Genomic DNA, 56,434 nt, shown 5'->3' on the forward strand with positions numbered 1-56,434 from the left:
AGCTTGTCGCGGCCGCGGCGGCGGCGGGCGGCGATGATGGCGCGACCGGCGCGGGTCCGCATGCGCAGGCGGAAGCCGTGCGTCTTGGCCCGGCGACGGTTGTTCGGCTGGAAGGTGCGCTTGCTCACGGCTCTATCTCCCGGTACTCATCAGGTCTGGCAGGTCTGCCCGCCCCCGGATCGGCGGCGAGCGGCACACGCCCACGCGGGTCGTGGCGGGCACGCGGAACTCACCCGCCGCAAGCGGGAGACCTTATGAGGGTACGCACCCGGGTCGGCCCGCATCAAACCGGGGCCGCCCGAGCGGTCCCACCGCCCGCCGCACCGGCCGTGAACAGGTCGTGAACGCGTGTTGGCCACCTCGTCTTGTTACCGGGGACGGCCGGTTGTTACCGTGCGCACCCCGGCTTGCCGCCGTCTTGGGGGAAGGGGAGCCCTGCCACGCCGACGGCACCGAGCGACTGAGTACCGTGAACCCCCCGACGGGTTCCCCCGCGGTGCGCCGTACCGTTCGTGCACAGTTGTGGACAACCCTGTGGATGCTCGTTTGACGGGACCCACGCACCGGGACGAGCCTTACCGCGCACCGCCGACGAGGTGCACCGCCGACGAGGGGAGGGGAGCGGACGCCAGTGTCTGACTACAAGCCGGACTACCAGTCGGACCACCAGTTGAACCTGGGTGTGGTCTGGGAACAGGTCGTGCGCGAGCTGTCCGCCGGGACCCTGTCGCCGTCCCAGCGCGCGTGGATGCGGATGACCCGCCCCATCGGCCTGCTGGACGGCACCGCTCTGCTGTCCGCGCCGAGCGACTTCGCCAAGGAGGCGATCGAGCGGGCGCTGCGCGAGCCGATCACCGCCGCGCTCTCCCGCAGGCTGGGCCGCGTGGTGTCACTGGCGGTCAAGGTCGACGCCGCGCCGACGGCCCCGCCGCCCCCGGCCCCGCAGGTCCCCTCGACGCCGCTGCCGACCATCCCGAACCTGCCGCCGCTGCCGCAGGCCCCGCCGGGGCCCGTCGCCGAGCAGCCGCCGGTCGCCGGTCTCGACGGCGACACGATCACCATCCCGGCCGCCGACATCGCCGCGGTCGACCAGGCCCACCTGGGCGTGGAGCCCGGGGTGGAGGACGACGAGACCGAGGTCGACGAAGAGGGCGACGCGCTGGCCACGGTGCACGAGATCTGGCCGACCTTCAACGGCCAGCAGCCCGCGAGCGGTCAGCCGTTCACCGCGCCCGCCCAGCCGCAGACCTCGAAGACCCGGCTCAACGAGAAGTACACCTTCGACACGTTCGTCATCGGCGCGTCGAACCGGTTCGCCCACGCCGCGTCGGTCGCGGTGGCCGAGGCGCCTGCCCGGGCGTACAACCCGCTGTTCATCTGGGGCGAGTCCGGTCTGGGCAAGACCCACCTGCTGCACGCGGTCGGCCACTACGCGCAACGCCTCTTCCCGGGCATGCGCGTGCGGTACGTGTCGACCGAGGAGTTCACCAACGACTTCATCAACTCGCTGCGCGACGACCGCAAGGTGGCGTTCCAGCGCCGCTACCGCGACATCGACGTGCTGCTGGTGGACGACATCCAGTTCCTGGAGGGCAAGGAAGGCACCCAGGAGGAGTTCTTCCACACCTTCAACACCCTGCACAACGCGAACAAGCAGATCGTGGTCTCCTCCGACCGGCCGCCCAAGCGGCTGGAGACGCTGGAGGACCGGCTGCGCACCCGGTTCGAGTGGGGTCTGATCACCGACATCCAGCCGCCCGAGCTGGAGACGCGCATCGCCATCCTGCGCAAGAAGGCCGCGCAGGACCGGTTGGCGGCGCCCGCGGAGGTGTTGGAGTTCATCGCCACCCGGGTGGAGGCCAACATCCGGGAGCTGGAGGGGGCGCTGATCCGGGTCACCGCGTTCGCCTCGCTCAACCGCCAGCCGGTGGACGTGGCGCTGGCCGAGATCGTGCTGCGGGACCTGATCGGCGACTCGCACGCCCCGGAGATCACCGTCCCGACGATCATGGCGGTGACCGCGGAGTTCTTCGCCGTCAGCATCGACGACCTGTGCGGCCCCGGCAAGACGAAAGCGCTTGCCCAGGCCCGGCAGATCTCCATGTACCTGTGCCGCGAGCTGACCGACCTGTCGCTGCCCAAGATCGGGCAGACCTTCGGCGGCCGCGACCACACCACGGTCATGCACGCGGACAAGAAGATCCGCAAGGAGATGGCCGAGCGGCGGCGCATCTACGACCAGGTGCAGGAGCTCACCTCCCGCATCAAGCAGCGCGCCCGAGCCTGACCCCGCAAGCGAACCGACGGCGGCCCCCAGGGGCCGCCGTTTTCGCGCGCGCCCACCCCGGGGTGAACCCCCGCCGGATCCACACCCGCCCACCTTCTTATTGGCGCGGTGGACAGCCGTCCCCAACGCCAGAAAAGTCCGCGACCGGCCGTCCGGCAGGGTAGGTCCCACCCGGCCGTCCCGGATCCGCACGAAGCCCCAGCGGGCACCTGACGAAGTCGCGGACCCCGATCCTGGCACCGACAGCCGCCGACCGGTGCCGGTGCGCGCCCGTTCCCGCAGGCTGTCAGACTTCCTGACGCGCCGCACCCGCCCGGTGACCCGAGGGTGCCCCGCCCCCGCACCCCTCGCGCCGACCCCCGGTCGCACTGTTTATTGGCGCGGTGGACAGCTCCCCACACCCCCAGAAAAGTTCGCGCGCGCCGCGCGGCGCCGGTGTCCCCGGCCGCCCCCGCGCCACCGGGGGCTGTCCCCAGCCGGTACCCACCCACCGCCGACCGCCCCGCGCGAGGTTTTTCGGGGGTGTGGACGGCCGCTCCACACCCGGAAAAATCCCTGGCCGCGCCGCAAATCGCGTGGTCTCCGTCACCGCAACGGGCGAATCGAGCTGTGCACAACCCTGTGGGTGGCCGTACACACCCCTGGGGGCTGGTCGGCCCACATCTGGGGATCGCGCTGTGGACAACTCAGGCCAACTGTGGACGGATCCAGCCTGTGCACAAACCATCCACGGATCGCCCGATCTGTCCACCGGACCCACCCCCCGGTTACCCACAGCAGGGCAGACGGTCCCACCAGCGAAAACAGGCGTTGTCCACACAACCCACAGCCCCTATTACTACTGCTGTCTTTGTTCTTCCAGAAGAAGAAAAAAGAACAGAAACAGGGGACGGCCAAAGTTGGGGACAGCCGGCCCCAGCCACCCCAGGGGACGCCCCGACCCCGACCCGCCCCGGATGACGGGGAGCCGGATCACGCTCTACGGTTGGGCCCTACAGCGTGGACAGCTCGACGGCCCGGCCTGGCACGACTCGGTGTCAGCACGGGGGTCGGGCCTGGAAAGGACTCCCATGAAGATCCGCGTCGAGCGCGACGGCCTCGCCGACGCCGTCGCCTGGGTCGCGCGCAGCCTCCCGTCCCGCCCACCGGTTCCCGTCCTCGGCGGGGTGCTGCTGGACGCGGGGTCGACAGAGGGCACCGATCGCCTGACCGTCTCCGGGTTCGACTACGAGGTCTCGGCAACCGTCGACGTCCCCGCGACAGTCGCCGACAGCGGCCGGACCCTGGTGTCCGGCAGGCTCCTCGCCGACATCACCAAGTCGCTGCCCGCCCAACCGGTGGAGATCTCCGTCGACGGCGCCCGCGTCGCGATCACCTGCGGCAGCGCGAAGTTCAGCCTGCCGACCATGCCCGTCGAGGACTACCCGGCCCTGCCCGCGATGCCGCAGCACGCGGGCGAGCTCGCCGGTGAGGTCTTCGGCCAGGCGGTCAGCCAGGTCGCCGTCGCCGCGGGCAAGGACGACACCCTCCCGATGCTCACCGGCGTCCGGGTCGAGATCAACGGCGACAAGCTCACGCTCGTCGCGACCGACCGCTTCCGCCTCGCCATGCGCGAGTTCGACTGGAAGCCGTCCGGCGACGTCGAGGACGCCGCCGTCCTGGTCCCGGCCCGCACCCTCGCCGACGCGGCGAAGGCGCTCGGCAGCTCCGGCCGCACGGTCGAGCTCGCGCTCTCGCCCACCGACGGCCTGCTCGGCTTGTCCGGTTCCGGCAGGCGCACGACCAGCCGGCTGCTCGACGCCGAGTTCCCCCGCTACCGCCAGCTGCTGCCGTCGGAGCAGACCTCCAACGCCGTCATCGGCGTGTCCGGTCTGGTCGAGGCGATCAAGCGCGTGTCCCTGGTCGCCGAGCGCGGCACCCAGGTCCGGCTCGAGTTCGCCGACGGCACGCTGCGCCTCTCGGCGGGTGGCGACGACGAGGGCAGCGCCGAGGAAGAGCTGCCGGTCGAGTTCACCGGCGACCCGGTGACCATCGCGTTCAACCCCGGCTACCTCCAGGACGGCCTCGCCGCGCTGCACTGCGACCGCGCCGAGCTGTCGTTCACCACGCCCAACCGCCCCGCGCTGATCAAGCCGGTCGGCGAGGACGGCGTCATCCCCGGCTACCTCTACCTGCTCATGCCGGTCCGCCTCCCCGGCTGACCGGACCACCGCGACGGAGGGGACAACAACCGTGCAGCTCGGACTCGTCGGCCTGGGCAAGATGGGCTTCAACATGCGCGAGCGGTTGCGCTCGGCGGGCCACGACGTGGTCGGCTACGACCGCAACCCCGACGTCAGCGACAGCTCGTCGCTGGCCGACCTGGTCGCCAAGCTCGAAGCGCCGCGCACGGTGTGGGTCATGGTGCCCGCGGGCGAGGCCACCCGGGCGACCGTCGCCGAGCTCGGCGACCTGCTGTCCGAGGGTGACCTGGTCATCGACGGCGGCAACTCCCGCTACACCGACGACAAGGTCAACGCCGAGCTGCTGTCCGGCAAGGGCGTCGGCTACCTCGACTGCGGCGTCTCCGGCGGCGTGTGGGGCAAGGACAACGGCTACGGCCTGATGGTCGGCGGCGACGCCGAACTGGTCGAGCGCGCCCTGCCGATCTTCGACGCGCTGCGCCCGGAGGGTCCGCGCGAGGAGGGCTTCGCGCACGCGGGCAAGGTCGGCGCGGGCCACTACGCGAAGATGGTCCACAACGGCATCGAGTACGGCCTGATGCAGGCCTACGCCGAGGGCTACGAGCTGCTCGCCGCGGCCGACGAGGTCACCGACGTGACGGCCGTGCTCAAGGCGTGGACCCGTGGCACCGTCGTCCGGTCGTGGCTGCTCGACCTGCTGGTCCGCGCGCTGGAGGACGACCCGAAGCTGGACGAGATCACCGGCTACGTGGAGGACTCGGGCGAGGGTCGGTGGACCGTCGAGGAGGCGATCAACCACTCGGTGCCCGCCCCGGTCATCTCGGCCGCGCTGTTCGCCCGCTTCGCCTCCCGCCAGGACGACTCGCCGGCGATGAAGGCCGTCGCGGCGCTGCGCAACCAGTTCGGTGGACACGCGGTGCACAAGGCGGGCCCCACTTCGGGAACCGGCGACGTGAGCTAGTGCACGTAAGACACCTGCAGGTCACCGACTTCCGCTCCTGGGCGCACGCGGACCTGGAGCTGGAGCCGGGGCCCGCGGTGCTGGTCGGCGCGAACGGCCAGGGCAAGACCAACCTGGTCGAGGCGATCGGGTACGTGGCGACCCTCGGTTCGCACCGGGTCGCCGCGGACCAGCCCCTGGTCCGACTCGGGTGCGCGCGGGCGATCATCCGCACGGCCGTGGTCAACGACGGCCGCGAGCTGACCGTCGAACTGGAGATCACGCCGGGCAAGGCCAACCGCGCCCGGGTCAACCGCGGCCCGGTCCCGCGGCCCCGCGACGTGCTGGGCATCCTGCGCACGGTGTTGTTCGCGCCGGAGGACCTGGCGCTCGTGCGCGGCGACCCGGGTGAGCGCCGCCGGTTCCTGGACGACCTGCTGGTGTTGCGCGCACCCCGCTACGCCGGGGTCCGCGCCGACTACGACCGGGTGCTGCGCCAGCGCAACGCCCTGCTCAAGAGCGCCGCGACCAACCGCCGCGCGCGCCGCGCCGACCCGGACGCCGTCGCCACCCTCGACGTGTGGGACAACCACCTGGCCACGCACGGCGCCCAGCTGCTCGCGGCCCGCCTCGACCTGGTCGCCGACCTGGCGCCCAGGGTCGCCGCCGCTTATGCCGGGGTGGCACCCGAGTCACGCCCGGCGCGGGTGGCGTACCGCTCGCAGATCGAGGACACACTGCCCCTTGGATACGGGAAGCCGGACGGGGAACGTGCCGATGTCGAGGTCGTCGCGGACGCCCTGCTCGCCCGCATGGCGCTGCGCCGCGACGCCGAGCTCGAACGCGGGGTGAGCCTGGTCGGCCCGCAGCGCGACGAGCTCGACCTGGTCCTCGGCGAAGCGCCCGCCAAGGGGTACGCCAGCCACGGCGAGTCGTGGTCGTTCGCGCTGGCCCTGCGGCTGGCGTCGTACGAGCTGCTCAAGGACGAGGGGAGTGAGCCGGTCCTGGTGCTGGACGACGTGTTCGCCGAACTCGACCGCAGGCGGCGGCAGCGGCTCGCCGATGTGGCGGTCGGTGCCGAGCAGGTGCTGGTGACCGCCGCGGTCGCCGAGGACGTGCCCGACGAGCTGGCCGGTGTCCGCTACGCCGTGGGTGACGGAGAGGTCAGCCGTGTCTGACGACCTGTTCGGCGGCGAACTGCTGCCACCACCCCGCGTGACCGCCCCGCGCCGGAAGAACCGCACATCTGGGGATAACCCTGTGGATAGTGTGGATAACACCGTCACTGTGCGGCCATCCGGGGGAACCGGGGCGCGCGAAAGCCAAGATCAGTCCACACCCGGGGGTGGAAAACCCGCCGATCTATCCACAGGGGTGACGGAGGGTGACGCGGGCACGGGCGACTCGGCCTCGCCGCGGGGCTCAGATATTGCCAGAGCCGCCCTGGCCGCCGCCCGGCAGGCCGCCCAGTCCGGCCCCGGCGCCCGCAAGAAGCGCGTTGTTCCACGTGGAACCGCGGGCGGCACCTCCCGGGCCCGCAGGCGCTGGTCCGGCCCGGGCGCCGACGAACGCGACCCGCAGCCGTTCGGCAGGCTCGCCTCGCGAATCGCGGTCGACCGCGGTTGGCAGCGCAACCTCTCCGGCGGGCAGGTCTTCAGCCGCTGGGCGACACTGGTCGGCGCGGACGTCGCCGAGCACGCCAAGCCGGTGGCGATCAAGGACGGCGAACTCACCGTCCAGGCGGATTCCACCGCTTGGGCGACCCAGTTGCGGTTGCTCCAGCGCCAACTGCTGGTCAAGATCGCCGCTGGGGTGGGGCGCGACGTCGTCCGCAGGCTCAAGGTGCTCGGCCCGGCCGCACCCAGCTGGCGCTACGGCCCGCGGCACGTCCCAGGCCGCGGACCACGGGACACCTACGGCTGAACCTCGCGGGTCGAGATCGAGGGACCGGCGGTGGGACTCGCGCCGGTTCACAAAATTGGCTCTGGGAGCAAGCCAGGGGTGTCCTTGGCACGATTCTGCGCGACCGCACCAGTAGTATGTAGGGGAGTGGTGTGCGCGGGTCTGCCCCGACGCGCGGGACCGCACACCGCCGCAGTCGTTCCGACGCGTGAGGAGACACCGGGCACGTGGCAGAAGACAATCAGGAGAAGGCGTACGGCGCCGGTTCCATCGGCGTGCTGAAGGGCCTGGAGGCCGTCCGGCTCCGCCCGGGTATGTACATCGGCTCCACCGGCGAGCGCGGTCTGCACCACCTGATCTGGGAAATCGTGGACAACTCCGTCGACGAGGCGATGGCGGGGCACGCCACCAAGGTCGACGTCACCCTGCTCGCCGACGGCGGCGTCCGCGTGGACGACGACGGCCGCGGCATCCCGGTCGAGGAACACCCGGAGGAGAAGCGGTCCGCGCTCGAGGTCGTGATGACCGTGCTGCACGCGGGCGGCAAGTTCGACAGCGACAGCTACGCCGTCTCCGGTGGTCTGCACGGTGTCGGCATCTCCGTGGTCAACGCGCTGTCCACCCGGCTGGAGGCCGTGGTCAAGCGCGACAACCACGTGTGGCGGCAGACCTACCGCGACTCCGAGCCGGTCGCCCCGGTCGAGCGCGGCGAGGAGACCCGCGAGCTGGGCACCTCCATCAGCTTCTGGCCGGACCCGGCGATCTTCGAGACCACCACGTTCAACGCCGAGACCGTGGCCCGGCGCCTGCAGGAGATGGCCTTCCTGAACAAGGGCCTGACCATCGTGCTGCGCGACGAGCGGGTCTCCGAGGACGAGGCCGCCGCCGACGTCGACGGCCAGGCCGCCCGCGTCAAGGAGCGCACCTACCACTACCCGGGTGGGCTCGAGGACTTCGTCAAGCACATCAACCACAGCCGCGAGGCCATCCACAAGAAGGTCATCGCCTTCGAGGCCAAGGGCACCGGTGTCGAGGTCGAGGTCGCGATGCAGTGGAACACCGGCTACAGCGAGTCGGTGTACACCTTCGCCAACACGATCAACACCCCCGAGGGCGGCACCCACGAGGAGGGCTTCCGCGCCGCGCTGACCCGGGTGGTCAACGTCTACGCGCGCGAGAAGAAGCTGCTCAAGGAGAAGGACGCCAACCTCAGCGGCGACGACGTGCGCGAGGGCTTGGCCGCGATCGTGTCGATCAAGCTGGCCGAGCCGCAGTTCGAGGGCCAGACCAAGCAGAAGCTCGGCAACACCGAGGCCAAGACGTTCGTGCAGCAGACCTGCAACGAGTGGCTGGCGGACTGGTTCGAGCGCAACCCGGCCGACGCGAAGACGATCGTCACCAAGGCGGTGTCCTCGGCGCAGGCCCGGATGGCCGCCCGCAAGGCCCGCGAGCTGGTCCGGCGCAAGGGCGCGCTCGACATCGGCGGCCTGCCCGGCAAGCTCAAGGACTGCCGGTCGACCAACCCCGAGGAGTGCGAGCTCTACATCGTCGAGGGCGACTCCGCGGGCGGCTCGGCGAAGGAAGGGCGGGACTCGCTGTACCAGGCGATCCTGCCGATCCGCGGCAAGATCATCAACGTGGAGAAGGCCCGGCTGGACCGGGTGCTGAAGAACACCGAGGTGCAGAGCCTGATCACCGCGCTGGGCACGGGGATCCAGGAGGACTTCGACGTCGCCAAGCTGCGGTACCACAAGATCGTGCTGATGGCCGACGCCGACGTCGACGGCCAGCACATCCGCACGCTGCTGCTGACGCTGCTGTTCCGGTTCATGCGCGGGCTCATCGAGCACGGCCACGTGTACCTGGCGCAGCCGCCGCTGTACAAGATCAAGTGGCAGCGCGTCGACCCCGAGTACGCCTACTCCGACCGCGAGCGCGACGGCCTGATGGAAGCGGGCATCGCCGCGGGCAAGAAGGTCAACAAGGACGACGGCATCCAGCGGTACAAGGGTCTCGGCGAGATGAACGCCGAGGAGCTGTGGGAGACCACCATGGACCCGGCCAACCGCACCCTGCGCCGCGTCACCCTCGACGACGCCGCCCAGGCCGACGAGCTGTTCAGCGTGCTGATGGGTGAGGACGTCGAGGCCCGCCGCTCGTTCATCACCCGCAACGCCAAGGACGTCCGCTTCCTCGACGTCTGAGCCCCGCGGCGCTCGGCCGCCCCCGACACCGCCCCGCCGCAAAGCTTGGAAAGGACCCTCGGTCGTGACCGAAACCCTGCCGCCGCCTGGTGATCGCATCGAGCCAGTCGACATCCAGCAGGAGATGCAGAACTCCTACATCGACTACGCGATGAGCGTCATCGTCAGCCGCGCCCTCCCGGACGTGCGCGACGGCCTCAAGCCCGTCCACCGGCGCGTGCTGTACTCGATGTTCGACACGGGCCTGCGTCCCGACCGCAGCTACGTCAAGTGCTCCCGAGTCGTCGGCGACGTCATGGGCAACTACCACCCCCACGGCGACTCGTCGATCTACGACACCCTGGTCCGCCTCGCCCAGCCGTGGTCCATGCGCTACCCGCTGGTCGACGGCCAGGGCAACTTCGGCAGCCCGGGCAACGACCCGGCCGCCGCCATGCGTTACTGTATTGATGCAGAAACCCGTGTGCGCCTGCAGGACGGGTCGAGTGTGCGCATCGGCGACATCGTCCCGGACGCGGCGCCGAACTCGGACAACCCGATCGACCTGAAGGTCCTCGACCGCAACGGCGACCCGGTCCGCGCGGACCGGCTGTTCCACTCCGGTGAGCACCCGACGCTGCGCCTCACCACGCGCGAGGGCTTCGAACTGACCGGCACGCACAACCACCCGGTCCTGTGCCTGGTGTCGGTGCTCGGCGTGCCGACCCTGTTGTGGAAGCTGCTGGAGGAGATCCAGCCCGACGACCGCGTCGTCATGCAGCGCATGCCTGCTGACGAGGGCAGCGTCCCGCCTGCCGAGGACTACGCCGCAGCCATCCTGGCAGGCGCGTTCGTCAGCGAGGGGTTTGTCTCGGCGCGACGCGCCGGGTTCAACAACCTGGACAAGTCGTACTTCGACCAGGTCGTCGACGCGTACGACGTGGTAGTCGGTGGACGGCGGTACCTCAGCTCGCGGATCATCGCGTCCGGCTCGCTCCTGCACGAACTCGACGTGCAGGACCTGAGTGCCTTGATGTCGAGTCCGCTCGCCGAGTTGGCCGGACACCGCAGTGCGGCCAAGCGGGTGCCGGAGTTCGTCTGGAACTCCGGCATGTTCGTGAAGCGAGCATTCCTCAGCTCACTGTTCACCGGTGACGGCTCCTGCTCCGCGCTGCCGCGAAACACCGTCCAGATCTCGTACTCCACCCGGAGCGCGCGGCTGGCGCGTGAGGTCCAGCAGTTGCTGCTGGAGTTCGGCGTGGTCAGCAAGCTCGTCAACTACGACAGCGGCGAGATCAAGGTCGTCATCACGAACCGCCGCGATGCGCGGTTGTTCGCGAACAACCTCGGCTTCCTCCAGGTCAAGCAGGAGAAGCTGGTCGCCATCCTCGACGCGCTCCCGACCGAGAGCCGGTCGATGTCGAGCGACCACGTGCCTTTCGTCGGCGACTACATCCGCGCGAACGGTGCCGGTCGGTGGACCGAACGCGACTGGCTGCGTCAGCACAACGTCGACCGCGTCGAGCGGTGGGAGACCAACCGGGACGAGATCGTCCGGCACATCACCGAGCCCGGCGTGCTCGACGTGGTCGAGCCGCTGGTCGACGGTCGGTTCTACTACGCCAGGGTCGCCTCGATCGTCGACGCGGGTGTTCGGCCGGTGTACAGCCTCCGGGTCGACACCGACGACCACGCGTTCATCACCGACGGGTTCGTCAGCCACAACACCGAGTCGCGGTTGACGCCGCTGGCGATGGAGATGTTGCGCGACATCGGCGAGGACACCGTCGACTTCGCGCCCAACTACGACGGGAAGACCGAAGAGCCGAAGGTTCTGCCGGCGCGGATTCCGAACCTGCTGGTCAACGGTGGTAGCGGTATCGCGGTCGGGATGGCGACGAACATCCCGCCGCACAACCTGCGCGAGGTGGCCGACGGGGTCATCTGGGCGTTGGAGAACCCCGAGGCCGATGACGACGAGCTGCTGGCGGCGCTGCTGCTGCGGATCAAGGGGCCGGACTTCCCGACCAAGGCGCTGATCCTGGGGACCAGCGGCATCGAGGACGCCTACCGCACCGGTCGCGGTTCGGTGCGGATGCGGGCGGTCGTCGAGGTGGAGGAGGACGCCAAGGGGCGGACCATCCTCGTGGTCACCGAGCTGCCGTACCAGGTCAACCCGGACAACCTGATCGAGAACATGGCGCAGCTGGTGCGCGACGGGAAGCTCACCGGCATCTCCGAGATCGCCGACGAGTCCAACTCGCGCAGCGGCATGCGGATCGTGATCGGGCTCAAGCGCGACGCGGTGGCCAAGGTCGTGCTGAACAACCTGTACAAGCACACCCAGCTGCAGCACAACTTCGGCGTCAACATGCTCGCCCTGGTCGACCAGGTGCCGCGCACGCTGCGGCTCGACCAGATCGTGCGGCACTACGTCAACCACCAGATCGAGGTCATCGTCCGGCGCACCCGCTACCGGCTGCGCAAGGCCCAGGAGCGCGCGCACATCCTGCGCGGGTACGCCAAGGCCCTGGACATGCTCGACGAGGTCATCGCGCTGATCCGCCGGTCGCCGTCGGCCGACGAGGCGCGGACCGGGTTGATGTCGCTGCTCGAGGTCGACGAGATCCAGGCGACCGCGATCCTCGAACTCCAGCTGCGCCGCCTGGCCGCGCTGGAGCGGCAGCGCATCATCGACGAGCTGGCCGAGATCGAGCGCTACATCGCCGAGCTGCAGGCGATCCTGGACAGCCCGGCGCAGCAGCGCGAGATCGTGCGCGACGAGCTGAAGGAGATCGTCGACAAGCACGGCGACGACCGGCGCACCCGGATCATCCCGTTCGACGGGGAGGTGTCGGTCGAGGACCTGATCGCGGTCGAGGACGTCGTCGTCACGATCACCCGCACCGGGTACGCCAAGCGCACCAAGACCGACCTGTACCGGGCGCAGAAGCGCGGCGGCAAGGGCGTGCAGGGCGCGGTGCTGAAGCAGGACGACATCGTCGTGCACTTCTTCGTGTGCTCGACGCACGACTGGATGCTGTTCTTCACCAACAAGGGCCGCGTCTACCGGGCGAAGGCCTACGAGCTGCCGGAGGCCAACCGCGCGGCGCGCGGTCAGCACGTGGCGAACCTGCTGGCGTTCCAGCCGGACGAGGAGATCGCCCAGGTCATCCAGATCAAGGACTACCAGGCGGCGCCGTACCTGGTGCTGGCGACCCGTGACGGTTTGGTGAAGAAGTCGAAGCTGGCCGACTTCGACAGCAACCGCGCGGGCGGCCTCATCGGTATCAACCTGCGTGAGGACGACGAACTCGTCGGCGCCGTGCTGTGCTCGGCCGACGACGACCTGCTGCTGGTGTCCGCGGGCGGCCAGTCCATCCGCTTCCACGCCAGCGACGACGCGCTGCGGCCGATGGGCCGGGCGACGTCGGGTGTGCAGGGCATGCGCTTCAACGACGGCGACGAGCTGCTGACCATCGGCGTGGTGAAGGACGGCACGTTCGTTTTGGTCGCCACCGACGGTGGGTACGCCAAGCGCACCCCGATCGAGGACTACTCGGTCCAGGGTCGGGGCGGCAAGGGCGTGCTCACCATCCAGCACGACAGCAGGCGTGGCAGGCTGGTAGGCGCGGTCATCGTCGAGTTGGAGGACCAGCTGTACGCCATCACCTCGGCGGGCGGCGTCATCCGCACCACCGTCGAGGAGGTGCGCAAGGCCGGGCGGCAGACCAAGGGGGTCAGGTTGATGAACCTCGGTGAGGGGACCACCCTGGTGGCCATCGCCCGCAGCGCCGAGGAGGCCGCCGAAGCCGAGGTCGAGGCGGCTGAAGCCGAGGGCACCGAAGGCGACGTCGAAGGCACCGCACCGACGGCCGAGCAGGCCGAGTAAGCGACGAAGGACCTAGGGGAAACCGCTCGTGACACCACCCGAGAAGCCGGACACCGCCGGAACCGAACCCGAGCGCACGTCGGTCATCACGACGAGCAAGGACGCGCCGGCCGAGCAGCAGAAGCCGGAACCGGCGGGCGACGGCGACGCGGAGGGCGGTGCCCCCCAGGAGAACGAGACGACGCCACCACCGTGGCAGCGGGTCACCCCGGAGGAGGAGGTCGAGGTCGCCGACCTCGGCTTCCCCACCGAGGAACCCGACGCGGACGTCACCCAGGCGCTGCCGCACCCGGGCAAGCCCCAGGTCCCGCCCCCGTTCCCGGCGGGCGACGACGCGACCATCGCGGTCGACCGCTCCGTGGTCACCGGCGCGGCGGCCCCCCGCCTGTTCGGGGCCGACCCGACGGTCGGCGTCGGCACCCCCCGCCCCGCGGTGAACCTGGACGCCGCCACCCGCGGCGCAGGCGCGGCCACCCAGGCCCCGCCGAGCGCGCTGCGCAGGCCCGGCCGCGGCCCCCGGCGCGCCAACCTGCAGATCAAGCGCTTCGACCCGTGGTCGGTGCTGAAGCTGTCGCTGGTGCTGGGCGTGGCCCTGTTCTTCGTGTGGCTGGTCGCCGTCGGCGCCCTCTACGCCGTCCTCGACGGCATGGGCGTGTGGGACAAGGTGAACGGCATTTCCAGCGAACTGCTCAACAACGCCGAGGGCAACAACGGACCCCTGATCAGCGCAGGCCGCGTCTTCGGCATCGCGGCCATCATCGGCGCGATCAACATCGTGCTGTTCAGCGCCCTGGCCACCGTCGGGGCCTTCGTCTACAACGTGTCGGCGGACCTCGCAGGCGGACTCGAGGTCACCCTCGCCGAACGCGAGTAGGGGATACCGATTTGGGGACGCGCGGGGACGTACGGTAGCCTTCACGCGTTCCCACAGGGGCCTATAGCTCAGGCGGTTAGAGCGCTTCACTGATAATGAAGAGGTCGGAGGTTCAAGTCCTCCTAGGCCCACGGCCTCGGCCGATCTGTGTTCGCGGAAAGCGCGAACCGGGTCGGCCGTTGTTGTTTCTGGGGGGGGCGACCCCCCAGACCCCCACGGTGCGGTGGGCGCGTAAGGCGCGGAGCTTGCGTAGCGCCTGGAGCGGACTGGCGGGGAGCGCCCGGAACCAGCGGGGGCGCGTAGGACGCGGGGCTTGCGTAGCGCCTGGAGTTGGGTGGCGGGGCGCCGGAACCGGTGAGAGCGGGTAAGGCGCGAAGCCTCCGTAGCGCCTGGAGCGGGGCGGCGGGCGCCGGAACCGGCGGGGCATGTAGGGCGCGGGCCTGCGTAGTGCCTGAAGCGGGGCGGCGGGGCTGACGTGGGTGGGATGTGTGTCCACCCTGAGTGCTTCCGGTAGGTCTTCTTCGTCGCGTGCTGTCTCTTGCTGCTGCCGTTGTGGGCTTCCTGGTTGGTCTCTGCCTTGCTCTGCTCGTGGCCTCGCCATGGCCGCGGTCCGGCCTCGCTTGTTGCTTCTCTCCATCCCTTCTCCCTTCCTCCTGGGGTGTCTCGGGTTCCTGGTTCGTTCGGGGGTCTCGAGGTTTTGTTGATCTTGGTTTTTTGTTGGCGGGGAGGGGTTTCGGGTGGGTGTGGGGGGTGCGGGATGTCGGGGGTGGGAGCGGGGGGGGGGTGAGGTGTGGCAGACTGGCGGCACGCCGGGCCGGGGGTGGATCGGCCGGTGGAAGTGGTGTTTCCGTGCCCAAAAGGGAGGCATTGATCGTGAAGAAGCTGCTCGCGCTCGCCGCTGTTGCTGGTGGTGTCCTCCTGGTCGTCAAGCGGAAGAGCTCGGCGAAGGCGGAAGCCGCCCTGTGGCGCGAGGCCACCGCGCCCGCGAACAACGGCGCCAAGAAGGCGTAGGCGAGAACGTCGCACTCCGGCACGGCGGACGTCGTGTCGTTGGGGGGACGTAGCTCAATTGGCAGAGCACTGCCTTTGCAAGGCAGGGGTTAGGGGTTCGATTCCCCTCGTCTCCACGGCCTCGGCCGACCTGTGTCAACGGAGAGCGTTGACCGGGTCGGCCGTTGTTGTTTCTGGGGGGCGACCCCCCAGACCCCCACGGTGCGGTGGGTGGCGGAACCAGCGGGGGCGCGTAGGGCGCGGAGCTTGCGTAGCGGCTGGAGCGGGGCGGCGGGCGCCGGAACCGGCGGGGGCGCGTAGGGCGCGGAGCTTGCGTAGCGGCTGGAGCGGGGCGGCGGGCGCCGGAACCGGCGGGGGCGCGTAGGGCGCGGAGCTTGCGTAGCGGCTGGAGCGGGGCGGCGGGCGCCGGAACCGGCGGGGGCGCGTAGGGCGCGGAGCTTGCGTAGCGGCTGGAGCGGGGCGGCGGGCGCCGGAACCGGCGGGGCATGTAGGGCGCGGAGCTTGCGTAGCGGCTGAAGTGGGGCGGCGGGCGCCGGAACCAGCGAGGGGTGACCGGGGTTACCTGGCGTGGTGGGGCGGCCTGGATGGGGGTTGACTGGGGGCGTCCATCCCGGAACGAAGGCTGGAGGCTTGATGACCGAGCGCAAGGCGACGACGGTGTGGAGCGGGGACGTTGCGCGGGGGTCGGGTGAGGTCAGCCTCGACACGTCCGGCGCGGCCCGGTTCACGGTGTCGTTCCCGTCGCGGGCGCAGGAGGCCAACGGGCAGACCTCGCCGGAGGAGTTGATCGCGGCGGCGCACTCGTCCTGCTACTCGATGCAGTTCTCGGCCCTGCTCGGGGCCAACGGGACGCCGCCCGAGTCGATCGAGACGTCGGCGGTGGTGAGCTTCGGGAAGAAGGGCGACGGGTTCGCCATCCTCGGGATCGCGCTGACCGCGCGGGCCACCGTGCCCGGTATCGACGGGGACAAGTTCGCCGAGATCGCGGAGACGGCGAAGAAGGTGTGCCCGGTGTCGGCCGCCCTGACCGGTACCGAGATCACCCTTGACGCCACCTTGGCCTAGCGCGCGTCGCCGGTTGGGGCGCGGCGGTCGCTGCCCCGCCCCAACCGGCGCGGGTCAGGTCGTCACGCTCTCGCGCTCAGGCGCGTCGGTGTGCCGGGTCCGACCGATGATCTCGTCCACGGCCCACTTGCCCGGGCCGAGGAACACGACCAGCAGGAACGACCAGCAGAACAGCGCGGGGACCTCGCCGCCGTTCTGGTTGGGCAGCAGGCTGACCTGCTGGTGCACCACGAAGTAGGCGTAGGCCATCGAGCCGGAGCAGATCAGGGCCGCGACCCGGGTGCCGAGGCCGATCAACACGAGCACGCCGCCGACGAGCTGGATTACCGCGGCCCACCAGCCGGGCCACTCGGCGAACGCGGGGGCCTTGCCGTAGGCACCGCCGAACACACCGAAGAGGGTGGCGGCGCCGTGCACGGCGAACAGGAAACCGATGACGATCCGGAAGAGGGCGAGTACGTGCGCCCTCCCGCGATGGAGCAGGTCCATGCCTGGCTCTCTTTCCTTCGGAACAACAGGGTAGTCATCCATCCGTGGCCGAGGCCACACAGTGAGTAATGCGCGGCGGCCCGATCCGGTTCAACGAGTGGTCGAGACCACACTTCGTGTGATCTGGTTGACTTGGCCCGCTATGAGACGAGCCGTGATCCTCGCCGCGCCCCTGCTCACCATCGCGGCGTGCACCGCGGACCCCGCCGCACCACCGGCGGGCACCTCCGCGCCACCCCCAGCCGCCCAGACGACCTCGCCCGCGTCCGCGGGTCCCGCCGCCGCGCCACCACCGCCCGAACCGGTCGCCGACGGGCCGTGCCCCTACCTGGAGAGCTCGGTGGTGGCCGACGCCAACGGGCAGCGGGTCACCAAGGTGCGCACGTCGGCGGACAAGCCGCACCCCGCCTGCTTCTTCTACCGGCCCGACGGCAGCGTGCAGCTCACCGTGCAGATCTACAGCGGTGACCCGGCGATCGCCAAGGCCGTGGTCGACGAGGCCGCGCCGATCGCCACCTCGAACCCGGCCTCGTCGCCCGCCGGGTGGAAGGGCGGGTCGCTGTCCACCGACCAGGGCGCGGTCTACGCCGTGGGCAAGGCGGGGACCGCGGTCGTGGTGTCGACCAACCAGCACCAGACGATCAAGGCCCGGCGGGTCAGCGAGATCGTCATCGGGAAGCTCGGGCTGTAGGCGCGCCGAAGCGGGCCGCACCACGTGGGTGCGACCCGCCCGGGGTGCGCGTCAGTTCTTCTCGGAGCTGATCGGCTGGCTCGGCTTGGCCTGCCCGTTGCGCTCGGCGCCGTTGGACTCCGCGTCCGCCACCGGCGGCTTGGGCGCGCTGGGCTGCGGCTGCGGCTGCGGCGCGGGCCGCTGCGGCGCGGGCTTGCTGCGCAGCGCCACGGCCGCCGCCCCGACGCCGAGCAGCGCCAGCAGCCACGGCCACTTGCGGCGGCGCTTCGCCGACGGGTCCTTGGCGGCCTCCCTGGCCGCCGCCTTGGCCGCCCGCACCTGCGCCTCGAGCTCCTTGCGGTACTGCACGACCTGCGGCTTGAGGTCCTTCTTGAGCTGCTTGACCTGCGCGCGCACCGGCCCGGACGCCTGCCGCGCCCGCTTGGCCGCGCCGGAGCGCTTGGCCTGCTTGCGGGCCTGCTTGGCGGCCTTGGCCAGGTCCTTGCGGGTGTGCTTGGCCGTCTTCGCCAGGCGCTTGCGGGCCCGGCGGGTGCCCGCCGCGACCTCGTCGCGCGCCACCTGCGCCGTCTCCGCGATGGCCTCGGCGACCTGCTGCGGGGCGACGCCCTTGGCGGCGAGCTTCTGCTCGGCGACGTGCGCCGCTTCCGCACCCGCCTGTCCAGCACGAACCGCACCCTGGCGCACCGCGCGCCAGCCGGTGCCGACGGCCTTGCCCACCGTCTCTCCGGCCCGGGTCATGGCCTCACCTCGTCCATCGATGCTAAGGAACACTGCCGACCCCTCAATCGTGCCCCTTCCGGAGCGATCTCGCCGAAGATGGCACGATGGAGCGGTGGCTGAAAGCAACGAATCCTTCGTCGGGAAGAACGTGACCGCCACCCTGCACACGTCGCTGGGTGACATCAAGATCAACCTGCTCCCCGACTACGCGCCGAAGACGGTCGCGAACTTCGTGGGCCTCGCAGAGGGCACGAAGCAGTACACCACCGAGAACGCCCAGGGCGGCAAGACCGGCCCCTTCTACGACGGCTCGGTGTTCCACCGGGTCATCGAGGGCTTCATGATCCAGGGCGGCGACCCGACCGGCACCGGTCGCGGTGGCCCCGGCTACCAGTTCGAGGACGAGGTCAACAACGACCTGCGCTTCAACAAGCCGTACCTGCTGGCGATGGCGAACGCCGGGCCCGGCACCAACGGCTCGCAGTTCTTCGTGACCGTCGGCGCCACCGACTGGCTCAACGGCAAGCACACCATCTTCGGTGAGGTCGCCGACCAGCAGTCGCGCGACGTCGTCAACACCATCGGTTCCACCCCCACCCAGCCGGGCGACCGGCCGGTGACCGAAGTTGTGATCACCAAGGTCTCCATCGGGCGTTGAGTGACGCACCCCCCGGAGCACCCTGAACACACCACGCAGGCGGGTCCGCCCGCCTGCGTGCGTCACCCGGACCGGCCGACCGGGTTGCGCTGCGTCCGGTGCGAACGCCCGGCGTGCCCGGACTGCCTGGTCGACGCGGCCGTCGGGTTCCAGTGCGTCGACTGCGTGCGCGAGGGCAACCGCGGTGTGCGGCGGGCCACGACGGCCGCGGGCGGTGAACCGGTCGCCAAGCCGGTCGCGTCGTACGCGCTGATCGCGGTCAACGTCGCGATGTACGTGCTGACCGCCGTGCTGGCGGGCAACCCGCTGCACAACGAGCAGTCGACGTTCTTCCACCAGCTGTCCGGCTTCCCCCCGTCGATGGCCGACGGCGAGTGGTGGCGGTTGCTGACCAGCGGGTTCCTGCACTTCGGGCCGGTGCACCTGGCGGGCAACATGGTGTCGCTGCTGGTCCTGGCGATGATCGAGACCAGGCTGGGGCGCGGCCCGTTCCTGCTCATCTACTTCCTGTCGCTGCTCGGCGGCAGCGCGGCGGCGTACGCGTTCCAGTCACCGCTGTCGGAGGGCGCGGGCGCCTCGGGGGCCATCTACGGCCTGCTCGGCGCGCTGATCGTGCTCGTGCTGCGGGAGAAGTGGGACTTCCACGCGTTGATGAACGTGGTGGGCCTGCTCGCGGTGAACCTGGCGATCAGCATCTCGGTCGTGGAGATCTCGCTGGCCGCGCACCTGGGCGGCCTGGCCGCGGGCGCGGCGGTGGCCTTCGGTCTGGTGGTGGCGCCGAGGGAGAAGCGGCGGCAGTGGCACGCGGTGACCGTGGTGGTGGTGGTTGTGGCCATCGTCGGGTTGCTGGTCGTCCGCACGCCCCAGGTCGTCGACGCCGTGCCGCTCTGCCTGCCGCCGACCGCGGACGGGTTCTCCTGCTACCGGTACGGCTAGGTCCGCAGCCGGACGAGGGCCTCGACCACGTCCTCCGGTTCGGCGCCGAGGTCGAGCCTGCCCAGCAGCACCAGCGCCGGGTCGGCGTCGATCTCCACCGCGCTGGACTCGCGACCGAGCCTGCGGGTGCGGACCAGCCGCACGTTGACCTCACCCCAGCGCCAGGTCCGGCTGCCGGTCAGCCCGCGCACGGTTAACCCGTTCGAGTCGGCGGCCAGGCGGGGCCGCGCGAAGGTGCCGAACAGCGCGAGCGCGGCCAGCAGCAGCGCGGCGACCACAGACAGCACGGTGCCCCGGGGGTCGCCGAGCAGCACCGCCACCACTGCGAAAACCGCCGTGAGCAGCCAGGCGAGGGTCACGACCCGGGTCTCGGGTGCCCACTGGTGGGAGTTGTCCTCAGGCGTCACGGCGATTCATCCACAGAAGTTATCCACAATGGGGATGACTTACATCCATGTGGTTCAGTGACGGTGCGCTGAATGGAGTAGCTGCGAGCCCACTCACGAATGACAGCGGATCGGGTTAACGCCACCGCATCGTCATCAGCAGACCGGAGATCATCAGCGCGAACCCGATGGCGAAGTTCCAGTTGCCGAGGTCGGTCATGAATGGGATTTTCTCCCCGGCGATGTAGTTGACGACCAACCAGGCCAGGCCGATCACCATGACGCCGAGCATCACGACGACGTAGATCGGGTGTGAAGGCCCGGCGGGCTTGACCTTCACGGGCGTGCGGCGGTCGGCCGGTGCGGTGTACACGGCCTTCTTGCGGACCTTGGACTTCGGCATGCTGTCCTCGCCTGACGTGATGCGTTGGGTGCGGTCGTGCTGGCATGGGCGCAACTCCCGCCGATGCAACACGTTAACGTAGCTGAGCGGCGCGGCGAACCACCAGTCGCCAACGACGCGGAATCCGTGCGCGCCGGAGAGGAGTCCGCGTGACCACGCTCGACACCGGCGGCCACACGCCGGACGGGCTCGTCGGCCCCGAAGAGCCGCCCAAGCGGGCGGACACGGCACGCACGGTGGTGCGCGGGATCGGCGAGCTGCTGATCACCGCGGGCCTGGTCGTGCTGCTCTTCGTGGTCTACGAGGTCTACGTGACCGACATCGTCTCCGCGGGCAAGCAGCGCGACGCCACGACGGCGCTGGACAACACCTGGGGTCAACCCGACACCGTCGCCGAACCCGAACGAGTGGAACGGTTCACCGACCTGGGTGAAGGCACGGGCTTCGCCAAGATGCACATCCCGGCCTTCGGCCTCGACTACGGGTTCACCGTCATCGAGGGCACCACCGAGAAGTCCCTCGAGATCGGCCCCGGCCACTACCGCGGCACCGCGTACCCGGGCGAGCCGGGCAACTTCGCCGTCGCGGGCCACCGGGTCGGCAAGGGCGCGCCGTTCAACGACATCGACCTGCTCAACTCGTGCGACGCCATCCTGGTCGAGACGCACTACAGCTGGTTCGTCTACCGGGTGCTGCCCAAGAGCGAGGAGGTGGTGGGGTGGGCGACCGGGAAGGGGACCGACCCGCGCTGCCAGGGCGTGGCGCCGCTGGGCGGCCCGTACGAGGGTCTGGTGGGCCAGCAGATCGTCCGACCCAGCCAGGGTGAGGTGATCGCCCCCATCCCCGGCAAGGTCGGCGCCGAGTCGAGCGTGGGGGAGCGCGCGACGCTGATGACCCTGACGACCTGCCACCCCCGCTTCTCCGACCGCCAGCGGCTCATCGTGCACGCGGTCATGGTCAAGCAGTGGGCCAAGGACCCCGCCAAGCCTGGCGAGACGCCCCCGGAGCTCAAGGAGACGAGCTGATGTACGCGTGGATCTGGCGGCACCTGCCGGGGCCCTTGGTGGTGCGGATCTTGACGGCCGTGGTCCTGGTGGCCGGGGTGGTCGCCCTGCTCATGTTCGTGGTGTTCCCGTGGGTGGAGCCGAAACTGCCGTTCAACCAGGTCACGACCGAGTAGGCGACATCTCGACCGTCGTGTTTGTTCCACGTGGAACCAAACCTCGACGGTCCCTCACTTTCACTTCGGCCAACCCGATCGGGTGGTCACCACCGCAGTGCGGCGAACAGCGTTTCGCATTAAGGCGAATTGCTCGCGCCTACACAGACTGCAGCCGACGGGGCGGTCGGGTGAAGGGGTTGTTCGGCGAGTGCTCGGCAAACCCGGCGATGTCGGCGATCTCGCGGTCCGTGAGCCCTTTTGCCCGCAGGGCGGCGCCGATGCTGGCCACGAGTTCGGGCGTCTCAGGAGCCAAGCGATCGCTAGCGGGCTCGTTGGTCTTCCAGCCGCGGGCGTTCATGGCCTTGTAGAAGGTGGTCCGTTCGGTAGCTGTCACCAGCTCGAGGGCGTATGCCCGCTCGAAGAGCGCTTGCATGGACACCCCCCACACACACTTGAGATCCCGCAGACGTCCGAGGGTGACTGGCCGAAGTTCGGCCTTGATCACGTGAGCGGGCATCAGGAGTTCGGCGGCGAACTGGTTCGCTTCCCGCTCGGGGTCATCGGTGGCCAGGCCGTTGTGCAGTACCAGATGTCCGAGTTCATGGGCGAGAGTGAGGCGCTTGCGGTCGACGGGGATGGTGCTGTTGATCAGGAGTACCGGATGGTCGTTGATCCACTGGGACAGCCCGTCGATGCGGTGGGTGCCGAAGTTCTCCTCGAGAATCACACAGCCTGCTGCCTCTAGCCACCGGGTCAGGTTGCGGATGGGGCCGACCGGCAGGCGCCACTGGGCGCGCACCATCAGCGCTGCCTCGGCAGGTGAGGTATCGATCGGGTCGAATGTGGGGACGCTCTGCTCCGCCCGCATCGACACCTCCTCGAACAGCAACGACAGGTGAAGACGGTGCACGTTGAGCTTCGCCTCCAGCCTGCGCCACAACGATGCCTTGGTGGTCTTCTGTCGTCGCATGTGCGCATCCACGGCCAACGCACCTCGAACAGCGTGATCACGGGTGAGGAATCGCGCGGAGACCTCCAGGATCGCGGCCAGCTTCTCGAGAACGGCCTCATCCGGCATTCGCTGGTCGTTCTCGTAGCGTGAGAGGGCCGCCTGGGTCAGGCCTGCCTGAACGCAGAGTTCGTCTTGCGTGAGTCCGCGGGCACGGCGAAGCGTCTCCAGCACATCGCCGATACCGCTCATGTCCCCTGTTCCTCGTCCGTCTCCGCGATCACGCTGTAGAGGTCGATCTGCGGCAGCGACGGGTCGACCGGAGTCCATGCGATCGCTGTGCCGCCTGCCTCGCCCGCGCCGCCGTTGACCTCGACCGCCCAGATCGCGTCCGCGCCGAGACCGTCACGCAGGGAGATGAGTGCGCTGCCGATCTCGCGCAACTCGGGATCCCAGCGGTATCCGAACCCGAGGCGGACCTCCTCCATACCTGCCAAGGTGTCCGACTGCGCCCAGAATGCCAGTGCGGCCGTAGTCGGGAACGAGCGGATGCGGTCATGTGCGCTGTGACGCTTCACCCGGGCGCGGTACTTCATCCCGACCACGATCTCGCGGAGCACTCCTTCGTCCGCCATGGTCACCGAGTCGATGTCGACGAAGCCTCGGCGCAGATGGGACCACAAGCGGTCGTGCAGCCAGTTGGCCAACCCCCGCTCGCCATGGTCCGCCACCCACGACGGAAACGTCTCGCGGTAGAGCGTCAGATCCACCTTCGTGGCCTTCGTGGCATCAACCAGGCCGCCGACAACCTTGTCACCGAGATCGTCGAGGACCGCCTCGGCCGAAGGGTATGAAAACATGACAGAAAATATACCACCCTAAATGGAAAGGGCGCGAGGGGAGAGAGGCGGACGGGTAGGTTGTGGGCCATGCGCGTCCTGGTGGTCGACAACTACGACAGCTTCGTCTACAACCTGGTCCAGTACCTGGCCCAGCTCGGTGTCGAGTGCACCGTCTGGCGCAACGACGCGCCGGAGTTGGCGGGAGCGGAGGCGTTGGCGGGGTTCGACGCCGTGTTGGTCAGCCCCGGGCCCAGCACTCCGGAGCGGGCCGGGTTCAGCGTCGACGTGGTTCGGCGGTGTGCCGATGCGCGGCTGCCGCTGCTGGGGGTTTGCCTGGGGCACCAGGCCATCGGGGTGGCTTGGGGGGCGACGGTGGATCGCGCGCCCGAATTGCTGCACGGGAAGACCAGCCGGGTTTTCCACAGCGGGGGTGGGGTGCTGGCCGGGTTGCCGGATCCGTTCACCGCGACCCGCTACCACTCGTTGAGCATTGTTCCGGAGACTATTCCGGAGGGGGATTTCGAGGTCACCGGGCGGACCGAGAGCGGGATCGTCATGGGGATGCGGCACCGGGAGCTGCCGATCGAGGGGGTGCAGTTCCACCCCGAGTCGGTGTTGACCGAGGGTGGGCACCGGATGTTGGCGAACTGGTTGGGGCAGGCCGGGTTCCGGGTGCCGAAGTCCCGGGTGGACGAGCTGGAGCGGACCATGCGCGAGTTGACCAAGGCGCTCGCGTAGCGGACCGGAGACGGGACCGGAGCGGAACCGTTCGGAGAATGGAAAGGGCCCTCCCGAAACCGGGAGGGCCCTTTTCCGCGCGGTGCCTAGTTGCGCGGGAAAGACGTCGGGATGGTCGGCACGCCGCCACCGCCGCCGCGTTTGCCGATGGTGATGCTGAGCGTCTCGTCCTTGTCGATCTTCTCGCCGGGCTGCTTGTCCTGCTCCTCGATGCGACCGGGTTCGTCGCGGGGGTCCTCTAGGGGCTTCTCGGTGATGTCGAAGCGGCCGTTCCAGCCCATCTGGGACAGGATGCCCTGGGCCTCGGCCCGGGACCTGCCGACCAGGTTCGGCATCTGCAGGCCGTCCTTGTCGCCCTTCGACACGCTCAGGGTGATCACCGTGCCCTTGCGCGCCTTGCCGCTCTTCGGCGTCTGGTCGACGACCTGGTCCTTCGGCTGGTCGGACGACACGTCCTTGCGCTGAGGGGTGAAGCCCGCGGTCTGCAGGTTCTGCGCGGCGGTGGCGTAGTCCTGGCCGACCAGGTTCGGCACGTCCACCGCGTCCGGGCCCTTGCCGATGGCAAGTTTGATGGTGGTCCCCGGCGCGACCTGCTGGCCGCCCGACGGGTTGGTGCCGACGACCTTGCCGATCAGCTTCTCGTCGTCGGTCGCTTCCTGGTCGACCTCGGGGGCGACCGCCAGCTTCGCGTCCTGCAGCGCCTTCACCGCGTCCTGCTGGGACTTGCCCACCACGTCCGGCACCGGCACCTTGCCCGGGGCCGTGCCGACCTTCAGCGTGATCCGGTCGCCCTTGTGCACGTCCGAGTTGGCCGCCGGGTCGGTGCTGACGACCTTGCCGATCTGGTCCGGGGCGCACGCGCTCGGCTGGCCGTCGACCTGCTCGCACACCACCGGCTCGCGCTGGACCTGCAGGCCCATGTTGCTCAGCTTGGTGTCCGCCTCGCTGGCCGTGAGGGTGCTGACGTTCGGCAGCTTGAACGCCTCGTTGCCGGTCGGCTTCTCGTCCTTGCCGTTCATCAGGATGAACAGCACCGCGACCAGGGCGAACACCACCAGCGCGGCCAGCACGACCAGCCAGGTCTTGCGGCGCTTGCGCTTGCGGTCCTCTTCGTCCTGGTCGTAGCGGTCGTAGCTGTCGTACTCGTCGGCCACGACCTCCGGGCGGTGCCTGCCGCGGACCTCGGTGGGCCGACCCTGGCCCATGACCGTGGTGCGGTCCTCGTCGGTCATCACCATCGGCGCGGCGGGCCGCTGGCCGGAGAGCACCCGCACGATGTCGGTGCGCATCTCGGCCGCCGACTGGTAGCGGTTGGGCGCGCCCTTGGACATCGCCTTGAGCACGATCGCGTCGAGCTGCGGGCTGACCCGCGGGTTCAGCGCCGACGGCGGCTTCGGGTCCTCCCGCACGTGCTGGTAGGCCACGGCGACCGGGGAGTCACCGGTGAACGGCGGTTCGCCGGTGAGCAGTTCGAACAGCACGCAGCCGGTGGCGTAGACGTCGCTGCGGGCGTCCACCGCCTCGCCGCGGGCCTGCTCCGGCGACAGGTACTGGGCGGTCCCTATCACCGCCGCGGTCTGGGTGACCGCGACCTGGCCGTCGGCGACCGCGCGGGCGATGCCGAAGTCCATCACCTTCACCGCGCCGGAGCGGGTGATCATCACGTTCGCGGGCTTGACGTCGCGGTGCACGATGCCGTGCCGGTGGCTGAAGTCCAGCGCGGCGCAGACGTCGGCCATGATCTCCATCGCCCGCTGGCCGGGCAGCGGCCCCTCGGACTTGACGATGTCGCGCAGCGTCCGCCCGTCGACGTACTCCATGACGATGTAGGGCAGCGGGCCGCCGTCGACGCGGGTCTCGCCGGTGTCGTACACGGCCACGATCGCCGGGTGGTTGAGCGCGGCGGCGTTCTGCGCCTCGCGGCGGAAGCGCTCCAGGAACTGCGGGTCGCGGGCCAAGTCCTGGCGGAGCACCTTCACGGCGACCTCGCGCGAGAGCCGGACGTCGCGGCCGCGGTGGACCTCGGACATGCCGCCGTAGCCGATCGTCTCGCCGATCTCGTAGCGGTTGGAGAGCAGTCGCGGTGTGGTCATCGGTGCGTTGTCCCGCTCCTAGTCAAGTCCTGTCCCATCGTGCCTGCTGTCCTGGCGCGGACTGGCAGGGTCCTGCGGCGGTTCCGGTGGGCGCTCATCCGGGCGGTCCGTTCTGCGCGGGCCTGCACCGGACCGTGATGTCGGTGCCCGGTTTCACCCGGCCGTTCGGTGAGACTCCCACGACCGGGCAGTTCGCGGGGTCCCCCGGCGGAATACCCATGTCGGTTACCACGAACGGCTCGAGCCCCATCCGGGTCAGGTCCGCCTCGACGTCGGCGGCGGGCCGCTCCAGGAAGAACTTCTCCGGCACGCTGACCAGGTCACCACCCGGGTCGACGTCGCCGGGGCGGGTGGTTCGGGTGGTGGTCGGCGCGGCAGACCCCGCGCCGGGCAGTTCGGGCTCCTCGTCGGAACCCGTGCTCGGCGTCGGCTTGCTCTGCCCGGTGGGCCGGGAGCCCGCGGGCCCGGCCGGGCCCTTGCCATCGTCGGAGCCGAACACCGCGGTCAGCGCGAAGGCCAGCCCCGCGATCAGCAGGACGACCAGCACCGCGATGGCCAGCCACAGCCCACCCCGGCCCTGGCGGTGCGGCGGTCGCGGCATGCCCATGGGGAACGGGCCGGAGCCCGGCGGGTGGCCGGGCGGCGGGACCGGCAGCAGCCCGGGGTGGGTCCCGGTGGCGGTCAGGTGCTGCTGCGGGTGCGGGACCGCCATGGCCAGCCCGGACGGGGCGGGCAGCGGTCGGCCCGCGCGCACCGCCGCCGCGGCCGCGGCGAACTCGCCGCCGTTGCCGTAGCGGTGCCTCGGGTCCTTGACCAGCGTGGTCTCGATGAGCGCGCGGGCGCCCGGCGGCACGTCCGGCGGCAGCGGCGGCGGCAGGTCGCGGATGTGCATCATCGCGACCGTCACCGCGTTCTCCGACAGGAACGGCCTGCGCCCGGCCAGGCACTCGTAGCCGACCACGGCGAGGGAGTACACGTCACTGGACGGTTCGGCCTCATGCCCCAGAGCCTGCTCCGGGGCGATGTAGTGCGCCGTGCCCATGACCATCCCGGATCGGGTGACGGGCGCGGCGTCGGCGGCCTTGGCGATGCCGAAGTCGGTCAACTTCACCACCCCGGCGGGGGTGATCAGGATGTTGCCGGGCTTGACGTCGCGGTGCACGTACCCGCGTTCGTGCGCGGCCTGCAGCGCGTGCCCGGCCTGCTCCAGGATGTCGAGGGTGCGCTCGGCGGAGATCCGGCCCTCCTTGGCCAGGATCGCGGCGAGCGGATCGCCCTCGACCAGTTCCATGACCAGGTAGGCGGTGTCCTGCGGGCCGTCGACGATGGCCGCGGTCTCGCCGTAGTCGTGCACCGCGGCGATGCCCGGGTGGTTGATCGACGCGGTGGTCCTGGCCTCGGTGCGGAAGCGGTGCAGGAACTCCGCGTCCCCGCACAGCTCCGGCTTGAGCACCTTGACCGCGACCAGCCGGTCGAGCCGGGTGTCGGCGGCCTCCCACACCTCGCCCATGCCGCCGACCGCGATCCGGCGGGCGAGCCGGTAGCGGTCGGCGAGGAGCTGGCCGGAGGTGAGCATGGCTCAGGCACCGCCCAGCGCGGCGTTCATGGTGGCCCGGCCGATGGCCGCGGACAGCTTGCCGCCGGTGGCGGCCACGTCCTGGCTCTCCACCACGACGGCCACCGCGACCTTCGGGTCCTCGGCCGGGGCGAAGGCCACGTACCAGGCGAACGGCGGGGTGTTCTTCGGGTCGAGGCCCGCCTCGGCGGTACCGGTCTTGGACGCGATGGTCAGCCCGTCGCGCTTGCCCTCGCCACCGGTCTTCGACTCGGAGGTGATCATCATGTCGCGCAGCTGCGTCGCGGTGTCGCGGGACATGGCCCGGCCGAGGCTGTCCTCGTCCAGGTGCGAGATCTCCGAGAGGTCCGGCGCCAGGATCGACTTCACCAGCTGCGGCTTCATCCGCTCACCGCCGTTGGCGATGGCGGCCACGATCTGCGCGTTCTGCAGCGGCGTCAGCCGCACGTCGCGTTGGCCGATGCCGGTCTGGAACAGCGCGTTGCGGTCCACCACGTCCATGCAGGACGCGCGGGGACCGATGCAGGACTGCTCCACGCTCATCGGGATGGTGAGGTCTTCCTCACCGAGGCCGAACTTGGCCGCCTGGTCGCGCAGCTTGTCGTTGCCCAGTTCGCTGGCGAGCTGGGCGAAAGCGGTGTTGCAGGACAGCGACAGCGCCGTCTCCATGGTGACGCCGTTGGGGGCGCCCGCGCAGAAGCCGCGGTTGTAGTTGCGCAGCTCCGAGCCGCCGACGGCGATCTTGTCGGCGGAGGTGACCTGGGTGTCCTTGTTCTTGCCGTCGGCCAGCGCGGCGGCGGCCACGACCAGCTTGAACGTGGAGCCCGGCGCGTAGGTCTCGGAGATCGCCCGGTTGAGCATGGGCTTGCGCTTGTCGTTGTTGAAGGTCTGCCAGGCCTGCTCCTGCGCCTCCGGGTCGTGCGCGGAGAGGCCGTTGGTGTCGTAGGACGGCGTGCTGACCATGGCCAGGATCTCGCCGGTCTTCGGGTTCAGCGCCACGACCGAACCCGCGTAGCCCGCCTTCTCCATCGCCGCGTAGGCCGCGGTCTGTGCAGCCGGGTTGATCGTCAGCTCGATGTTGCCGCCGCGCGGGTCCCGGCCGGTGATCAGGTCGGAGAGCCTGCGCACGAACAGCCGGTCGTCGGAGCCGTTGAGGATCTCGTCCTCGGCGCGCTCCAGGCCGCCCGCGCCGTAGCGGATCGAGTAGTAGCCGGTGACCGGTGCCCAGGTGGGCGCGTTGTTGTAGACGCGCAGGAAGCGCAGCCGGTCGTTGGTGGGGTTGACCGTGGCCACGACCTGCATCTGGTTGTTCTTGTCCCGGACCAGGATCTTGCCGCGCTCGCGGGAGTACTCCTCGTAGAGCACCCGCCGGTTGCGCGGGTCGGTGCGGTACTCGTCGGCCTTGATGATCTGGATGTAGGTGGCGTTGGCCAGCAGCAGGATGATCATGGCGAGCATGGCGAGGCCGACCCGGCGCAGGGGCGTGTTCATGTCGGCCGCTCCACCATGACCGTGTGCGCCTCGGCGATCGGGGCCTGCTGGGCGGGCCGCGGCCGGTTGCCGGTCTGCGGCCTGCGCGCGGCGTCGGAGATGCGCAGCAGGAGGGCGACCAGGACGTAGTTGGCCAGCAGCGAGGAACCCCCGTACGACAGGAACGGCGCGGTGATGCCGGTCATCGGGATCAGCTTGGTGACACCGCCGACGACCACGAACACCTGCATGATCAGCGCGAAGGACAGGCCGCCGCCGAGCAGCTTGCCGAAGGTGTCGCGCACGGCCAGCGCGCTGCGCATGCCGCGCAGCGCCAGCACGGTGTAGACCATCAGCAGCGCGGCCAGGCCGATGAAGCCGAGCTCCTCGCCGATCGCCGCGGCGATGAAGTCGGTGTTGGACAGCGGAACCAGGTCCGGGCGGCCCGCGCCGAGCCCGGTACCCGCGACGCCGCCGGTGCCGAGGCCGAACAGCGCCTGCGCGATCTGGTAGCCGCCGCCCTGGGCGCCGTAGGTGGCCAGCGGGTCGAACCAGTTGGCCACGCGCTGCTGCACGTGGGTGAACAGGTGGTAGGCGATGACCGCCCCGCCGATGAACAGCCCCACGCCCAGCACGACCCACACACCGCGCTCGGTCGCCACGTAGAGCATCACCAGGATGGTGGCGTAGAACAGCAGCGAGGTGCCCAGGTCCTTCTGGAAGACCAACACGCCCAGCGAGACCGCCCAGGCGAACACGATCGGACCCAGGTCGCGGGCGCGCGGCAGGTCGACGCCGAGCAGCCGCCTGCCCGCGGTCATGAACAGGTCGCGTTTGGACACCAGGAACGCGGCGAAGAACACCAGCAGCAGGATCTTGGCGAACTCGCCCGGTTGCAGCGAGAGCGGACCCACCTTCAGCCAGATCTTGGCGCCGTTGATGGTCGGGGCGATGAAGCTGGGCAGGAACGCGGGCAGCGCCAGCAGGAACAGCCCGGCGAAGCCGAAGGTGTAGTTGTACTTGGTGAGCGTGCGGTGGTCCTTGATCACGATCAGCACGGCCAGGAACAGCAGCAACGCGACCGCGGTCCACATGATCTGCCGGGGCACGTCGTTGCTGATCTCGTGGCCCGCGCGCAGGTCCTTCTCCGCCTGGGCGAGGTCGATCCGGTAGATGAAGACCAGACCGATGCCGTTGAGCAGCGCCACGCACGGCAGGATCAGCGGGTCCGCGTACGGCGCGAACCGGCGGACCGCGACGTGCGCGATGGTGAACAGCCCGAGGAACGCCAGCCCGTACCAGACGATCCGGAACGTGAGCTGCTGCTCCTGGTTGGCTTCGACGAGCATCAGCGCGGCGGAGACCACGAACGCGGCGAAGCCGAGCAGGACCAGCTCGGTGCCCCGACGCGTGGGCGCCGCCTTGTCACCGCCCGCGCTGTTCTGCCCGGTCGCCGGGCCAACCGCGCCTTGGACCGGAGATGCCATCAGCCGCCGCCCTCGTCCTCGGCGCGTGGGTTGCGGCAGTTGACCCCGGGCTGCGGCTGGTCGCGCACCGTGGAGGTGGCGGAGCCGGTCGTCGCGGGGGGTGTCGTGGTCGCGACGGTGGTGGTGGCCACCTCGGTGCCCCCGGGCACGGGGGTCGTGGTCGTCACCGGGACCGTCGTCGTGGTCGTCGTCTGCTCACCCGGGTTGGGCACCGGGTTCTGCCGGGCCACCAGATCGGCGCAGTCGGGCAGGCCGAAGCGGCTGCGCAGCTCCTGGACGAACTCGCGCGCGTCGGCCGGGTTGCTGAACGTGTTGCTGCCCGTGCGGACCTCGTTCTTGCCGAACTGCTCGAGGTCGTCGACGTAGTAGCGGTCGCAGCCGGAGGTCCGCGGGTCGCAGGAGCCCTCCATCTGGCTGTTGAGCGACAGGCCGAGCACGCTGCCGCGCACGCCCTGGAAGATCGCGATCTCGCCGTCGCGGCCCTCGCCGACGAAGTACTGGTTGTCCACCCAGATCCGGGCCGCCACCACACCGGCCACCAGCAGCACCAGCAGTAGCAGCAGCCCGATGAGCAGCCGCATGCGCTTGCGCCGCTTGACCCTCGGGTCCGGCGGCGGGGGCTGCTCGACCTTGCGCGGCTCGGGCCGCGGCGTGGTCATCGCGCTGGCCCGCGAGGCGGGGGAGTCCGGCGGCGGGGTCTCGTCGGAGCCGTTGCCCGCCGCGCCGCCGATGATCGGGTAGTTGTCGCCGTAGTCGATGTCGACGACGTCGGCGATGATCACCGTCACGTTGTCCGGACCACCGCCGCGCAGCGCCAGCTCGATCATCCGGTCCGCGCACTCCTGCGGGTCCGGGATCTGCACCGCCTCGCTGAGCGTCTCGTGGCTGACCGGGCCGGACAGCCCGTCCGAGCACAGCAGGTACCGGTCGCCCGGCCGCGCCTCCCGGATGGTCAGGCTCGGTTCCACCTCGTGCCCGGTCAGCGCCTTGAGCAGCAGCGACCGCTGCGGGTGGGTGGCCGCCTCGTCCTCGGTGATGCGACCTTCGTCGATCAGCGACTGGACGAAGGTGTCGTCGTGGGTGATCTGCGAGAACTGCCCGTTGCGGCGCAGGTAGACCCGCGAGTCGCCGACGTGCACCAAGCCGATCCGGTTCCCCGCGAACAGGATCGCCGACAGGGTGGTGCCCATGCCGTCGAGTTCGGGGTCGCTGGCCACGAGCTCGGCGATGGCGCCGTTGCCCGCGAGCGTGGCCTCGCGCAGCTGGCCGAGCAGGTCGTCGCCGGGCTCGTCGTCGTCCAGCGGCGCGAGCGCGGCGATCACCACCTTGCTCGCCACCTCACCGGCGACGTGGCCGCCCATGCCGTCGGCGAGGGAGAGCAGGCGCGGTCCCGCGTACACGGAGTCCTGGTTGTTGGAACGCACCAGGCCCCGGTCGCTGCGGGCCGCGTAACGAAGCACAAGGGTCATGAGCGCAGCTCGATCACCGTCTTGCCGATACGGATCGGGACACCTAGTGGCACCCGGAGGGGTTGGGTGACCTTAGCCCGGTCCAGGTAGGTGCCGTTCGTCGAGCCCAGATCTTCGACGTACCAGTCCGTGCCGCGCAGCGAGAGCCGCGCGTGCCGGGTGGAGGCGTAGTCGTCGTCGAGCACCAGCGTCGAGTCGTCCGCGCGGCCCATCAGGATGGGCCTGCCGTCCAGGGAGATCCTGGTCCCGGCCAGGGCGCCGTGGGTCACCACGAGCTGCCGGGGGACCTTCCCGCCGCGGGTCTTGCCCGGCGTCTTGCGGAAGCCCGGGACCGCGACCCGCAGACCGGACGCGGCGTAGAGGTCCGAGCGGACCACCCGCAGGGCCGCCAGCACGAACAACCAGAGCAGGGCGAGGAAGCCCGCTCTGGTCAGCTGCATCACCAACTCAGGCACTTGTTGTGACCGCTCCTGCTTCTCACGGTGTCCAACTCGACATGAGGACTGCCCAGGGCGTACGCCCCCGGACAGCCCTCAGGACGTCTGGTCGACCTCGTACGTTGCCTCGCCTGCCCGCGCATGGTGGGGACCGCGCGTTCGGTGTGTCTTGGAGCTTCCCCGACCCGAGGACACCCGAGAGGAGGAGCCCCGATCAGCCCTGGGTGCGGAACACCAGCGACGAGTGGCCGATCCGCACGACGTCGCCGTCGGCCAGCTGCCAGGTCTGCACCGGCGTGCCGTTGACGGTCGTGCCGTTGGTCGAGCCGAGGTCGGCCAGGGTCGCGCTCTGCCCGTCCCAGGTGATCTCCAGGTGGCGGCGGGAGACACCGGTGTCCGGCAGCCGGAAGTCCGCGTCCTGGCCGCGGCCGACCACGTTGCCGCCCTGCTTGAGCGAGTAGTTGCGGTTGGAGCCGTCGTCGAGCTGCAGGCTCGCGGAGAGCTGGCGGGGGCCGGTCTGCACCGCGGGCGGGGCGTAGCCCTGCTGCTGGCCGTACGGGTCCTGCCCGTAACCGCCCTGCTGCTGGCCGTAACCCTGGTCATAGCCACCACCCTGGTGCTGGCCGTAGCCCTGCTGCTGCTGGCCGTAACCCTGGTCGTAGCCGCCCTGCTGCTGGCCATAGCCCTGGTCGTAGCCACCACCCTGGTGCTGGCCGTAGCCCTGCTGCTGCTGGCCGTAGCCCTGCTGCTGGTCGTAGCCACCCTGCTGCTGGCCGTAACCCTGGTCATAGCCGCCCTGCTGCTGCTGGCCGTAACCCTGGTCGTAACCACCGTGCTGCGGTGGCTGCTGGCCGTAGCCCTGCTGACCGTAGTTGGGATCGTTGCCGTACTGGCCCTGGCCGTACCCGTACTGCTGCTGTCCGTACGGGTCGCCATCAGGCGCCTGGCCGTAGCCGGGAGGCTGGCTCATGGATCGGTCTCCTGCGTTGCGGGGTTGTGCCTGCCGTTTAGCCGCCGGTCGGCCCCCGCCGCCGGCTTGCGGCTGGGCCTTCACGTCGGGGTCGACGGACGAGCGGGTTCGGAACTGTCCGGTGTGCAGCGCGTCGGAACGCTCGAGGGAGACTACGACGTCGCCATAGGTGTCCCAACCGTGCTCGGCGAGATGTTCGGAAACGCAGTCGGCGAGCAGTGCCTTCATGCGGTCCTCGTCACCCGCGAAGTTCTGGTGGTCAGCCGGGCCCAGGGCCACCACGTAGTGGTTGGGCGCCAGCAGCCTCCCCCCGGCCAGTTCGCGGACGTTGTCCTCGCCTTCGCGCTGCAGTGCCTGCGCCACTTCCTGCGGCACCACGTTGCCACCGAACACACGCGCGAAGGAGTTGCCCACGACCTCCTCCAGCTTGCGGTTCAGCCGCTGTCCGATGCCCATGAGCCCTCCTTCCCGTCCGTGCTCCTGGACCGATCGTATCCGGGCGCGCCGTGCAGGACACGGGTATGTGCGAACCGGGTTTTCGACCGTGCTAGAGTTCTCCACGTCGCCAAGACAGGGACACCAACCACTCGGGCGAGTGGCGGAATGGCAGACGCGCACGGTTCAGGTCCGTGTGTCCGAAAGGACGTGGGGGTTCAACTCCCCCCTCGCCCACGGCCTCGGCCGACCCATGTTCGCGGAAAGCGCGAACCGGGTCGGCCGTTGTTGTTTCTGGGGGCCGAGCCCCCAGACCCCCACGGTGCGATCGGTGGCGGACCCAGCGTGGGAGCACGAGGATCGTGCCGAGTGGTCAGGCATCTGGTGCCGAGTGGTCAGGCATCTGGTGCCGAGTGGTTGGGCATTGGTTGTGCCGCATGGAGTAGATCAGTGGTAGATCGCCTGGCTCGGGACCGGGAGGGCGCGGGTTCGATTCCCGCCTCCATGGCCGGTATCCGCATCGGTCGCGAACCGGTGGAGCAGGTGGGGAGCCATGATGGACCGGTCACGCGCGGCTGAACCGCCGGAGGAGTCCGGTTACGCGGTGGGGCGGCTGTGGGACGCGCTGCACTCGGCGGCCACGCTCGGGAACGCCGCGGCGCGCGCCAGGGCGGCGGCCAAGGTCGAGCGGTGGCGGTCCGTGCTCGACGGCATGGCGTCCGGTGGGCTGGCGATCGGCTCCCGGACCCCGGTGGCCGATACCCCGGTCTGGGCCACCCTCGAAGTGGTCACCGGTGGCTTCGCGACCGGCCACCTCCTGGCCGACCAGCCGCTGGACTCGGCTGAGTGGGCCCGGTTGGACGCGCTGCCCCCCGGACCCGGGCGGACGGACCGGGAACGGCTCAACCTGCACTACCTCACCGACGAGGGCCAGGCCGAGCTGCTGGCGGCGCTGGCCGAGGAGCGGTACCGGATCGACCTGCCCGAGCACGCCGCCCTCGCGGTCGTTGCGCTACTGGTCGAGCGGCACCGCCCCGAGCAGGCGCTCGACCTCGTCACCGCGCTTCGTCCGCTGATGGACCGCCTCCGCTTCACCCCGGTGTTCACCGACCGTCCCATCGGGGCCGGTGAGTCGGTGCACCTGGTGCGGGTGGGCGAGGTGGCGGAAGCGCTGCGGGACCGGAGCGTGCCGGGGCAGTTGGTCGCCATGCGGGAGACCCTGTCCGTGTGGAACCCGCTCTACGACGACCTGATTGCGCTCTGGGCGGACACGGTCGAAGGAGATCTTCCCCACCTCGTCGACGGGGCGGTCGTCGGCGGACAGCCCGCAGGGCACTTCCTGGACGGGTGGGCCGCTCGCCGCACCCGGTGGTTGGACCGCTACCTCGCCGCCGAGCGCGCGGCCGCCACGCCGAGCAGGCACCGGCACGCGAAGAGCACTTTCACCTGGCTGCGCCGGGCCCTGGAGGACGGTGGCGCGGACGGCTCCGGTCTGACCGGACGTGACATCGGTCGCATTCGGCGGGCGCTGGCCGGTGCCGTCACCCGGTACGGCGCCCCGGGCAGTGACACCCACACCGCGTCGCGCGCGTCCCAGGCCGAGGAGATCGCCCGGCCCACGCACGCCCAGGTGGCGTGGGCCGTGGCCAAACGCCTCGACCGGTACCCCGCCGACGGCGGCCTGCCGGACCTGGACCCGGTTGTCGCCGACGTCACTCCCGCCGAGCACCCGGAGCTCGGCGCGGACGCCCCCGTGCCGCCGTCCGTGCGCACGCGGGTCCTGCGCGCGCTGGAGGCGCCGGTCGACGAGCTGGTCGCCCACGGCGTGATCACCTCCAGCGAGGTGCTGGCCTCGGTGCTGCCGCAGGTGTCCGCGCGGTACGTGTCCGGGAGCATCGACGACCCGGTGGTCGCGGGCCTGCACGCGCGCACCTACACGGCGTTCCGGCGCAGGCGCGGCGTGTTGCTGCTCAACCTGGAGAGCCAGGTGGGATTCCACGAGCTGCCCTGGGTTGGACCGATGCAGGACTTCCGGACCTCGGGCAGGTCGGGGCGGCCCGCGGGCCAGGCGCTGCGCCGGGCCGTGCTGCTGGCGCTGCGCTCGTTCCCGGCGCAGATCCTGCCGAACCCGCTGGTGCGGGAGATCGGCGCGCTGGCGCGGGCCGCAGACGTGCGGCTGCCGCTGGTGGAGGAGTTGGCGGCGGACATCTTCATGGACGAGTTCACCGACAAGTGGGAGCGGGCGGCGCGGATCGCGAGCCGGGTCCTGGAGGGCACCCTCTACGCCCGCTACTACGACCTGCCACGGCCGTCGGACTGGCCCGTCGAGCAGCCGAGGGTGACGCTGTGGGAGCGGACGCGGGGGCGGGCCTCGAACTCCTTCGGCGAACTGTGCCGCGCCCGCGCCGTCGAGGCGGGGAAGAAGCGCGGGTGGAGCGTGGCGGGCAACGGCGCCGTGCTGGAGCAGAGCCAGATCCTCACGACGCACAACCTCGCGGTGCTCGCCGCGGAGCTCGACCTGCTGCCCGTGCTCCGCGACCAGGCCCCCGACCTGGTCGACCGGATCCTCGCCGAGCTGCTGCGGGGCTGGGATCGCCTACCGCAGGAACACCACCCGCGGCTGACCACGATCAAGAACATCGCCTATTCGTGGCGGCAGGCGGTCTACTTCCTCAGTTTGTGCGACGACGAACGGCAGGCGGTGGTCGTCGCCGATCTCCGCGCGGCCACCGCGAGTGGTCGCCGCGCCGCGTTGCGCCCGGTCGTGGACGGACTGGCCACTGTGCTCGACGGTGGTCGGTTCACCGCGGAGGGACTCACCGCCGATGGCCGGGGCAAGCGCCTGCTGGGCTGGTCACTGGGCCCGCACTGGCTCGTCGAGATGCTCGATTCCGCGCGCTGACCTTGGGATCCTCAAGACCTCGACGACCCATTGCACCCATAGCCCTTTCCCCGCGTTATGCGGGAATTCGGCGTAGTCATTCCTGCTCATCACACGGATGGGTATGCGCTGGGCCGGGTGGGGAACTTCCGGTCGCGGATGTGCGTTGAGGAAGCACGGGGGGACTGTGGGTGAGGGGCGCTCAGTACCGGTTGTCGTTGAGTCACCCGGACGGCCGCACAGCCGGGCCGAAGTCTGATTACCGGTCGTCGACCGGTCACCGACCGCTCGGCGCCGCCGGTCGCACGGGAGGGTTTGGACTCTCTTGGACCGTTGTGCCCGCCTGGTACTCAGTTGAAGTACCAATCGACACCTCGAAGATACGGCGCGCTCCCGACGCGGCGGCCTCGCGGTGGAAGAGAAGGGCGGAGTTCGTGACCGGCATCCCAGGGCGCACAGCGGTAAGCGAGAGTCTCAAGGCGCTGCCTGCGCAGCTCACGCCGCCGGTCGAACTGCCCGCGGGGGTGCACGAGCTGGCGGTCGCCGCGGCGGACGCGCTGGGCTGGGCGGGCACGGTGCTGCCCGAGATGACGCTGCACGGGCGGCGCGTGTGCCTGGTGGCCGACCTCAAGGCCGACGTGCACGCCGAGCGGATCTGCCTCGGTCAGGAGCCGGTGACCGACCGGGCCAGTGTGTCCACCTGGGCCTGGCCCGAGCTGAACGGCCGGGTGCCGGAGCCCGCGGTGCGCATCGTCGGCGCCATCTCGGTGGCCCGGCACTGGCGCACCGGCCTGGCCAACGCCGTGCCGTTCCTGCGCTACGGCGACGCCGCGGTGGTCCTGCCGACCTCCGCCGTGCTGACCCACGACTACCTGGCCAACTGCCTGCCCCGGGCCCGCGCCTACGGCGTCGCGGTGCTCAGCGCCGAACCGGACGCGGCCGTCGAGCTGGACCTGCCGGGCCGCCAGGACCGGGCTTTCCCCGAGGTGGACGCGCTTTACCGCTGGGTGAGCGAACTGGCCTACGACCAGATCCTCGACACCACCACCGTCGGCTCCTGACCGGGCACATGCGACTGGTCATCGCGGGCGGGCACGGCAAGATCGCGCTGCTGCTCACCGAGCTCGCCGCCGGGCGCGGTGACGCGGTCGTCGGCGTCGTGCGCAATCCCGACCACGTCGAGGATGTGCGCGCGGCGGGTGGTGACGCGGTGGTGCTCGACCTCGAGGAAGCCGACGCCGAGCAGGTCGCGGCGGTGCTCGCCGGTGCGGACGCGGTGGTCTTCGCCGCGGGAGCCGGGCCGGGCAGCGGGGCCGCGCGCAAGGACACCGTCGACCGCGCGGCGGCGGTGCTGGTGGCCGACGCGGCGGTGGTCGCCGGGGTGCGCCGGCTGGTGCAGGTCAGCGGGATGGGCCTCGACCGGGTGGTCGAGGACGACGTGTTCGCTGCCTACCTCCGCGCGAAAGACGCGGCGGAGCGGGATTTGCGCGACCGCGACCCCGAGAGTCTCGAGTGGACGATCGTCCGACCCGGACGGCTCAGCGACGACCACCCGACCGGACGCGTCCTGGTGGGTGACTCCGTCCCCTACGGCGTGGTCCCCAGGGCGGACGTCGCCGCGGTGCTCCTCGCGGTTCTCGACGAGCCCGCGACGATCGGCCGCACGCTCGAACTCATCGGTGGCGACACCCCGGTTCAGGCCGCGATCTCGCCGAGAACCCTGTCGCAGTAAGGGTTCCGGAACCGGCCCTCGGGGTCCACTTCGGACCGGATCCGGGTGAAGTCGGCGAACCTCGGATACCGGGCGCGCAACGCCTCCGCGTCGAGCGTGTGCATCTTCCCCCAGTGCGGTCGCCCGCCCACTGCTCCGACGACCGACTCGAACAGGTCGAAGTACGCGCGGTACGGCATCCCCCGGTACTGGTGGATGGCGATGTAGGCGGAGTCGCGGTCGTGCGCGGTGGAGAGCCAGATGTCGTCGCGGGCGGCGACCCGGACCTCCACCGGGAACATCACCGGGTCGGCCAGTGCGGGCACCCGGGCGCGCAGTTCGGCGAGCACCACACCGAGCGATTCGCGCGGGATCGCGTACTCGGACTCGACGAACCGCACCCGCCTGCTGGTCACGAAAACCCGGTGCGACACATCGCTGTAGGAACGGGGCGACAACACCGACGCGGAGATCCTGTTCAACGGCCGAACCAAATTCGGCACCGTGCGGCCGATCCGGCACATCGCGCCGAACGCGCCGTTCTCCAGGACCTCGTACTCGAAGAATCGGCGGACCCGGCCGAGCGGTGCGGGAATCGCCCCTTCCGGGGCGCGGTTGTTGCGCTTGGTCAACGCCTTGGCGCCGTAGGGGAACCAGTAGAACTCGAAGTGGTCGTTTTCCGCGCAGTTCCGGTCGAGTTCGGCGAGCACCCGGTCCAGCGGTTCCGGGCGTTCCTCGGCCAGCAGCACGAAGGCCGGTTCGGTGCGCAGCGTCACGGTGCTGATCACCCCCAGCGCGCCGAGGCCGACCCGGGCAGCGGCGAACAGCTCCGGTCGCTCGGTGGCCGAGCACCGGACGAGCGAGCCGTCGGCCAGCACCAGTTCCATGGCGCTGATCTGGGTGGCGATGCCGCCGAGCCGGGCGCCCGTGCCGTGGGTGCCGGTGGAGATGGCGCCGGAGATGGTCTGCGCGTCGATGTCGCCGAGGTTGGCCATCGCCCGGCCGCGCCGGTCGAGTTCGGTGTTGAGCGCGGCGAGCGTGGTGCCCGCGCGGACGGTGACCTCGCCGGTTCCGGCGTCGGCCGCGGCGATCCCCGTCCACCCCGACAGGTCGAGCGCCACCCCGTGCGCCGCGCCGACCGCGGTGAACGAGTGGCCGCTGCCCCTGGCCCGCACCGGCAGTCCGCGCGCGCCCGCGTCGGTGACCGCCGCGGCGATCTCCTCGGGGCCGCGCGGGGTGCGCACCTCGACCGCCGTCGCGGTCTCGGTACCCGCCCAGTTCTGCCAGGTCCTACGGGGTGCGACTGCCATGGGGGCCTCCTTGCCGGAACCTTAGGTGAATGGAATTCACATCTCAACACCCGTGCCGTACCGTGGTGGGGTGCTGCCGCCCCGTGATCGACTCGACCTGGCGACCAAGGACCTCGACCCGCCGGTGGCCGTGGTCGACCTCGACGCCTTCGACCGCAACGCGGCGGACCTCGTGCGCCGCGCGGCGGGCAGACCGATCCGGGTCGCGAGCAAGTCGGTGCGCTGCCGCCGGTTGGTCGAGCGCGTGCTGCGCCGGGACGGCTTCGAAGGGGTCATGAGCTACGCCCTGCCGGAAGCGTTGTGGCTGACCAGGACCTGGGCGGGTACCGATCTCGCGGACACCGACATCCTGGTCGCCTACCCGACCGCCGACCACTCGGCGCTGCGCGCGCTGGCCGCCGACGACAACGCGCGGCGGCTGGTCTCGCTCGTCGTGGACTCGGTCGAGCACCTCGACCTCGTCGACGCCGCGCTCGGCGCCGACCACCCGGAGATCCGGGTGTGCCTGGAACTCGACGTGTCGTGGCGGCCGGTCCTCGGCAACTCCCGCGTGCACATCGGCGCGCGCCGGTCGCCGGTGTTCACCGCGCGGCAGGCGTCCCGCCTCGCCGAGGTGATCGCCGCGCGCCCGGGCTTCCGGCTCGTCGGCCTGATGGGGTACGAGGGCCAGATCGCGGGCATGGGTGACAACCCGGCGAACCCGGTGCTGGGCGCGGTTCTGCGCTGGGTGCAACGGGGATCGGCACGGGAGTTGGTGCGCAGGCGCGCCGCCGCGGTGCGCGCGGTGTCGACGCGCGCACCGCTGGAGTTCGTCAACGGTGGCGGCACCGGCAGCATCGAGGTGACCGGTGCGGACCCATCGGTCACCGAGATCGCCGCCGGTTCGGGGTTGATCGGCCCCGCGCTGTTCGACCGCTACACGCGGTTCCACCCGGAGCCCGCCGTGCTGTTCGCCGTCCCCGTGGTGCGCAAGCCCGCGCGGGGCGTGGCGACCCTGTTCGGCGGCGGCTACATCGCCTCGGGTCCCGCGGGCCGCGACCGGTTGCCCCAGCCCCACCTACCGGAAGGCCTGGCGCTGCTGGGGATGGAGGGCGCGGGCGAGGTGCAGACCCCGGTGACCGGACCGGCCGCGGCCGAGCTCCGCGTCGGCGACCGGGTCTGGTTCCGGCACGCCAAGGCGGGTGAGCCTGCCGAGCGGTTCACCGAGTACCACCTCGTCGAGGGGGACCGGGTGGTCGACGTGGCCCCCACCTACCGCGGTGAGGGCCACACCTTCGGCTAGCTCGGCGAGGTCTGCACGCGCGCGGCCTCCATCTGGCCGGACAGGTAGCCGCGCACCACCATCTTCGCCTCGGCGATCACCGTCTCCTCGGGGAACAGCTTGCGCCGGAAGGCCAGGTTCAGGATGCCGTCGGCGATCTCGTTGGCCACCGCCACCGGCAACCGGATCTCCTCGAAGGCGATGTCGAAGCGCTCGGCCAGGAACGAGGCCAGCTTCTCCGCGATGACGGTGTTGTTGTCCCGCTCGCCGTCGATCAGCCGCAGGTCGACCACGTCGCCGAAGCGGATCCGGCTGAACCCGGCCACCTCGCGGTACATCCGCACGTAGCTGTCGAAGATCAGGTCGGCGCCGTCCCACCAGTTCGCCAGGTGCGCCTCGTCGAGCCTGCGGCTGATCTCGGTCATGAACTGGTCGAGGTTGCGCTGGGTCAGCGCCTGCACGACCGCGCGCTTGTCCGGGAAGAACTGGTACAGGGAGCCAACCGCGACCCCGGCCCGCTCGGCGATGAGCGTCGTGGTGACGCCGTCGTAGCCGAGTTCGTCGACCAGCTCCGCGCAGGCCTCAAGCATCCGCTGCACCCGCTTGGCGCTGCGCTGCTGCACGGGCTGACGGCGGAGTGGGGTAGGGCTGGCCACAGCGTCTCCTCCTGGTCGCTGACGTTTCATCTTGCTCGTCCAACGACTGAAAGAGACGCACGAAGCGGTCCGAGGGCCACTTCGCGGAAGGATTTTCACAGATTACCTCGCGGTAACCGGGGAGTGGTGCCGCGGACCGGTGCCGGTCGGGGACTGGCGAGAAGCACATCAACACCGGCCCGCGGAGTCTTGGCAGGTCAACCGGTTCCCGGCCGGTCGACCTGAGGTCGACGGCCCGGGTTCCGCGAACGTCCGGGGGAACGGCGGAACCCGGGCCGCCTGCTCTAGCGGGCCCCCGCGATGAGGCGCCGCGACTTCCGGGACCCCGACTCGGCGCGGCCCTCACGGCCGCGGCGCGGGGTGTGTTGCGGGGCGAGGCCCCCGGCGACGAGGTGTTCGTAGGCGGCCCGCCACACCGAGCACGGCGCCTTCTGCTGCCGCCACCGGCTGGAGCACACCGGGCAGTTGCCCCGGTCGTCCGGCTCGTGCGCGGCGAGCATGGCCCGCCAGCCCTCGGTCAGTCGGGGGAGTTCCGACCGCGCTACCGACAGCAGCGACGGGGCGTCCGCCCGGTTGGCCAGTTCGGTGAGCATGTCCAGTCGTTCCCACACGGCACTGCGCAGGACCTGGCCGAGTATCTCGTCCACCTCAACGTCACCGTTACCTTTCCGCCTGCTCGGCGGCTTCTTGGAGCGCGTTGCGCAGTTGGACCAGTTGCCCGGCCGTCAGCACCGCCGTCTCCCCGGGTGGCCCGACCAGGACCACCTTGTTCTTCTCCACGAGCACGGTGAGGCACCGGTCGCGGTTGATCACGTCACCGCAGGCGATCCGCCAGACCCGGCGTTCGCCGACCGCGCCGTGCAGCCCGTCGCGCAGGCCGGTGTGGAAGTCCCCCCGCAGGTCGCGGGGCTCGGAGCGCGGGTCACTGCTCGTGGTTGGCCGGGGCACGGACCGCGTCGCCACCGGGCTCGGGGCCGACCGAAGCAGTTCCACGTTCTCGGTTTCCCTCCGTGCTCGTACGCTTACCACGAACTACATTGATGCGTGAGGAACGGGATTGGAGCGTCACAGCGCCGATCGGCGGCCGTTTCACGGTGAGCGGTCAGGGAAGTTCGGTCGGACCGATCAGGTTCGCCGAACGACCCTTCTCGCCTCCTGTGAAGTGCGCTTACTCTGCGTTTGACGCCCGGCAGACGGTGAGGGGGCGGAATGAACTCCATCGGATCTGGGAGTTCTCCCATTTCTTCGGACACGTGGGAGGAACCCGAGATGCGGGCCGCGCTCGCCGCGCGGGAGGTCAGTTCCGTGTATCGGCTGCTCCGCCGCACTGGCGTGTCGCAGCGCCAGATCGCGGCGATGACCGGCCAGTCGCAGTCCGAGGTGTCGGAGATCCTCAAGGGACGTCAGGTCATGGCCTATGACGTCCTGGCCAGGATCGCCGACGGGCTGGGTGTCCCAAGGGGATACATGGGTCTCGCCTACGACGAGGTCACCGCTGTTCGGGTGGCGGTGACGCGCGAGGCGTCACAGCCTGAGGAGAGCGAAGAGGTGAAGCGTCGGGAGTTCCTGGCACACGCGGCCGCCGTCACGGTGGGCGCGAACGTGCTCGGCAGCAACTCCGGGTCGTGGGTCGCCAACCCTGTCCAGACCCCCGCGCCCGGTCGGATCGGCATGACCGACGTGCGCCAGGTGGAAGCCGCGACCAGAGCGCTGCGGTCGCTGGACTACCAGTACGGCGGCGGCTTCTGCCGCGACGCCGTGGTCGCGCAACTGTCCTGGGGCCAACAGATGCTCGGCGCGTCCGGGCCGGAGCACGTCAAGCAACGCCTGCACGTCGCCCTCGCCGACCTGCACAACCTCGCCGGGTGGACCTCGTTCGACATCGGCCTGACCGATTCCGCGCGCAACCACTTCGGCAAGGCGCTGGAGCTGGCGAAGGCGGGCAAGAGCGAGCCGCTGGTCGCGAACATCCTCTACCGGATGGGCCGCGTCTACCTGCACAAGGAGTCGCCGGACGACGCGCTCAAGATGTTCCAGCTCGGTCAGATCGCCGCCCAGGAGTCCGGTTCCGAGCTGGCCGTCGCGGTCATCTGCGCGAACCAGGCGTGGGCGTACGCGCTGATGGGGCACAAGGAGCAGACCATGAAGCTCATCGGCCGCACCCGCGACGAGTTCGCCCGCGCGGACCACACCAAGGCCGAGGACTGGGTCAAGTTCTTCAACGAGACCGACGTCTACGCGATGATCGGCACCGTGCACACGGTCCTGGCCCAGACCACGGACCCGACGCACACCAAGTTCGCCATCCCCGCGCTGACCAAGGCCATCGACTCCTACGACGACGAGTTCGCCCGCAGCCGGGCGTTCAACCTCAGCGCGCTGGCCACCAACCACATGCTGGAGGGCGACATCGACCACGCCGCCCGGATCGGCCGCGCCGCGGTCGAGATGGCCGAGACGCTGAAGTCGACCCGGGTCAAGGACCGGCTCAAGCCCCTGCTCGTCGAGGCGACCAAGCGGCGCAACAACGCCGACGCGCGCGACCTGGCCGAGCAGATAACCAATCTCAGCGTGGCCTGACCGGGCGCCCCCGGTGGCCGTCACGGGCAAGGGGCACGCGATGGCCACCGAGGGGTTGTTCACCAGGGCGAACCTGCGCACGGCGCTGGCCGCGGTCGGCGCCGTGATCGGTGTCGACCCGGCAGGCGCGCGGCTGCTGCGCTTCACCAACAACGCCGTGTTCCTCATGGCCCGCGCGCCGGTCGTGGTGCGCATCGTCGGTTCGGTCGCGCTGCGGCACCGGGTGGACAAGGTGGTCCGGGTCGCCCGGTGGTTCGCCGAGAACGACGTGCCCGCCGTGCGGCTGACCAGCGGCGTCGCGCAGCCGGTCTTCGTCGGTGACTACGCGGCGACCGTGTGGGACGCCATCCCGGAGTTCGACACCCCGCCCCGCGCCGCCGACCTGGCCCGGCTGCTGGGGCTGGTGCACTCGCTGCCCCCGCCGCTGCTGCCCGAGTGGAACCCGCTCGACGACGTCCGCAGGCGCTTGGGCGAGGCGGAGGGCCTCGACGGCGAGGAGCTGGCCTTCCTGCGGGCCAAGTGCGACGAGGTCGACCAGCGGTTGGCCGGTCTGGAGTTCGCCCTGCCCCGCGGCCTGGTGCACGGCGACGCGCACCTGGGCAACCTGATCCCGGCGGCGGGGGGCCCGGTGCTGTGCGACTTCGACTCCAGCTGCCTGGGCCCGCCGGAGTGGGACCTGACGCCGCTGGCCGTGGGGGTCAGCCGGTTCGGCGAACCGGCTGACCGCTACCGCGAGCTGGCCGACGGCTACGGCTTCGACGTCACCCGATGGGCTGGCTTCGCGGTGCTGCGGGAGGTCCGCGAGCTGAAGCTGATCACCAGTGTGCTGCCGATCATGAACAGCAGCCCGGAGGTCCGACCTGAGCTGCTCAGACGCCTCCGGGACTTCCGGGTGGGCAACACCTCGGCGCGCTGGTCGCGTTACCGCTAGCCGGTGGTTTTCCCACTTATGGCGGTATCGCCGCGGGTAACGGACTGCGCATTGTGAACGACGCCAGTTGCACCGGGACGTCGGACTGCGCCTTTGCGGTCCGTGCCCCGGCCCGAACTACCTTCCGTGACGAGGTGGCCAGTGACCGGTTTCCCGCGCATCGCGCTCCGGCTCAGTGGGCGTGCGCGCCGTGCCGTGACGACCGCGGACATCCTGGACCGGGCTGTGGACAACCAGTTGCCCGCGCTCGACCGCCTGCCCGCCGACGCCCGCCGCCGGGCGGCCGACCACCTCGCCGAGCTGGCCCTGCTGGCCGAGGCCTACCGGCAGTACGCCCGCGGGCGGATCACCAAGCGTGAGCTGCACCGCCGCGGCCGACAGGCCACGGCCCGGCTGACCGAACTCCGGCTCACGCGACTGGCCGCCGCGCACCTCACCGAGCGGGACTGACCGTTCACCGTTGGCCCGTTCGGGTTACCCCGGCCGCTGTTCCGGTTGTCCGCGCAAACCCCTCGCACGACGAACGGCACCCCGCTGCGACGAACGCGTGCCGGTGTCCGGTGCCTGTGGATAACCCGCCAGAATTGTCCACAGCTGTGGACAACTCGGTTCTCCCGCTGGTTGGGACCGGCTCCCGGCGGCACCCGGTGTGCTAGGGGCGGGCTCAGCTGACCGGGGCGCGGGTGAGGATCACGGCGAAGCCGAAGGCCAGGCCCATGATCGACAGCTCGATGCCCGCCAGGGTGACCAGCGCGGTGGTGCGCAGCGCCGCGATGGCGGGCATCAGCCGCCAGCGGATCGTGCCGCCGACCACGGCCAGCGCACCGAGGCAGCCTGTCTTGAGCAGCAGCAGCAGGCCGTAACCGGTGGTGAACAGGCCCGACCAGAGCGAGTGCGTCGGGTTGACCAGCAGCTCGACGATCCCGTTGAACAGCCCGGTCACCGCGACCACGACCAGGCAGACCGTGGCGAGCTTCGAGAACCGGGGGATCGCCTGGGCCAGCAGCGTGCGGTTCGCCGCGAGCAGCACCACGAGCGCGCCGAGGCCGCCCGTCCAGGCCGCCGAGCCGAGCACGTGCAGCTCCATGGAGATCATCGTGAAGTCGTGCCAGCGCCAGTTCGTCGCGTGCCCGGTGACCGGCAGCGGCAGCAGCGCGAACAGCGCCACCGCCGCGCGCAGTTCGGCGGGCACCGACTCGCCCACCCGCACCGACCACAGCGACAGCGCGAAGCTGAGCAGGGCGAACACCGCGACGAACAGCAGCGCCTTGCCCGCGCCGACCGTGCGGATGTAGTCCAGGACCGCGCCCGCCGACACGTTGTCGCCGGGGCGCAGTTCCGCGGTTTGCAGCACGAGCGCGACCAGGGCCGTCACGGCCCACACCAGCGCGCTCGACATCGCCACCCGCCGCGCGCCCGCCAGCACCGGCTCGGCGAGCTTGGGCCGGTCGAAGCCGACCAGCAGGGGCAGCAGGCAGAGCCCGACCGTGACGACCGCCGCCATGTCCAGCAGCACCCGCACGACCGGCAGACCGACCCGGACCACCGCCCCCGGCTCGGGCAGGCCCGGCACCGGCTGGACCGTCACGATCGCCAGGCCGATGAGCACACCGACCAGCGAGGAGACGACCAGCAGCGCCGCGGGCCCGCCGCGGGTGGGGGAGGTGGTCCGGGTCCCGGTCACGGCGCGGAGCCGCCGACCCGGACGGCGAGCAGGATGCCCGCGCCGAGCAGCACGACCGCGCCGACGATCCACACCCACACGGGCAGGCCGCCGTCGTCACCGCCACCCGTCTGACCTGCCGCCGTCGCGGTCGCGTCGGCGGGCGCCGGGGTGCCGTTGCCCGCGGTGGTCAGCGTGAACTTCAGCTCGCCGCTCACCGAGTGGCCGTCGGCGGACAGGATCCGGTAGCCGACCCGGTACTCGCCCGCCGGGCCCAGCGGCCGGACGGGCACGGAGACGACGTTGCTGCGCACCGCCGCCTTGCCGTCCTGCCACTGACCCTTGCCGTCCGGGCCGAGCACCACGATCGAGTTGAGGTTCGCACCCGCCTGCACCGGCTGGTCGAACGTCAGCTCGACGGTGCCGGGTCCGGCGTCGACCACGGCCTTGTCCGCGGGGTTGCTGGAGATCAACTGGTTGTGCGCCAGCGCGGGACCCGCCAGACCGACGAGGGCCAGCAGCGAGACCGCCAGCGCGGCGGTGAGACGGGCGACGGAGCGCATGCGCTTACCGACCCGCCTTCGAGGCGGCGACCGCCTTGCGCGCGCGCAGCGTGGCGCCCGCGCCGAGGCCGAGGCCCAGCGCGCCGACGACCAGGCCCGCGCCACCCAGCCAGCGGGCGGTGCTGTCCGACGACGCCGCGGCCGGGGCGGCGGCGGCGGGCTTGTCGTTGCTCGTCTGCGCGGCCGGGGCGGTCGCGGCGCCGTGGTCGTCGGCGCCCTCCTTGCTCAGCTTGATGACCGGCGCCGGGTGCTCCGGCTCCTCCGCGCCCTCGGCGACCGGCGGGGCGTCCCACTTGACGACCTTGCCGTTCTCGTAGGTCTGGGTCGCGGGGAGCACCAGCTGGTCGGTCTCGGGCATGGCGCCACCGGAAACGGCGAACTCGAGGAACTCGCCGGGGGCGATGCGGGTGCCGGGGGCGGCGGTCCAGGTGATCGTGCTGACCGCCTCGGTGATCTCCGCGCCGTGCGACGTGATCGGCTTGGCGAGCTTGCCCTTGACGACCGCGGCGGTCCAGCCCGGGATGGGGGTGGTGCGCAGCGAGGCGATCGGGTGGTCCGCCGGGAAGCTGACCTCGAGCTTGGTGGTGCCCGCGGTGGCGTCCTCGTTGGGCACCCGGAAGGTGATCTTGGTGTAGCCGCCCTGCACGGCGGGCTCGCCGATGACCTTGGCGGTGACGTGGGCGGACGCGACACCGGTGCCGAGCAGGACGGCCGCGCCGGTGGCGGCGAACAGCGCGCAGGCGCGCGCGGCGATGCGAGAGGTAGACATGGGGAGTTCTCCTGAGGAACGCGGGTTTGACCGGGTTGGGAGACCCGGTTGGAGGCGTGGTTTCAGGAGGTCAGGGGTGGTCCGCGGCGGGCGCAGACCTCGCGCAGCACGACGGCCAGCAGGTGGCCCGCGTGCTCGCCGACCCGTGCGGGGGTCGGGCGCGTCGTAGTGGGGGCGGGGGCGTCGGCCAGTGGTCGGATGAGCCCGGTGAACACCCGGCCCAGCGCGGCCAGCGCGGTGTCCGCGCCGGTCAGCAGCAGCGCGCTGACGACGGTGGCCACGACGTGCGTGGCGAGCATCAGCAGGCCGTTGACCGTGGCGGTGCCGTGCGCGTGGTCGTGCCCGGACGGCGGCAGGACGTCGGTGAGCAGCACGTGCAGGCCGTACTGGCTGGCCCCGAGCAGGGCCAGCGTGGTGAGCAGGCCGTGCCGCCGGTCGGCGATGGCGGTGCCCGCCCAGCCGACCAGCGCGGTGAGCGCGAGGGTGACCGCGGTGTCCGGTACCCCGCCGCCCGCCATGCCGTGCGCCGACACCGCCAGCGCCGCGGTGGTCCCGCCGAGCAGGACTCCCCGCAGCACGCGCTGGGCGCGGCGGGGGGTCACTCGTCCGGGGGGCACAGCCCCATAGCGTAGGTCCCGGTGTCCAGTGGCCTCGACCACAGTCCGCCTGGAAGCACCTGATCAGACGCGGGCGGATCAGCCGCCGTCGACGCCCAGTGCCGCCAGCAGGCGTTCCTCCACCCGGTCCAACTCCGCCGACACGGCCCGGTGCGCGGCCCGCCTGCGCGGGGTCGGCATGCGCTCGGCGGCGCGCACCGCGGCGGCCAGCTTGCGCAGTGTGGACTCCGCCCCGTCGGCGAACGCGCGGTCGTCCGGTGTCGCCTCCGCCCGGCCGCGCAGCTCGGTCAGACCGGTGGCCGCGCCCGCGATCCGGGCGTGCAGCGCGCCGCCCCGGCCGCTGTAGTCGCCGAGGTCGTCCACCGCGACGCCGAGCCTGCGCGCCCGGTGCCGGTCCCACCGGTCGCGCACCACCGCCGCGGTCTTGACCAGGTAGGGCGTGACCACCGGGAGCACGGCCGGGGCGAGGACCTTCGCCACCGCCACGGCGTTCTTCGCCTTGCTCGGGGTGAATCGCGGCGACTCCGCCGCCTTCTTCCGCGCCATGGGGAAAACCTACTTGCGGTGATCGGCGCGGGCACGGTGACCACGCCCATCCGGGCCCGATGCGGCATTTGGGCCATACCGCGCCAGGATTGTCGCCGAACGCAATTAAGCTGCGGTGTGTGACTACAACGGTGCTCCTCGACGCCGGCGTGGTGAGCCGCTGCAGGCGTCGTGTGCACCTGGAGCACGACCAGGCCATGCGCGACGCCCCGCGCGGCGCCCCCGACCCCACCGCCGAGCTGCGCAAGGCCGACGCGGCCGCGCACCGGCGGGCCATCGCCGACCGGCTGGCCACCCGCTTCGGCGACCAGTGGTACGAGGTGCCGGTGGGGCCCGAGCGGCGCGCGAGCGAGCGCGAGGCGGACACCCTCGCGGCGATGGCGGCGGGCGCGGGCTACATCTGGGCCGCCCAGCTGCCCCGCGACGTGGACGCGGGCAGGCGCGGCACGATCGACCTGCTGGTCCGCACGACCGCCGGGTACGTGCCGGTGCTGGTCGTGCGGCACAAGGTCACCGACCCGGGTTCGGGCGCGCGCACCGCGCCGCTGACCGACCTGGCCGTCGTGGGCGGCACCCCGGACCAGACCCGCAAGATCCGGCCCCAGCCGCGCGACCAGCTGCGGCTCGCGCACGCCCGCAGGCTGCTGCAGGCCGCCGGGTACGCCGACGAGCGCACCTCCCTCGCGGGGGTCGTCGGCATGGACGGCGACGTCGTCGTCTGGCACGACCTGGAGGCCCCGACCTGGCCGGGCGGGCGCACCGCGCTGGCCGAGTACGACTCCCGCTTCGCCGACCGGGTCGCGGTCGCCACGGCCGCCGCGACGGGCGCGCCCGCGCTGGCCGAGCCGTCCCGGGTCGTCGAGTGCCGCGGCTGCCCGTGGTGGCCGGTGTGCGAGGACGCGCTGGTGCGCGCGCGGGACGTGAGCCTGGTCGTGCGCGGCGAGGACGCGGGCATGCTGCGCGCGGCGGGCGTCACCACGGTCGACGACCTGGCGCTGGTGGACCCGGACGAGCTGGACGTGCCGCTGCTGGTCGGCATGCCCGCGGCGGACGCCGTCGGGCTGGCCCGCGCGTGGCTGGCCGACCTGGCGGTGGTGCGGCGCAGCGAGCACGTCGAGGTGCCGCGCGCGGACGTCGAGGTGGACGTCGACATGGAGAGCTTCGGCGACGCGGGCGCGTACCTGTGGGGCGTGCTGCTCTCCGGCGTCGACATCGGCGAGCCGCGCGGCTACCGGGCGTTCGCCACCTGGGACCCGCTGCCCACCGATGACGAGGCCCGCTCCTTCGCCGAGTTCTGGGGCTGGCTCAGCGGGGTCCGGCGCGCGGCGGCCGAGCGCGGACTGACCTTCCGCGCTTACTGCTACAACGAGCTCGCCGAGAACCGCTGGCTGCTGGCGTCGGTGAAGCGCTTCGGCGAGCACCCCGGCATCCCGCGCAGGCGCGAGGTGCTCCAGTTCATCGAGTCCGACCAGTGGGTCGACCTGTTCGGCAGCGTCCGCGACCACTTCCTGTGCTCGCACGGCAAGGGGCTCAAGACGATCGCCCCGGTCGCCGGGTTCTCCTGGCGCGACCCGGAGGCGGGCGGCGAGAACTCCATGCGCTGGTACCGCGACGCGGTCGGCATGGACGGCGGCGTGCCGGACGAGCGGCAGCGCAAGCGGTTGCTGGAGTACAACGAGGACGATGTGCTCGCCACGGCCGCGCTGCGCCGGTGGATGACTTCCCCTGCGGTCAACGAGATCCCGTACGTCGGGGATCTCTGACCACTCGCACGCGTAGCCCGACTCGCATACGGTGGCACGCGAAGCGTTCCACCGCCGCAGTTGGGAGCAAGTGCATGCCGCAGAAGGTCCGGGGCGTCGTCGCCCGCGCCAAGGGGCAGCCGGTCAGCGTCGAGACGATCGTGGTGCCCGACCCGGGGCCCGGCGAGGCCGTGGTGCGGGTGCGGACCTGCGGGGTGTGCCACACCGACCTGCACTACCGCGAGGGCGGCATCAACGACGAGTTCCCGTTCCTGCTCGGCCACGAGGCCGCGGGTGTCGTGGAATCGGTGGGGGAGGGCGTCACCGACGTGGCGCCCGGCGACTTCGTGATCCTGAACTGGCGCGCGGTGTGCGGCACGTGCCGGGCGTGCCTGAAGGGCAAGCCCTGGTACTGCTTCAACACCCACAACGCGGCGCAGCCGATGACTCTCGAGGACGGCACGAAGTTGTCGCCCGCACTGGGGATCGGGGCGTTCGCGGAGAAGACGCTCGTACACAGTGGACAGTGCACGAAGGTCGATCCCTCGGCGTCGCCGACCGCCGTGGGCCTGCTGGGGTGCGGTGTGATGGCGGGGATCGGCGCGGCGATCAACACCGGTGCGGTGAGCCGGGGCGACAGCGTGGCGGTGATCGGGTGCGGCGGTGTCGGCGACGCGGCCATCGCGGGCGCGCGGCTGGCGGGCGCGACGACGATCATCGGTGTGGACGTCGACGACCGGAAACTGGAGTGGGCCAAGGGGATCGGCGCCACGCACACGGTGAACGCGAAGTCGGGCGACCCGGTCGAGGCCATCCGCGAGCTGACCGGCGGCTTCGGCGCGGACGTGGTGATCGACGCCGTGGGGCGCCCGGAGACGTGGAAGCAGGCCTTCTACGCGCGCGACCTCGCGGGCACGGTCGTGCTGGTGGGCGTGCCGACCCCGGACATGCGGGTCGAGATGCCGCTCATCGACTTCTTCGCGCGCGGTGGCTCGCTGAAGTCCAGCTGGTACGGCGACTGCCTGCCGTCGCGCGACTTCCCGTACCTGGTCGACCTGTACCGGCAGGGCAGGCTCGACCTCGACGCCTTCGTCTCCGAGACGATCTCGCTGGACCAGGTCGAGGAGTCCTTCACCCGCATGCACCACGGCGACGTCCTGCGCTCGGTGGTGGTCTTCTGATGGCGGCCCGCGTGGACCACGTCGTCACCTCGGGCACCTTCAGCCTCGACGGCGGCACCTGGGACGTGGACAACAACGTGTGGCTCGTCGGTGACGACCAGGAGGTCATCATCATCGACGCGGCCCACGACCCCGACGAGATCCTCGCCGCCGCCGACGGACGACGGGTCGTGGCCATCGTGTGCACGCACGCCCACGACGACCACATCAACGCGGCAGCGGACCTCGCCACCGCCACCGACGCCCTGGTCTACCTCCACCCCGCCGACGAGCCCCTCTGGCGGCAGGTCTACCCGGACGCCGACTACCAGCCCCTGCACGACGGCCACGAGTTCGAGGTGGCGGGCACCTTCCTCCAGGTGATCCACACCCCGGGCCACGCCCCCGGCGCGGTCTGCCTGTACGCCCCCCAGCTGAACGCCCTGTTCAGCGGCGACACCCTGTTCGCGGGCGGCCCCGGCGCCACCGGCCGCTCCTTCAGCGACTTCCCCACCATCATCGACTCGATCCGAGACCGCCTCCTGACCCTCCCCGCGGACACGGTCGTGCACACCGGCCACGGCGACGCCACCTCGATCGGCGCCGAATCCCCCCACCTCGACGACTGGATCAAGCGCGGCCACTGACCCCGCCCGGGCGGGCCGCGAGCCCTCAGTCCACGCCTTCGCGCCCGCCCGGCCCGGTCTCGTACTCCCCGCCCGGTCCTCCAGGTCGATGCCCTGACGCCGCCGCCCGCCCGGCCCTTGTCTCCCACTCCCGCCCCGGCAGTTGTCCACAGGCTTGATCATCTTCTCCGCGAACTGTCCGCCCCGCCCGGTAGAATGGTCATCGGGGGCCGGCGGCATGCCGAAGATCATCACCGTGCCTGGCACACCTCCCGGCCGTGCTGCTCGAAGCAGGCGCACCCAAGCCTCGCCGACCGGCTTCCGGTATGGCCTGGTCGTTTCCGGCCGACCCCCGGTGCGCCCCAGCGTCGATCAACAGCCCGCACCTCACGGACGGAGCCACTTGCGCTGGGCAATTCAGCCCGGCCAGCGGGTCAGCCGCCACCCGACCGCCGCGCCCACCCCGATCGCCGCAGGCACCACGTGCGCGACCTCGCGCGGATCTCGACCTCCAGCCGGTCGCCCGCCAGACCGGTCCGAGCACCCTCGCCCCGGTTGTCCACAGACTTGATCGTCTTCGCCCGGTTCTGTCGGTGCGCACCGGTAAGCCGGATTCCGGGGGCCGGAGGCATCAGCCAGCCCCGCCCGGGCTCAGCTCCCGTTGACCATCGCGGCCAGCTTCGTCGTGGTGTTCCAGTTGCGGCCGGTCAGCGCGACCCCCCACTTCCGCTCCACGAACTGCGTCAGGTTCGGCGCTTCCGAAACCCCGTCCGGGCACCACTGGTAGATCACCCCGTCGCCCACCCGGATGCGCCCGGGGTCCAGTGCCGCCGGGTCGTGCGCCGCCACCACCTCCGGCGGCGGCATCTCCGACAGGAACGCCGCCACCATCTTCGACCCGTTGTCCGCGATGTCCCGGAACGGGTGCCCCGCCAACACCCCGTCCAGCTCCGCCCCCGTGCGGATCACGCACCGCGTGTCGAGGCCGAAGCGGATGGACAGCTCCGTCTCCATCCGCTCCCGCACCTCCTTGGCGGACTCGTCGGTCGTGAACACCGCGTTCCCGCTCTGCAGCAGGGTCCGCACGTCCTCGTACTCCATCTCGACCAGCATGTCGCGCAGGTCGGCCATGGGGAGCTTGCTGCGCCCGCCGACGTTCACGGCGCGCAGCAGGGCGGCGTAGGTGATCACCGGGCGCCCAGGCCGAAGGTCAGCCCGGTCAGCTCCTCGCTGGTGTCCCACAGCCGCTTGGCCAGTTCGCGGTCCCGCGCGGCCTCCAGCGGCTCCACCACCGTCGGGTGGCCCTTCTGCTCGCGGCGCCCGTCCGGTCCGATGAACTGGCCGCTCTCGGCGTTCGGCGAGGTCGCGGCGAACAGCTGGGGGAGCGCGCCCATGGTCACGTCCTGGGCCATGAACCGGGTCGACACCTTCAGCGCCAGCTTGGCCACGCCGGTCGGGCCGTTGGACTGCAGGTTGGTCGCCGAGTAGCCGGGGTGCGCCAGGATGCTCGCGACGGCGATCCCGTTGGCCCGCAGGCGGCGGTGCAGCTCCAGGCCGAAGACGACGTTGGCCAGCTTCGACTGCGCGTAGTAGCCCGCCCGCGAGTACTTGTGCTCGCCGTGCAGGTCGTCGAAGTGGATGCGGCCCCGCCGGTGCAGGAACGAGCTGACGGTGACCACGCGCGGGTCGGGCGCCTCTTTGAGCACGTCGAGCAGCCGGGCGGTCAGCGCGAAGTGGCCGAGGTGGTTGACCGCGAACTGCGACTCGAAGCCCTGCGCGCTCAGGGTGCGCGGCGGCATCATCACGCCCGCGTTGTTGACCAGCGCGTCCAGCTCGCGGATGCCCGCCGCGAACACCTCGACGGTGTCCAGGTCGGCCAGGTCGAGCAGGCGGGACTCGACGCTCGCCTCGGCGTGCTCGGCCGTGATCCGCTCGACCGCGTCGCGGCCCTTCTCGGGGTCGCGCGCGGTCAGGATGACGTGGCCGCCGTGCGCGGCCAGCTGCTTCGCGGTTTCGAACCCGAGACCGCTGTTACCGCCGGTCACCACGTACGTCCGGCCGGTGAGGTCGGGGATGTCGGCGGCGGTCCAACCGGGGGACGCCGCCCCCGGATCAGCCGCTGGTGTCTCACTCATGCGCACAGCCTGCCCTACCGCCGTCCCCCACACCGGGCGTGGCGTGCGTTACCACTGATCTCTGGATCACACGGCTTCTCCCGCCCTATCGTCGTCCGTGTGGAACTCCGTCACCTCGGCGAGTCCGGACTGGTGGTCAGTGCGGTCGGCCTGGGCTGCAACAACCTCGGCAGGCCGGGCACGGCCGCCGAGTCGCTGGCGGGTTCCCGCGACCTGGTCGGTTCCGCCCTGGACGCGGGCGTGTCGATGTTCGACGTCGCCGACGTGTACGGGGCGCCGCGCGGGCGCAGCGAGGAGCTGCTGGGCCAGGCCTTGGCGGGCAGGCGCGACCGGGCGGTGATCGCCACCAAGTTCGGCCTCGACATGCAGGGCAGCAACGGCCCCGACTTCGGCGCCCGCGGTTCCCGCCGCTACCTGCGGCTGGCCGCCGAGGCGTCGCTGCGCAGGCTCGGCACCGACTGGATCGACCTGTACCAGCTGCACCGCCCCGACCCGGGCACCCCGCTGGTGGAGACCCTGTCCGCCCTCGACGACCTGGTGCGCGACGGCCTGGTCCGCTACGCCGGGGTGTGCAACCTGGCCGCCTGGCAGATCGCCGACGTCGCCTGGACGACCCGCACCGAGAAGGTCGAGCCGATGGTGTCGGTGCAGGCCCACTACTCGCTGCTGGACCGGGAGGTGGAGCGCGAGGTGCTGCCCGCCGCGGCCCGGTTCTCGATGAGCGTGCTGCCGTACTTCCCGCTGGCCAACGGGCTGCTGACCGGCAAGTACGCGCGCGCCGCCGCGCCGCCGGAGGGCAGCAGGCTCGCGGGCAGGCAGCGGATGCTCGCCGACGCGCCGTGGGACCGGATCGAGAAGCTGCGCGCCCTCGCCGACGAGCGCGGCATCAGCATGACCACGCTGGCCATCGGTTGGCTGGCCGCCCAGCCCGCGGTGGGTTCGGTGATCGCCGGGGCCACCACGGCCGACCAGATCCGGGAGAACGCGAAAGCCGCCGCCTGGCGGCCGACGGCGGAGGACCTGGTGGCCATCGAC

At 71.0% G+C, this 56,434-nt stretch carries 52 protein-coding genes and 4 tRNA genes (2 of these 56 cut by a window edge); 31 read left to right on the forward strand and 25 right to left on the reverse strand.

Annotated elements, in window-relative coordinates; all coding sequences use genetic code 11:
* A protein-coding gene (gene rpmH / locus CLV40_RS14325; RefSeq protein WP_018684246.1) for a 50S ribosomal protein L34 crosses the window boundary here: on the reverse strand, positions 1–128 show its 5' portion. Its footprint begins 10 nt before the window's first position; only the first 128 of its 138 coding nucleotides appear in the window; its start codon is at positions 126–128; its stop codon lies beyond the left edge, outside the window.
* 503 nt (positions 129–631) lie between these two features.
* Here rpmH and dnaA point away from each other — a divergent pair.
* The 12 genes from dnaA (at position 632) to CLV40_RS14385 (ending at position 16,337) form a co-directional block, all read left to right on the forward strand.
* The gene (gene dnaA, locus CLV40_RS14330) at positions 632–2,287 is read left to right on the forward strand and encodes a chromosomal replication initiator protein DnaA (RefSeq protein WP_104479358.1); all 1,656 of its coding nucleotides are present in this window, start codon (positions 632–634) and stop codon (positions 2,285–2,287) included.
* A 1,070-nt stretch (positions 2,288–3,357) separates the two neighbouring features.
* The gene (gene dnaN, locus CLV40_RS14335; protein WP_104479359.1) at positions 3,358–4,488 is read left to right on the forward strand and encodes a DNA polymerase III subunit beta; all 1,131 of its coding nucleotides are present in this window, start codon (positions 3,358–3,360) and stop codon (positions 4,486–4,488) included.
* 31 nt (positions 4,489–4,519) lie between these two features.
* Positions 4,520–5,431, forward strand: a complete 912-nt coding sequence (gene gnd, locus CLV40_RS14340; RefSeq protein WP_104479360.1) for a phosphogluconate dehydrogenase (NAD(+)-dependent, decarboxylating) — start codon at positions 4,520–4,522, stop codon at positions 5,429–5,431.
* Entirely contained in the window at positions 5,431–6,588 is a 1,158-nt protein-coding gene (recF, locus tag CLV40_RS14345; RefSeq protein ID WP_104479361.1) for a DNA replication/repair protein RecF, read from the forward strand. Before gnd ends, recF begins: the two co-directional genes overlap by 1 nt.
* A 196-nt stretch (positions 6,589–6,784) precedes the next feature.
* Positions 6,785–7,333 (forward strand): DciA family protein, encoded by a 549-nt coding sequence (locus tag CLV40_RS14350; RefSeq protein ID WP_245931278.1) that lies wholly within the window; start codon positions 6,785–6,787, stop codon positions 7,331–7,333.
* 206 nt (positions 7,334–7,539) lie between these two features.
* The gene (gyrB, locus tag CLV40_RS14355) at positions 7,540–9,516 is read left to right on the forward strand and encodes a DNA topoisomerase (ATP-hydrolyzing) subunit B (protein WP_104479363.1); all 1,977 of its coding nucleotides are present in this window, start codon (positions 7,540–7,542) and stop codon (positions 9,514–9,516) included.
* Between the two features lie 64 nt (positions 9,517–9,580).
* Positions 9,581–13,387 carry an intein-containing DNA gyrase subunit A gene (gene gyrA / locus CLV40_RS14360; protein ID WP_104479364.1) on the forward strand — a complete coding sequence of 1,269 codons (3,807 nt, stop codon included), beginning with the start codon at positions 9,581–9,583 and terminating at the stop codon, positions 13,385–13,387.
* Positions 13,388–13,415: 28 nt separating this feature from the next.
* Entirely contained in the window at positions 13,416–14,261 is an 846-nt protein-coding gene (locus CLV40_RS14365; RefSeq protein WP_245931279.1) for a DUF3566 domain-containing protein, read from the forward strand.
* 57 nt (positions 14,262–14,318) lie between these two features.
* A tRNA-Ile gene (locus CLV40_RS14370) sits at positions 14,319–14,392 on the forward strand.
* Positions 14,393–15,134: 742 nt separating this feature from the next.
* The gene (locus tag CLV40_RS14375; protein ID WP_104479464.1) at positions 15,135–15,272 is read left to right on the forward strand and encodes a DLW-39 family protein; all 138 of its coding nucleotides are present in this window, start codon (positions 15,135–15,137) and stop codon (positions 15,270–15,272) included.
* Positions 15,273–15,315: 43 nt separating this feature from the next.
* Positions 15,316–15,388: transfer RNA gene (locus CLV40_RS14380), tRNA-Ala, on the forward strand.
* Positions 15,389–15,905: 517 nt separating this feature from the next.
* Entirely contained in the window at positions 15,906–16,337 is a 432-nt protein-coding gene (locus tag CLV40_RS14385; RefSeq protein WP_104479365.1) for an OsmC family peroxiredoxin, read from the forward strand.
* Between the two features lie 54 nt (positions 16,338–16,391).
* Here CLV40_RS14385 and CLV40_RS14390 read toward each other — a convergent pair whose 3' ends face one another.
* Positions 16,392–16,826, reverse strand: a complete 435-nt coding sequence (locus tag CLV40_RS14390; RefSeq protein ID WP_104479366.1) for a DoxX family protein — start codon at positions 16,824–16,826, stop codon at positions 16,392–16,394.
* Positions 16,827–16,968: 142 nt separating this feature from the next.
* Here CLV40_RS14390 and CLV40_RS14395 point away from each other — a divergent pair, with 142 nt between their 5' ends.
* Positions 16,969–17,517 carry a DUF2020 domain-containing protein gene (locus tag CLV40_RS14395; RefSeq protein WP_104479367.1) on the forward strand — a complete coding sequence of 183 codons (549 nt, stop codon included), beginning with the start codon at positions 16,969–16,971 and terminating at the stop codon, positions 17,515–17,517.
* Positions 17,518–17,568: 51 nt separating this feature from the next.
* Here the strand turns inward: CLV40_RS14395 and CLV40_RS14400 are convergent, their stop codons facing one another.
* Positions 17,569–18,255 carry a hypothetical protein gene (locus tag CLV40_RS14400; protein ID WP_104479368.1) on the reverse strand — a complete coding sequence of 229 codons (687 nt, stop codon included), beginning with the start codon at positions 18,253–18,255 and terminating at the stop codon, positions 17,569–17,571.
* Positions 18,256–18,349: 94 nt separating this feature from the next.
* On the opposite strand from CLV40_RS14400, the gene CLV40_RS14405 reads away from it, so the two are divergent.
* Both CLV40_RS14405 and CLV40_RS14410 read left to right on the forward strand, forming a co-directional pair.
* Positions 18,350–18,895, forward strand: coding sequence for a peptidylprolyl isomerase (locus CLV40_RS14405; RefSeq protein WP_104479369.1), 546 nt, complete (start codon positions 18,350–18,352; stop codon positions 18,893–18,895).
* Positions 18,896–18,952: 57 nt separating this feature from the next.
* Positions 18,953–19,831 (forward strand): rhomboid family intramembrane serine protease, encoded by an 879-nt coding sequence (locus tag CLV40_RS14410; protein WP_245931280.1) that lies wholly within the window; start codon positions 18,953–18,955, stop codon positions 19,829–19,831.
* Here the strand turns inward: CLV40_RS14410 and CLV40_RS14415 are convergent.
* Both CLV40_RS14415 and crgA read right to left on the reverse strand, forming a co-directional pair.
* Positions 19,828–20,238 carry a PH domain-containing protein gene (locus CLV40_RS14415; protein WP_104479371.1) on the reverse strand — a complete coding sequence of 137 codons (411 nt, stop codon included), beginning with the start codon at positions 20,236–20,238 and terminating at the stop codon, positions 19,828–19,830. The two genes, CLV40_RS14410 and CLV40_RS14415, sit on opposite strands and share 4 nt — an antisense overlap.
* A gap of 115 nt (positions 20,239–20,353) precedes the next feature.
* The gene (crgA, locus tag CLV40_RS14420; RefSeq protein WP_104479372.1) at positions 20,354–20,620 is read right to left on the reverse strand and encodes a cell division protein CrgA; all 267 of its coding nucleotides are present in this window, start codon (positions 20,618–20,620) and stop codon (positions 20,354–20,356) included.
* Positions 20,621–20,769: 149 nt separating this feature from the next.
* Here crgA and CLV40_RS14425 point away from each other — a divergent pair, with 149 nt between their 5' ends.
* Positions 20,770–21,645, forward strand: coding sequence for a class E sortase (locus tag CLV40_RS14425; RefSeq protein WP_104479373.1), 876 nt, complete (start codon positions 20,770–20,772; stop codon positions 21,643–21,645).
* Positions 21,645–21,800, forward strand: a complete 156-nt coding sequence (locus tag CLV40_RS37990; protein WP_181043495.1) for a hypothetical protein — start codon at positions 21,645–21,647, stop codon at positions 21,798–21,800. The genes CLV40_RS14425 and CLV40_RS37990 overlap by 1 nt, the downstream gene beginning before the upstream one ends.
* A gap of 139 nt (positions 21,801–21,939) precedes the next feature.
* Here the strand turns inward: CLV40_RS37990 and CLV40_RS14430 are convergent, their stop codons facing one another.
* The gene (locus CLV40_RS14430; RefSeq protein WP_104479374.1) at positions 21,940–22,983 is read right to left on the reverse strand and encodes a helix-turn-helix domain-containing protein; all 1,044 of its coding nucleotides are present in this window, start codon (positions 22,981–22,983) and stop codon (positions 21,940–21,942) included.
* Positions 22,980–23,591: a hypothetical protein gene (locus CLV40_RS14435; protein WP_104479375.1), complete on the reverse strand. Its 612-nt coding sequence runs from the start codon at positions 23,589–23,591 to the stop codon at positions 22,980–22,982. Before CLV40_RS14435 ends, CLV40_RS14430 begins: the two co-directional genes overlap by 4 nt.
* Before the next feature lie 69 nt (positions 23,592–23,660).
* Between CLV40_RS14435 and CLV40_RS14440 the strand changes: the two genes are divergently transcribed.
* Positions 23,661–24,311: an aminodeoxychorismate/anthranilate synthase component II gene (locus CLV40_RS14440; RefSeq protein ID WP_104479376.1), complete on the forward strand. Its 651-nt coding sequence runs from the start codon at positions 23,661–23,663 to the stop codon at positions 24,309–24,311.
* 86 nt (positions 24,312–24,397) lie between these two features.
* Here CLV40_RS14440 and pknB read toward each other — a convergent pair whose 3' ends face one another.
* From pknB to CLV40_RS14475, 7 genes are all read right to left on the reverse strand, one after another.
* A complete protein-coding gene (gene pknB / locus CLV40_RS14445) occupies positions 24,398–26,404 on the reverse strand; it encodes a Stk1 family PASTA domain-containing Ser/Thr kinase (RefSeq protein ID WP_104479377.1) in 2,007 nt (668 codons plus the stop codon).
* A 94-nt stretch (positions 26,405–26,498) separates the two neighbouring features.
* On the reverse strand, positions 26,499–27,980 hold the full coding sequence (locus CLV40_RS14450) for a protein kinase domain-containing protein (protein ID WP_104479378.1): 1,482 nt from the start codon (positions 27,978–27,980) through the stop codon (positions 26,499–26,501).
* 3 nt (positions 27,981–27,983) lie between these two features.
* Positions 27,984–29,471 (reverse strand): peptidoglycan D,D-transpeptidase FtsI family protein, encoded by a 1,488-nt coding sequence (locus CLV40_RS14455; protein ID WP_104479379.1) that lies wholly within the window; start codon positions 29,469–29,471, stop codon positions 27,984–27,986.
* Entirely contained in the window at positions 29,468–30,937 is a 1,470-nt protein-coding gene (locus CLV40_RS14460; RefSeq protein ID WP_104479380.1) for an FtsW/RodA/SpoVE family cell cycle protein, read from the reverse strand. The genes CLV40_RS14455 and CLV40_RS14460 overlap by 4 nt, the downstream gene beginning before the upstream one ends.
* On the reverse strand, positions 30,937–32,406 hold the full coding sequence (locus CLV40_RS14465) for a PP2C family protein-serine/threonine phosphatase (RefSeq protein WP_104479381.1): 1,470 nt from the start codon (positions 32,404–32,406) through the stop codon (positions 30,937–30,939). The genes CLV40_RS14460 and CLV40_RS14465 overlap by 1 nt, the downstream gene beginning before the upstream one ends.
* The gene (locus CLV40_RS14470; protein ID WP_104479382.1) at positions 32,403–32,861 is read right to left on the reverse strand and encodes an FHA domain-containing protein FhaB/FipA; all 459 of its coding nucleotides are present in this window, start codon (positions 32,859–32,861) and stop codon (positions 32,403–32,405) included. Before CLV40_RS14470 ends, CLV40_RS14465 begins: the two co-directional genes overlap by 4 nt.
* A gap of 196 nt (positions 32,862–33,057) precedes the next feature.
* Entirely contained in the window at positions 33,058–34,269 is a 1,212-nt protein-coding gene (locus tag CLV40_RS14475) for an FHA domain-containing protein (RefSeq protein WP_104479383.1), read from the reverse strand.
* A 133-nt stretch (positions 34,270–34,402) separates the two neighbouring features.
* On the opposite strand from CLV40_RS14475, the gene CLV40_RS14480 reads away from it, so the two are divergent.
* The 5 genes from CLV40_RS14480 (at position 34,403) to CLV40_RS14500 (ending at position 38,861) form a co-directional block, all read left to right on the forward strand.
* Positions 34,403–34,485: transfer RNA gene (locus CLV40_RS14480), tRNA-Leu, on the forward strand.
* Positions 34,486–34,684: 199 nt separating this feature from the next.
* Positions 34,685–34,756: transfer RNA gene (locus CLV40_RS14485), tRNA-Pro, on the forward strand.
* Positions 34,757–34,804: 48 nt separating this feature from the next.
* Entirely contained in the window at positions 34,805–37,150 is a 2,346-nt protein-coding gene (locus CLV40_RS14490) for a hypothetical protein (RefSeq protein ID WP_245931281.1), read from the forward strand.
* Between the two features lie 413 nt (positions 37,151–37,563).
* The gene (locus CLV40_RS14495) at positions 37,564–38,190 is read left to right on the forward strand and encodes a hypothetical protein (RefSeq protein ID WP_104479385.1); all 627 of its coding nucleotides are present in this window, start codon (positions 37,564–37,566) and stop codon (positions 38,188–38,190) included.
* Positions 38,191–38,198: 8 nt separating this feature from the next.
* On the forward strand, positions 38,199–38,861 hold the full coding sequence (locus CLV40_RS14500; RefSeq protein WP_104479386.1) for an SDR family oxidoreductase: 663 nt from the start codon (positions 38,199–38,201) through the stop codon (positions 38,859–38,861).
* Here CLV40_RS14500 and CLV40_RS14505 read toward each other — a convergent pair.
* Complete coding sequence (locus CLV40_RS14505; protein WP_104479387.1) at positions 38,825–40,150, reverse strand: D-arabinono-1,4-lactone oxidase; 1,326 nt, start codon at positions 40,148–40,150, stop codon at positions 38,825–38,827. The two genes, CLV40_RS14500 and CLV40_RS14505, sit on opposite strands and share 37 nt — an antisense overlap.
* Before the next feature lie 73 nt (positions 40,151–40,223).
* On the opposite strand from CLV40_RS14505, the gene CLV40_RS14510 reads away from it, so the two are divergent.
* Complete coding sequence (locus CLV40_RS14510) at positions 40,224–41,432, forward strand: amino acid deaminase/aldolase (protein WP_181043510.1); 1,209 nt, start codon at positions 40,224–40,226, stop codon at positions 41,430–41,432.
* Here the strand turns inward: CLV40_RS14510 and CLV40_RS14515 are convergent.
* The 3 genes from CLV40_RS14515 to CLV40_RS14525 form a co-directional block, all read right to left on the reverse strand.
* A complete protein-coding gene (locus CLV40_RS14515; RefSeq protein WP_181043496.1) occupies positions 41,429–42,097 on the reverse strand; it encodes a TetR/AcrR family transcriptional regulator in 669 nt (222 codons plus the stop codon). The two genes, CLV40_RS14510 and CLV40_RS14515, sit on opposite strands and share 4 nt — an antisense overlap.
* Positions 42,098–42,351: 254 nt before the next feature.
* Positions 42,352–42,714, reverse strand: coding sequence for a hypothetical protein (locus CLV40_RS14520; RefSeq protein ID WP_104479389.1), 363 nt, complete (start codon positions 42,712–42,714; stop codon positions 42,352–42,354).
* 13 nt (positions 42,715–42,727) lie between these two features.
* A complete protein-coding gene (locus tag CLV40_RS14525; RefSeq protein WP_104479390.1) occupies positions 42,728–43,060 on the reverse strand; it encodes a hypothetical protein in 333 nt (110 codons plus the stop codon).
* A 216-nt stretch (positions 43,061–43,276) separates the two neighbouring features.
* Between CLV40_RS14525 and CLV40_RS14530 the strand changes: the two genes are divergently transcribed.
* The 3 genes from CLV40_RS14530 (at position 43,277) to CLV40_RS14540 (ending at position 46,028) form a co-directional block, all read left to right on the forward strand.
* Positions 43,277–44,647: an NsdA family TPR-like regulatory protein gene (locus tag CLV40_RS14530; RefSeq protein WP_104479391.1), complete on the forward strand. Its 1,371-nt coding sequence runs from the start codon at positions 43,277–43,279 to the stop codon at positions 44,645–44,647.
* A gap of 40 nt (positions 44,648–44,687) precedes the next feature.
* Positions 44,688–45,578 (forward strand): phosphotransferase enzyme family protein, encoded by an 891-nt coding sequence (locus CLV40_RS14535; RefSeq protein ID WP_104479466.1) that lies wholly within the window; start codon positions 44,688–44,690, stop codon positions 45,576–45,578.
* 141 nt (positions 45,579–45,719) lie between these two features.
* The gene (locus CLV40_RS14540) at positions 45,720–46,028 is read left to right on the forward strand and encodes a hypothetical protein (RefSeq protein ID WP_245931284.1); all 309 of its coding nucleotides are present in this window, start codon (positions 45,720–45,722) and stop codon (positions 46,026–46,028) included.
* Positions 46,029–46,242: 214 nt separating this feature from the next.
* Here CLV40_RS14540 and CLV40_RS14545 read toward each other — a convergent pair whose 3' ends face one another.
* The 5 genes from CLV40_RS14545 to CLV40_RS14565 all read right to left on the reverse strand — a co-directional run bounded on the left by CLV40_RS14545 (position 46,243) and on the right by CLV40_RS14565 (position 49,736).
* Positions 46,243–47,262, reverse strand: a complete 1,020-nt coding sequence (locus CLV40_RS14545; protein WP_104479392.1) for a CopD family protein — start codon at positions 47,260–47,262, stop codon at positions 46,243–46,245.
* Entirely contained in the window at positions 47,259–47,804 is a 546-nt protein-coding gene (locus tag CLV40_RS14550) for a copper resistance CopC family protein (protein WP_104479393.1), read from the reverse strand. Before CLV40_RS14550 ends, CLV40_RS14545 begins: the two co-directional genes overlap by 4 nt.
* A 4-nt stretch (positions 47,805–47,808) precedes the next feature.
* A complete protein-coding gene (locus tag CLV40_RS14555; protein WP_104479394.1) occupies positions 47,809–48,573 on the reverse strand; it encodes a YcnI family copper-binding membrane protein in 765 nt (254 codons plus the stop codon).
* 62 nt (positions 48,574–48,635) lie between these two features.
* Positions 48,636–49,190, reverse strand: coding sequence for a hypothetical protein (locus CLV40_RS14560; RefSeq protein ID WP_146108034.1), 555 nt, complete (start codon positions 49,188–49,190; stop codon positions 48,636–48,638).
* 78 nt (positions 49,191–49,268) lie between these two features.
* Positions 49,269–49,736 (reverse strand): DUF6474 family protein, encoded by a 468-nt coding sequence (locus tag CLV40_RS14565; protein WP_104479396.1) that lies wholly within the window; start codon positions 49,734–49,736, stop codon positions 49,269–49,271.
* A 110-nt stretch (positions 49,737–49,846) separates the two neighbouring features.
* On the opposite strand from CLV40_RS14565, the gene CLV40_RS14570 reads away from it, so the two are divergent.
* The 3 genes from CLV40_RS14570 to CLV40_RS14580 all read left to right on the forward strand — a co-directional run bounded on the left by CLV40_RS14570 (position 49,847) and on the right by CLV40_RS14580 (position 53,285).
* Positions 49,847–51,499: a TM0106 family RecB-like putative nuclease gene (locus CLV40_RS14570; protein ID WP_181043511.1), complete on the forward strand. Its 1,653-nt coding sequence runs from the start codon at positions 49,847–49,849 to the stop codon at positions 51,497–51,499.
* A gap of 74 nt (positions 51,500–51,573) precedes the next feature.
* Positions 51,574–52,659 carry an S-(hydroxymethyl)mycothiol dehydrogenase gene (locus CLV40_RS14575; protein WP_104479398.1) on the forward strand — a complete coding sequence of 362 codons (1,086 nt, stop codon included), beginning with the start codon at positions 51,574–51,576 and terminating at the stop codon, positions 52,657–52,659.
* Positions 52,659–53,285: an MBL fold metallo-hydrolase gene (locus CLV40_RS14580; protein WP_104479399.1), complete on the forward strand. Its 627-nt coding sequence runs from the start codon at positions 52,659–52,661 to the stop codon at positions 53,283–53,285. Before CLV40_RS14575 ends, CLV40_RS14580 begins: the two co-directional genes overlap by 1 nt.
* Before the next feature lie 630 nt (positions 53,286–53,915).
* Here CLV40_RS14580 and CLV40_RS14585 read toward each other — a convergent pair.
* Positions 53,916–54,455, reverse strand: a complete 540-nt coding sequence (locus CLV40_RS14585) for a DUF1697 domain-containing protein (RefSeq protein ID WP_104479400.1) — start codon at positions 54,453–54,455, stop codon at positions 53,916–53,918.
* Positions 54,452–55,399 (reverse strand): oxidoreductase, encoded by a 948-nt coding sequence (locus CLV40_RS14590; RefSeq protein ID WP_104479401.1) that lies wholly within the window; start codon positions 55,397–55,399, stop codon positions 54,452–54,454. The genes CLV40_RS14585 and CLV40_RS14590 overlap by 4 nt, the downstream gene beginning before the upstream one ends.
* 99 nt (positions 55,400–55,498) lie before the next feature.
* On the opposite strand from CLV40_RS14590, the gene CLV40_RS14595 reads away from it, so the two are divergent.
* Positions 55,499–56,434, forward strand: the 5' portion of a protein-coding gene (locus CLV40_RS14595) for an aldo/keto reductase (RefSeq protein WP_104479402.1). Its footprint extends 27 nt past the window's final position; 936 of the gene's 963 nt are visible here — the first part of the coding sequence; it begins with the start codon at positions 55,499–55,501; its stop codon lies off the right edge, out of view.

This window comes from Actinokineospora auranticolor (assembly GCF_002934265.1).
GTDB lineage: Bacteria > Actinomycetota > Actinomycetes > Mycobacteriales > Pseudonocardiaceae > Actinokineospora > Actinokineospora auranticolor.

What these genes read in the sequence shown, in the direction of transcription:
- dnaN (WP_104479359.1), top strand. Translation starts at nt 3,358, where the DNA reads ATGAAGATCCGCGTCGAGCGCGACGGCCTCGCCGACGCCGTCGCCTGG.
- CLV40_RS14385 (WP_104479365.1), top strand. Translation starts at nt 15,906, where the DNA reads ATGACCGAGCGCAAGGCGACGACGGTGTGGAGCGGGGACGTTGCGCGG.
- CLV40_RS14390 (WP_104479366.1), bottom strand. Translation starts at nt 16,826, where the DNA reads ATGGACCTGCTCCATCGCGGGAGGGCGCACGTACTCGCCCTCTTCCGG.
- CLV40_RS14395 (WP_104479367.1), top strand. Translation starts at nt 16,969, where the DNA reads ATGAGACGAGCCGTGATCCTCGCCGCGCCCCTGCTCACCATCGCGGCG.
- CLV40_RS14400 (WP_104479368.1), bottom strand. Translation starts at nt 18,255, where the DNA reads ATGACCCGGGCCGGAGAGACGGTGGGCAAGGCCGTCGGCACCGGCTGG.
- crgA (WP_104479372.1), bottom strand. Translation starts at nt 20,620, where the DNA reads ATGCCGAAGTCCAAGGTCCGCAAGAAGGCCGTGTACACCGCACCGGCC.
- CLV40_RS37990 (WP_181043495.1), top strand. Translation starts at nt 21,645, where the DNA reads ATGTACGCGTGGATCTGGCGGCACCTGCCGGGGCCCTTGGTGGTGCGG.
- CLV40_RS14430 (WP_104479374.1), bottom strand. Translation starts at nt 22,983, where the DNA reads ATGAGCGGTATCGGCGATGTGCTGGAGACGCTTCGCCGTGCCCGCGGA.
- CLV40_RS14435 (WP_104479375.1), bottom strand. Translation starts at nt 23,591, where the DNA reads ATGTTTTCATACCCTTCGGCCGAGGCGGTCCTCGACGATCTCGGTGAC.
- CLV40_RS14440 (WP_104479376.1), top strand. Translation starts at nt 23,661, where the DNA reads ATGCGCGTCCTGGTGGTCGACAACTACGACAGCTTCGTCTACAACCTG.
- pknB (WP_104479377.1), bottom strand. Translation starts at nt 26,404, where the DNA reads ATGACCACACCGCGACTGCTCTCCAACCGCTACGAGATCGGCGAGACG.
- CLV40_RS14450 (WP_104479378.1), bottom strand. Translation starts at nt 27,980, where the DNA reads ATGCTCACCTCCGGCCAGCTCCTCGCCGACCGCTACCGGCTCGCCCGC.
- CLV40_RS14455 (WP_104479379.1), bottom strand. Translation starts at nt 29,471, where the DNA reads ATGAACACGCCCCTGCGCCGGGTCGGCCTCGCCATGCTCGCCATGATC.
- CLV40_RS14460 (WP_104479380.1), bottom strand. Translation starts at nt 30,937, where the DNA reads ATGGCATCTCCGGTCCAAGGCGCGGTTGGCCCGGCGACCGGGCAGAAC.
- CLV40_RS14465 (WP_104479381.1), bottom strand. Translation starts at nt 32,406, where the DNA reads ATGACCCTTGTGCTTCGTTACGCGGCCCGCAGCGACCGGGGCCTGGTG.
- CLV40_RS14475 (WP_104479383.1), bottom strand. Translation starts at nt 34,269, where the DNA reads ATGGGCATCGGACAGCGGCTGAACCGCAAGCTGGAGGAGGTCGTGGGC.
- CLV40_RS14490 (WP_245931281.1), top strand. Translation starts at nt 34,805, where the DNA reads ATGGACCGGTCACGCGCGGCTGAACCGCCGGAGGAGTCCGGTTACGCG.
- CLV40_RS14500 (WP_104479386.1), top strand. Translation starts at nt 38,199, where the DNA reads ATGCGACTGGTCATCGCGGGCGGGCACGGCAAGATCGCGCTGCTGCTC.
- CLV40_RS14505 (WP_104479387.1), bottom strand. Translation starts at nt 40,150, where the DNA reads ATGGCAGTCGCACCCCGTAGGACCTGGCAGAACTGGGCGGGTACCGAG.
- CLV40_RS14515 (WP_181043496.1), bottom strand. Translation starts at nt 42,097, where the DNA reads ATGAAACGTCAGCGACCAGGAGGAGACGCTGTGGCCAGCCCTACCCCA.
- CLV40_RS14530 (WP_104479391.1), top strand. Translation starts at nt 43,277, where the DNA reads ATGAACTCCATCGGATCTGGGAGTTCTCCCATTTCTTCGGACACGTGG.
- CLV40_RS14535 (WP_104479466.1), top strand. Translation starts at nt 44,688, where the DNA reads ATGGCCACCGAGGGGTTGTTCACCAGGGCGAACCTGCGCACGGCGCTG.
- CLV40_RS14550 (WP_104479393.1), bottom strand. Translation starts at nt 47,804, where the DNA reads ATGCGCTCCGTCGCCCGTCTCACCGCCGCGCTGGCGGTCTCGCTGCTG.
- CLV40_RS14555 (WP_104479394.1), bottom strand. Translation starts at nt 48,573, where the DNA reads ATGTCTACCTCTCGCATCGCCGCGCGCGCCTGCGCGCTGTTCGCCGCC.
- CLV40_RS14565 (WP_104479396.1), bottom strand. Translation starts at nt 49,736, where the DNA reads ATGGCGCGGAAGAAGGCGGCGGAGTCGCCGCGATTCACCCCGAGCAAG.
- CLV40_RS14575 (WP_104479398.1), top strand. Translation starts at nt 51,574, where the DNA reads ATGCCGCAGAAGGTCCGGGGCGTCGTCGCCCGCGCCAAGGGGCAGCCG.
- CLV40_RS14580 (WP_104479399.1), top strand. Translation starts at nt 52,659, where the DNA reads ATGGCGGCCCGCGTGGACCACGTCGTCACCTCGGGCACCTTCAGCCTC.
- CLV40_RS14590 (WP_104479401.1), bottom strand. Translation starts at nt 55,399, where the DNA reads ATGAGTGAGACACCAGCGGCTGATCCGGGGGCGGCGTCCCCCGGTTGG.